Source organism: Streptomyces caatingaensis, assembly GCF_001187435.1.
In the GTDB taxonomy this organism is placed as follows: Bacteria; Actinomycetota; Actinomycetes; order Streptomycetales; family Streptomycetaceae; genus Streptomyces; species Streptomyces caatingaensis.
In genome coordinates this window covers 1-56,032 of sequence record NZ_LFXA01000010.1, presented here as the reverse complement: position 1 = coordinate 56,032, position 56,032 = coordinate 1, and the positions used below count along the sequence as shown (strand labels likewise).

Genomic DNA, 56,032 nt, shown 5'->3' with positions numbered 1-56,032 from the left:
TGGCGGCGACCAAGTCCAGCTCCGTCGACGTGGTCACCGAGATGGACCTCGCCGCCGAGAAGCTGATCACCGGCTTCCTCGCCGAGCGGCGCCCGCACGACGGGCTCCTCGGCGAGGAGGGCGCCAGCAGCGAGGGCACCAGCGGGGTCCGCTGGGTCGTCGACCCGCTCGACGGCACCGTCAACTACCTCTACGGCCTGCCCTCCTGGGCCGTCTCCATCGCCGCCGAGCTGGACGGGGAGGCGGTGGTCGGAGTGGTCGCCGCGCCGATGCGCGGCGAGACCTACCACGCGGTGCTCGGCGAGGGCGCGTACTGCGGCGGGCGGCGGCTGCGGGCGCGCCCCGCGGCCCCGCTCGCGCAGGCGCTCGTCGGCACCGGTTTCGGCTACCTCACCGAGCGCCGCGCCGCCCAGGCCGAGGTGGTGCGCGCCCTGCTGCCCGAGGTGCGCGACATCCGCCGGGCCGGCGCGGCCGCCATCGACCTGTGCGACGTGGCCTGCGGCCGGCTCGACGGCTACTACGAGCGCGGCCTCAACCCCTGGGACTTCGCGGCCGGCGCCCTGATCGCCCGCGAGGCGGGCGCCCTCACCGGCGGCCGCCCCGGCCGGCCGGCCTCCGGCGAGCTGACCGTCGCCGCCGCGCCCGGCCTCTTCGAGCCGCTCCAGGCCCGCCTGGAGGAGCTGGGCGCCTGGCACGACTGAACCCGGCCGGTCACAGGGAAGCGCCCCGGTGCGACGTACGCACCGGGGCGCTTCCCGGTCATCACGGGACCGGCTCAGGGGTCAGGCGGCGCTGACCTCGACGCCGTGCTCCGCCGCGAGGCGGTGCAGGTCGTCCAGCTGCGACTGCTCCATGTCGATGAGAAAGTCGTCGCCGCTGCGGCGGGCCCGGTCGAGAGATTGCCGCGTGCTCTCTATGCGCTGCAGAATGCCGGCGGTGAACGCGTCCATGCTGCGCCCCCTCCTGGGTCGGCTCGGTTGGCACGGGGGTGTGCCGGGGGATCCCGGCCGGAGCCGGGACGATCACGTGCGTGGTGGTACCCGTGCGGTACGGCGGATCGGGGCGTACCGCGACAGAGGGTCGTGATCGCGGGTGTGCGTACGTCTTCCCCACCCCCGTCCGGACGGAAACATGCCGTCCGCAAACAGGCCCGAATCTCCCCCCGCTCGCCGCCCGGCACCCCTTACAGCCGGTTTACCGGGTGAGGAGGCACGATGGAGGGACTCACCATGGTCCGTCGCGCCTGCCCCGACGCCCGCGCGGACCGTCCCCACCAGGCCCGCCGGGCCCCTACGGAAGGAACCAGCGCCGTGCGCGTACTCGTCGTCGAGGACGAGCAGCTGCTCGCAGACGCCGTCGCCACCGGACTGCGCCGGGAGGCCATGGCCGTCGACGTCGTGTACGACGGAGCCGCCGCCCTGGAGCGCATCGCCGTCAACGACTACGACGTGGTCGTCCTCGACCGCGACCTGCCCGTCGTCCACGGCGACGACGTCTGCCGCAAGGTCGTGGAGCTCCAGCTGCCGACCCGCATCCTGATGCTCACCGCCTCCGGCGACGTCAGCGACCGCGTCGAGGGCCTGGAGATCGGCGCCGACGACTACCTCCCCAAGCCCTTCGCCTTCAGCGAGCTCATCGCCCGCGTACGGGCCCTGGGCCGGCGCACCACGGTCGCCCTGCCGCCCGTCCTTGAGCGGGCCGGCATCCGGCTGGACCCCAACCGCCGGGAGGTCTTCCGCGACGGCCGCGAGGTGCAGCTCGCCCCCAAGGAGTTCGCGGTCCTGGAGGTGCTCATGCGCAGCGAGGGCGCCGTGGTCTCCGCGGAGCAGCTGCTGGAGAAGGCCTGGGACGAGAACACCGACCCCTTCACCAACGTCGTCCGTGTCACCGTCATGACGCTGCGCCGCAAGCTGGGCGAGCCCGCCGTGATCATCACGGTCCCCGGCTCGGGATACCGGATCTGAGATGGCCGCCTCGTCCCCCGCCTCCCCGCCCACGCCCCCCTCGGCCCCGCCCCCGCCGGGCTCCCCGCCCAGACCCGCCTGGGATCCCCGCCAGCCGGTGGTCCGCCCCTTCCCCTGGCTGCGGCCCACCATCCGGATACGGCTCACCCTGCTGTACGGCGGAATGTTCCTGATGGCCGGCGTCCTGCTGCTGACGATCATCTACCTGCTGGCGGCGGACGCGATGCGGCAGGGCAGCGAGCTGCCGTTCAGCCTGGTCGAGGGCAAGGTCCGGGTGGCCACCAACTGCCCCGACCTCGCCAACATCAGCGACAACAACCAGTTCATGCAGGGCGTCAAGACCTGCACCCAGCACCAGCGCGCCCTGGCCCTCGACGGCCTGCTCCGTCGCTCCCTGCTGGCCCTGCTCGGGCTTGCCGTGATCGCCTTCGCCTTCGGCTACGCCATGGCCGGCCGCGTCCTCTCGCCGCTGGGCAAGATCACGCGCACCGCCCGCCGGGTGGCCGCGACCGACCTGACCCGGCGCATCGAGCTCGGCGGTCCGGACGACGAGCTCAAGGAGCTCTCGGACACCTTCGACGAGATGCTCGACCGGCTGGAGCGGGCCTTCACGGCCCAGCAGCGCTTCGTGGCCAACGCCTCGCACGAGCTGCGCACCCCGCTGGCGATCAACCGCACCCTGCTGGAGGTGCACCTCTCGGACCCGGGGGCGTCGCCGGAGCTCCAGCAGCTGGGCAAGACGCTGCTGGCCACCAACGAGCGCAGCGAGCAGCTCGTGGAGGGCCTGCTCCTGCTGGCCCGCAGCGACAACGAGATCGTGGACCGCAAGCCCGTCGACCTCGCGGAGGTCGCCACCCGGGCCCTCGACCAGGCCCGTGCCGAGGCCCAGACCAAGGGCGTGGAGCTGCGCGGCACCCGGCAGCCCGCCGTGGTGCAGGGCAACGGCGTCCTGCTGGAGCGGATCGCCCTCAACCTGGTGCAGAACGCTGTCCGCTACAACGTCCCGGACGGCTGGGTCGAGGTCACCACCGAGACCCGGCAGGGCGAGGCGGTGCTGGTCGTGGAGAACACCGGCCCCGTCGTGCCCGCCTACGAGCTGGACAACATCTTCGAGCCGTTCCGCCGGCTGCGCACCGAGCGCACCGGCAGCGACAAGGGCGTGGGCCTCGGCCTGTCCATCGTCCGCTCGGTGGCCCGGGCGCACGGCGGCCGGATCACGGCGGTGCCCCGGGAGGGCGGCGGGCTGGTCATGAGGGTCGTCCTGCCGACCTGACAGACTCCCCCGGGCCCCGTCACAGGGCCGGGAAATCTGCGACAATACGGCGGACCCGGGTTCGCTTTGCGCGGAATTTTCCCGGTCTGGTGGACGCTGTCGTCGTGTGTGATCGATCACACGCGGCGGCATCCGGCCACCCACGCTCCGTGACCGAAGACCCCCGCCGAATGCCCGGAAAATGAGGGTTTCCGGGGGTCTTGATCACGGGAAGTACAGGAGATGGCGCCGCCACGAGCGGCCTGCGGACCGTGTACGGTCCCGTTCGCCACCCGATCCGATCACCTCTTCAGGTGTGCGGTTGGGTGTCGATTGAGTAACAGACCTTGATGTGAGGCAAAATCTCCGCCTCGGGTCGGGCACAAGTCCGGCTCCTCACGCGTTACGTGCGCTGGAGACACCGCAGACACCCAGAGGGGGAGAGCGACATGGCAACGGATTACGACACCCCACGCAAGACCGACGATGACGTCAACGAGGACAGCATCGAGGAACTGAAGTCCCGGCGGAACGACAAGTCGGCGTCGGCCGTCGACGTCGACGAGTTCGAGGCCGTCGAGGGCCTGGAGCTCCCCGGCGCGGACCTCTCCAACGAGGAGCTGTCCGTGCGCGTCCTGCCCCGGCAGGCGGACGAGTTCACGTGCATGAGCTGCTTCCTCGTGCACCACCGCAGCCAGCTGGCCGGTGAGAAGAACGGCCAGCCGATCTGCCGCGACTGCGAGTGAGGCGCGGGTCTGCGATGGCAGGCTCGGAACCGTTCCGGAAGCGGCGCGCACGACGCATCCGGGCCCTGGGGCCGGCGGGGGACGGCACGGGGCCGGGGGAGGGTGTACTGGACGGCGCGGCCGGCACGACCGCCGAGCGGGGCCCCGCGGCCTCGCTCGCCGCTGGGGTCGGCCGCGGCGTCGAGGATCCGTCCGGAGAGGGGCCGTCCGCGGAGGGTCCGCCCGGGGCGGAGACGCACGGCAGGGCCCGGCGGTGGGGCCGCAGCGCGCGTGCGGGGCTGAGCGCCGTCACGGACCGGATCGTCGCCAACGCGCCGCGGATCCCGGTGCGGGACCTCGCGACCCTGCGGGCCCAGTTCCCGGGCCTCGGCCCGGAGGAGATCGCCGACAAGCTGGTGGCCGGTGCCGCGAACGGCACGTCCACCGTGGGGGCCGGCATCGGGGCCGCGGCGATGCTGCCGGTGCCCCCGGCCATGCCGGCGGAGCTCGCCGCCGAGATCGTCGGCGTCGCCGCCGTCGAGTTCAAACTGATCGCCGAGCTGCACGAGGTCTACGGCCTCCGGGCGCCCGGCACCCGGCGCCAGCGGGCGATGGCCTACCTCGCCGCCTGGGCCGACGAGCGCGGGGTCGACGTCACCTCGCCCAAGACCGTCAACATGGCGCTGGGCGGACAGCTGCGGCGCGAGCTGCGCCAGCAGGTCCTCAAGCGCACCTTCCGCAACCTCCCCAACCTGACCCCGTTCATGATCGGCGCCACCGTGGGCGCGGTGATGAACCGCAGGGACACCCGCAAGCTGGCCGCCAAGGTCCGCGCCGACCTGCGCCGCCGCCAGGTGCCCTGGGAGCAGCTCCCCGAGGACGGCCCCGGCCCCCGGGGCCTCAGCTCCTGACGCCCCGGGCCGCGGCCAGGGCCGCCGCCAGCCGCTCGGGGGAGCGGGTGGAGAGGTAGACGTACGGCGTCGGGTCGTCCGGGTCGGTGACCTCGACGCGCACGGCCGTGGGCACGTAGCCGCGCAGCAGCATGAACGCCCGGGTGTCGGCCTTGTGCGTGCGCCAGGCACGCGCCTCCTCGGCGTCCAGCACCTCGGCCTCGCCCAGCGCCTCGACCGGGATCCGGGCGTCCCCCGCGACCAGGGCGCCGCCCACCACCCGGATCCGCGCGGAGCCGTAGGAGCTCACGGCGATCGCGGCCAGGGCCGTCGCGCCGGCGAACCCGACGAGCGTCGGCACCGGGCCCAGCGGCAGCAGGATCAGGGCCATCGCGATCCCCGCGAGCACCGCGACGACCCACCAGGATCGGGGTGCGGTCAGGCGTTCTTCGTAAGGCTGCATGAGCCCAAGCTTGGCACGGACGGGACCGGGTGCCGCTCGCGCGGGTAAGGTCAGCCCCTGTGAGTGGACGAACGACAGCGCTGACACCGCCGGCCGACGCCCGGCCGCCGGTGCGGCACCCCGAGGCCCCCGCGCCGGGCGAGGTCATCGGGGCGCACTACGACAACTGCTTCGGCTGCGGCGGCGGTGTCCCGCACGGTCTGCACCTGGAGGTGCGGGCCGGCGAGGGCGTGCGCGTGACGGCCGAGTTCCGGGTCAGGGAGGCCCACCAGGGAGCCCCCGGCCTGGCGCACGGCGGGGTGCTGGCGACGGCGCTGGACGAGACGCTGGGGTCGCTGAACTGGCTGACCCGCGTCATCGCGGTGACCGGCCGGCTGGAGACGGACTTCGTGCTGCCCGTCCCCGTGGACACCGTGCTGCACCTGGACGCCGAGATCACCGCCGTGCACGGCCGCAAGATCTACTGCACGGCCACCGGCCGGATCGGCGGCCCCGAGGGGCCGGTCGCGGTCCGCGCCGACGCGGTGTTCATCGAGGTCAAGATGGAGCACTTCGTCAAGAACGGCCGTCCCGCCGAGATCAGCGCGGCGCTTTCCGACCCCGACCAGCTGAAGGTCGTGCGAGCCTTCGAGGTGAACCCCTGATGCGTCAGCCCGTCGACGTCCTGATCCACCGGATCGATCCCGGCGTACCGCTCCCCTCCTACGCGCACCCCGGCGACGCCGGCTGCGACCTGGTGACCACGGAGCCGGCCGTCCTCGCCCCCGGGGAGCGGGCCGTGCTGCCCACCGGGGTGTCGATCGCGCTCCCCGATGGGTATGCGGCCTTCGTGCACCCGCGTTCCGGTCTCGCCGCCCGCTGCGGGGTCTCCATGGTGAATGCCCCGGGGACCATCGATGCCGGGTACCGTGGAGAGATCAAGGTGATTGTGGTCAATCTGGACCCGCGCGAGAGCGTGCGGTTCGAGCGGTTCGACCGCGTCGCCCAATTGGTTGTCCAGCAGGTCGAGAAGGTCCGCTTCCACGAGGTGGCGGAGCTTCCCGGCTCGGCGCGGGGCGAAGGGGGCTTCGGGTCCACCGGGGGCCACGACGCCGTGGGGCATGGATTCGCTTCGGTCGCCTCTGACCGGGAAGGACAGTGACGTGTTCGGTCGTCGCCGCAAGCGCAGCGAGGACGCCGTCGAACGGATCGACGACGTGACCTCCGAGCAGACCGCGGAGGACTCCCTCGCCGACGAGGGCGAGGAGGACGCCGAGGAGCACCGGGTGCGCCTCGAGCCCGAGCCTCGTCCGGACGGGCCGTGGGACGTCTCCGAGGTGCACGCACCCGCCGAGGGCCGCGTCGACCTGGGCGGGCTCTACGTGCCCGGGGTCGACGGCATGGAGCTGCGCGTCGAGGTCGCGGGGGACGCCATCGTCGCCGCGACCGTGGTGCTGCGCGACAGCGCCGTGCAGCTGCAGGCCTTCGCCGCCCCCAAGCGGGAGGGCATCTGGCACGAGGTGCGTGACGAGATCGCCGCCGGCATCACCCAGCAGGGCGGTGTCGTCGACGAGGTGCAGGGCCCGCTGGGCTGGGAGCTGCGGGCGCAGGTGCCCGTCGCCCTGCCCGACGGGACGAACGGCGTGCAGCTCGTGCGTTTCGTGGGCTGTGACGGCCCGCGTTGGTTCCTGCGCGGGGTGATCTCGGGCCAGGGCGCCGTGCAGCCGCAGACCGCGGGCCTGCTGGAGCAGGTCTTCCGGGACACCGTCGTCGTGCGCGGCGAGTCCCCGATGGCGCCCCGCGACCCGATCGTCCTCAAGCTCCCCGACGACGCCCAGATGGTCGCCGAGGGCCTCCAGGAGGAGGGCCAGTCGCGCTTCGCGGGCGGCGTGGAGCGCCTCCAGCGCGGACCGGAGATCTCCGAGGTCCGCTGACCGCTCAGGAGCGGTCACACCCGCTCCGAGCGGCACCGACACCGGTCGCAGACGGCCGGATTGCATCCTTCCGCCGGGCCGGAACCCCTTGCCGGGGTTCCGGCCCGGCGGCGTTTTCGCAGGTCCGGACCGCCCCCGTATGAATCTCGTCAAGGGGGCGCTAATGGCCGTAAGGGAGGCGTCAACGAACGCTGTACCGGTCGGTAAGGGAGGTTTCCTCTAGAGGTCCGTTCATGTCCGAACTCTCTAGGAGCACACGATGGCCGACGTGGCCTTCGTCGTCACCTGTGCCGCGGTCTTCGCGCTGGTGGCTCTCGTCGCCAAGGGGGTGGCGAAGCTGTGAGCACCGAGAACGTCGTCGGCCTGGTCGTGGCCGTCGCCCTCCTGGGCTACCTGGTCCTCGCCCTCGTCTTCCCGGAGAGGTTCTGAGCACCCACATGAGCCCCGTCCTCTCCGGAGTCCTCCAGCTCACCGCGCTCGTCGCGGCGCTGGCGCTGGTCTACCGCCCGCTCGGCGACTACATGGCCCGCGTCTACAGCTCCGAGAAGCACCTGCGCGCCGAGAAGCTGATCTACCGCCTCATCGGCGCGGACCCGTCCGCGGGGATGCGCTGGCCCGCCTATCTGCGCGGCGTCCTCGCCTTCTCCCTCGCGAGCGTCCTCTTCCTCTACCTGCTCCAGCGGATCCAGGGCGTGCTGCCGCACTCCCTCTCGCTGGGCTTCACGGCGATCAGCCCGGACCAGGCGTTCAACACCGCCGCCTCCTTCGTCGCCAACACCAACTGGCAGTCGTACTCGGGCGAGCAGGCCATGGGCCACGCCGTCCAGACGCTGGGCCTGGCGGTGCAGAACTTCGTCTCCGCCGCCGTCGGCATGGCCGTGGCCATCGCCCTCGTCCGCGGCTTCGCCCGGTCCCGCACCGGCGAACTGGGCAACTTCTGGGCCGACCTGGTGCGCGGCACCGTCCGGATCCTCATCCCGATCTCGGTCGTCGGCGCGCTGGTCCTGGTCGCCTGCGGCGCGATCCAGAACTTCGCGGGCATCCACGGGATCGGGCAGCTCACCGGCGGCACCCAGCAGGTCAACGGCGGCGCCGTGGCCTCGCAGGAGGTCATCAAGGAGCTGGGCACCAACGGCGGCGGCTACTTCAACGCCAACTCGGCCCACCCCTTCGAGAACCCGAACGCCTTCACCAACCTCTTCGAGGCGTTCCTGATCCTCGTCATCCCCTTCGCGCTGACCCGCACGTTCGGCAAGCTCGTCGGCAACGTCAAGCAGGGCTACGCGATCCTGGCCACGATGGGCGTGATCTGGCTCGGCTTCACCGCGCTGATGATGTGGACCGAGTACGCGCACCACGGCCCGGCGCTCCAGGCGGCCGGCGGCGCGATGGAGGGCAAGGAGCAGCGCTTCGGCGTCGGCGCCTCGGCGATCTTCGCGACCACGACGACGCTCACCTCCACCGGCGCGGTGGACTCCTTCCACTCGTCCTTCACCGGACTGGGCGGCGGCATCACCCTGCTGAGCATGATGCTCGGCGAGATCGCGCCCGGCGGCGTCGGTTCCGGCCTGTACGGCATGCTCGTGATGGCGATCATCGCGGTGTTCATCGCGGGCCTGATGGTGGGCCGGACGCCCGAGTACCTCGGCAAGAAGATCGGCACCCGTGAGATCAAGCTCGCCGCCTGCTACATCCTCATCACGCCGACCCTGGTGCTGGGCTTCACCGCCCTGTCCATGGCGCTGTCGTCCCCGCCGGACTCGATCCTCAACACCGCGGGCAACTCGGCGCACGGCAGCGGCGCGCACGGCTTCTCCGAGGTCCTGTACGCCTTCACCTCGGGTGCCAACAACAACGGCTCGGCCTTCGCGGGCCTGAACGCCAACACCCCCTGGTACAACACCACGATCGGCCTCGCGATGCTGCTCGGCCGCTTCCTGCCGATGGTGTTCGTCCTGGCGCTGGCCGGCTCGCTGGCGGAGCAGAAGCCCGTCCCCGAGACCGCCGGCACCCTGCGCACCGAGAAGCCGCTGTTCGCCGGGCTGCTCGTGGGCGCGATCCTCATCATCACCGGCCTCACCTACTTCCCGGCCCTGGCCCTTGGCCCGATGGCGGAGGGACTTTCATGAGCACGACCACCCCTGCCCGTACCGCCCCCGAGGGCACCGAGGAGGAGCGTCCGCACGGCGGCGGGGAGCAAGGCCGCGTCTCCGGCGGCCTGTTCGACCCCGCGCAGCTGGTGAAGTCGCTGCCCGACGCGTTCCGCAAGCTCGACCCCCGGGTGATGGTCAAGTCCCCGGTGATGTTCGTGGTCGAGATCGGCTCGGTGGTCACCACCGTCCTCGCGCTGAAGGACCCGGGCGACTGGTTCGGCTGGACGATCACCGTCTGGCTCTGGCTGACCGTCCTCTTCGCCAACCTCGCGGAGGCCGTCGCCGAGGGCCGCGGCAAGGCCCAGGCCGACACCCTGCGCAAGGCCAAGACCGACACCGTCGCGCGCCGGCTGACCGGCGACGGCGGCGAGGAGTCGGTGCCCGGCACCGCACTGCGCGTCGGCGACCTGGTCGTCTGCGAGGCGGGCGACGTGATCCCGGGCGACGGCGACGTGGTCGAGGGCGTGGCGAGCGTCGACGAGTCGGCGATCACCGGTGAATCCGCCCCGGTCATCCGGGAGTCGGGCGGCGACCGCTCGGCCGTCACCGGCGGCACCAAGGTCCTCTCCGACCGCATCGTCATCAAGATCACGACAAAGCCGGGCGAGACCTTCATCGACCGGATGATCAACCTGGTCGAGGGCGCGGCCCGGCAGAAGACGCCCAACGAGATCGCCCTCAACATCCTGCTGGCGTCGCTGACCATCGTCTTCCTGCTGGCGGTCGTCACCCTCCAGCCGTTCGCGATCTACGCGGGCGCCGAGCAGACGATGATCGTGCTCGCGGCGCTGCTGGTCTGCCTCATCCCGACCACCATCGGCGCGCTGCTGTCCGCGATCGGCATCGCGGGCATGGACCGGCTCGTCCAGCGCAACGTCCTGGCGATGTCCGGCCGCGCGGTCGAGGCCGCCGGTGACGTCTCGACGCTGCTGCTCGACAAGACCGGCACCATCACCTACGGCAACCGCCAGGCCGCCGAGTTCGTCCCCGTCAGGGGCACGATGGCGGCCGAGGTCGCCGACGCGGCGCAGCTCTCGTCGCTCGCGGACGAGACGCCCGAGGGCCGCTCGATCGTCGTCCTCGCCAAGGAGAAGTACGGCCTGCGGGAGCGCCACGAGGGCGAGCTCGTCGGCGCCGAGTGGATCCCCTTCACCGCCCAGACGCGCATGTCCGGCGTGGACGTCGAGGGCCGCAAGGTCCGCAAGGGCGCGACCGGTTCGGTCGTCGCCTGGGTCGAGGAGCGGGGCGGCTCGGTCGCCGACGACGCCCGCGGGCTCACCGACGACATCTCCCAGGCCGGCGGCACCCCGCTGCTGGTCGCCGTGGAGGACGACAAGGGCGCGCGCGTCCTCGGCGTCATCCACCTCAAGGACGTCGTCAAGGAGGGCATGCGGGAGCGCTTCGACGAACTGCGCGCCATGGGCATCAAGACCGTCATGATCACGGGTGACAACCCGCTGACGGCGCGGGCCATCGCGGAGGAGGCGGGCGTGGACGACTTCCTGGCGGAGGCCACGCCCGAGGACAAGATGGCGCTCATCAAGCGCGAGCAGGCCGGCGGCAAGCTCGTGGCGATGACCGGCGACGGCACCAACGACGCGCCGGCCCTGGCCCAGGCCGACGTGGGCGTGGCGATGAACACCGGCACCTCGGCCGCCAAGGAGGCCGGGAACATGGTGGACCTCGACTCCAACCCCACCAAGCTCATCGAGATCGTCGAGATCGGCAAGCAACTCCTGATCACCCGGGGCGCGTTGACGACCTTCTCCATCGCCAACGACGTCGCCAAATACTTCGCGATCATCCCCGCGATGTTCGCCGTGGCCTACCCCGGCCTCGACAAGCTCAACATCATGAGCCTGCACTCGCCGCAGTCGGCGATCCTGTCGGCCGTCATCTTCAACGCGCTGATCATCGTGGCCCTGGTGCCGCTCGCCCTCAAGGGCGTCCGCTACCGGCCGATGAGCGCGGACGCGATGCTCCGCCGCAACCTCTTGATCTACGGACTGGGCGGCCTGGTCTCCCCGTTCATCGGCATCAAGATCATCGACCTGCTCCTGACCCTCATCCCTGGCATCGGGTGACGACATGAACCTCTCCGTACGCAACGCGGCCCGGCTGGCGGGGGCGGGGCTCCGCGCCCTGCTCGTCCTCACCGTCGTCTGCGGCGTGATCTACCCGCTCGTCGTCACGGGCCTGGCCCAACTGGCCTTCCACGACAAGGCGAACGGTTCCGAGCTGACGGTGGACGGCAAGTCCGTCGGCTCGGAGCTGCTCGGCCAGAGCTACACCCTCGACAAGAAGGACAAGGACGGCAACCCGCTGCCCGACCCGAAGTTCTTCCAGCCGCGCCCCTCGGCGGCCGGGCCCAACACCGAGAACACCCAGTACAAGCTGCTGGTCTCGGGCGCCTCCAACCTGGCCGCCGACAGCAAGGTCCTGCTCGACAGCGTCCGGCAGCGCCGCTCGGACGTCGCCGCCTTCAACGGCGTGGCCCCCTCCTCGGTGCCGGTGGACGCCCTCACCGCCTCCGCGTCCGGCGTCGACCCGGACATCTCCCCGGCGTACGCCCGGCTCCAGACCGAGCGGGTGGCCAAGGCCAACCACCTGCCCGTGGACAAGGTCGAGCGGCTCGTGAAGGACCACACCGACGGGCGGCTGCTGGGCTTCATGGGCGAGGAGCACGTCAACGTGCTCAAGCTGAACATCGCGCTCAAGGAGCTCGCCCGGGGCTGACCCCCGGGAGGCTCGCAGGGCCCCTCCCCCCGCCGGGCGACCGGTGCCGGTGAGGGGCCACGTTCCGCTGTACTTGTACGCGACGTGCTCCACCGGACCGAAGGGGTACGCGCAGAGGGCGGCCGGCGCGCGTTCGCGACGCCGAGGCCCAAGGCCGGACTCCTCGCGGTGTGCCGCGCCCTGCTCGCGGACCATCCGGAACTCGGCGGTGACGACGGGGTGCTGCGGCAGGTCTCGCTGCTGCCGGACATCACCGTGCCGCAGGCCTGAGGACGCGCCGGTGGCGCCCTCCCTCGCGGAGGGAGCCACCGGCCGGCGACCTTACCCGGCCAGCGCGATCAGGCCGTTGACGAGGATCGGGGCGCCGCTGTCGGTGACCACGTCCTTGTCGCCCGGCGGCACGGTGAAGTCCACCTTTCCCGGCTCGAAGACGAGGCACATGCTCGACCCGCCGTAGCTGAAGCGGCCGATCTCGTCGCCCCGCGTGACCGTCCGGCCCACCTCGACCCCGATGCCGACGGAGGAGACCTCGGTGATGCCGACGGGGACGACACAGACCCGTCCGATGTCCGGTGCGGTGCTCCTGATGACCACGATGCCCCGGGTGTTGACGTTCGCCTGGTAGCCCTGGGAGAGCGTGCCGGCGGACCGGTCCACCGCCTGCGGGTCGTACAGCTCGCTGAACATCAGGCCCGGCACCCTCTCGACGTACTCCACGACGCCGTCGACGGGCGCGTGCCACCGGTGGTAATCGGCGCCGGAGAGGTACGACTGGAGGACGTCGCCGCCCACGAACCGGGAGATCTTCGGGTATTGCCCGAGCATCATCCGGAGCGAGTAGGGCTGCGCCTTGATGGTGATGTCCGGGACGTCCTACCGGACATCGGGATAGACCCGCACCACCTGTCCGTCATTGGCCGAGACGACGGCGCGCGGTTCGTACCGGGCGGCGTTGGGCCGGCATTCCGGTTTGACCGGGCGGTGGAAGAAGGAGTTGAACGAGTCGAATCCGCCGTAGGGCCGGCCGAGGTCGACCTGGAATTCGTAGAGCCGGTTGCGGTCGTAGGCGGCCGGACACAGCCAGCCGCCGGGGGTCCGGTACAGGACGTCGCGGCTTTCCGGGCTGTCCAGGAAGGTGCACCACGCGGTGAGAACGACCCGCAGGGCGTCGTTGAACTTGGCCTCGCGGAAGAGTTCCCAGCCCGATTCCGTCGCCATCATGTAGACGAACAGGGCCGACATCGGAAAGGCGACATGGGAATTCGGGTCCGCGCTGAACCCCGGCGCGTGGGTGACGATCTCGTCGAGGGAGTTCAGCACGTCCTCGATGCTCGCCGGCCCGGTGGGGTTCAGCGCCAGCGCCTCCTGGACGGTCTCGTTCACCAGGTCCTGGAGCGCCTTGTCCGCCGTGAGCAGATCGGCCAGCTCCTGCACCGGTTCGACGTGGCCCGCCGTCCGTGCCCTGGCCCGGCGCAGCAGCTCCGTCTGCCAGGCGTTCACGGCCTTGCGGCTCGGCGGGAGATAACCGGCCGCGCGGCCGTACGAGTTCTGGTAGCGCGCCTCGATCTCCGCCTCGGTGATGGGCTTGGCCATGGTGCGTTCCTTCCGTCCGATCGCCTCGTCGTACGGGAACGAAAATCGACCGTATCCCCGCTCCGGACCGCCTGCACCAGGTGCTTTTCGGCCGCTCCCCGGCCCGTTGGGCCATGCCGTTCACCAGCGGCCGGGAGTTCGAAGGGAATTGGCCGTGATCACCTGGCCGGATCCGGGGTCTGGCGCGCCGCGTAACGAGCGGGCATGCTGAGGCCGCTCCTCGATGGCCGGGAAATCGCCGGGAAAGCGGCGGACGATCGACGGAAATCGGGGAATTCCCCGGATCCTGCGGGACGCCGACATCGTCGGCGTGCCGTGGAACGACCCGCACGGGCACCCGGACGACGGGCCCGCCGTCGTCGCCCGGTCGTGGACCGCGCGCCCGGCGTAGCGGATGCCCCGGGCAACCGGTCCCCGGGCGTACGCCCCTCCCGCCCGAAGGGGCGTACGCGCCGGCCGGGAAGCGCCCTCAGGCGTCAGAGCTGCGTCAATACCTGGTACGCGCCCACCCGCACGCCCGTTTTGTCCCGACAGTCCGCCGTAAAGTCGACTGCGCGGCAGTGCGGCGCTCAGGACGGAGAACCGCCCCGGTCACCGCCGCTTCTCCTGAAAGACAATGGGGCCATGGGACGCGGCAACCTCCGGATCTACCTCGGCGCGGCACCGGGCGTCGGCAAGACCTACGCCATGCTCGCCGAGGCGCACCGCCGTGCCGAGCGCGGCACCGACATCGTCGTGGGCTTCGTCGAGCACCACGGGCGCCCCCGGACGGAGGTCATGCTCCACGGGCTGGAGGTGGTGCCCCGCCGGGAGCTGGCCTACCGCGACAGCACGTTCACCGAGATGGACGTGGACGCGATCCTCGCCCGCCGCCCCAAGGTCGTCCTGGTGGACGAGCTGGCGCACACCAACGTCCCGGGCTCGCGCAACACCAAGCGCTGGCAGGACGTGGAGGAGCTGCTCCAGGCGGGCATCGACGTCATCTCCACCGTCAACATCCAGCACCTCGAGTCGCTCGGCGACGTCGTCGAGTCGATAACGGGGGTGCGGCAGCGCGAGACCGTCCCGGACGAGGTGGTGCGCCGGGCCGGCCAGATCGAGCTGGTCGACATGTCGCCGCAGGCCCTGCGCCGGCGCATGGCGCACGGCAACATCTACAAGCCCGACAAGGTCGACGCGGCGCTCTCCAACTACTTCCGGCCCGGCAACCTGACCGCGCTGCGCGAGCTGGCCCTGCTGTGGACCGCCGACCGGGTCGACGAGTACCTGCGGCAGTACCGCACCGACCACAGCGTCTCGACGATATGGAACGCCCGTGAGCGCATCGTCGTCGGCCTGACCGGCGGGCCCGAGGGCCGCACGCTGATCCGCCGGGCCGCGCGGATGGCCGCCAAGGGCTCCGGCAGCGAGATCCTGGCCGTCTACATCGCCCGCAGCGACGGGCTGACGTCCGCCTCGCCCAAGGAACTGGCGGTCCAGCGCACCCTGGTGGAGGACCTCGGCGGCACCTTCCACCACGTCATAGGCGACGACGTGCCGGCCTCGCTGCTGGAGTTCGCGCGCGGCGTCAACGCCACCCAGATCGTCCTCGGCTCCAGCCGCCGCAAGACCTGGCAGTACATCTTCGGCCCCGGCGTCGGCCAGACCGTCGCCCGCGACTCCGGTCCCGACCTCGACGTCCACATCGTCACCCACGACGAGGTCGCCAAGGGCCGGGGGCTGCCCGTCGCCCGGGGCGCCCGGCTCGGCCGGGGCCGCATCGTCGCCGGCTGGCTCGCCGGCGTCGGCGGCCCCGCGCTGCTCAGTCTCCTGCTGACGCACGTCGTACCGGACCTGGGACTGGCCAACGACATGCTCCTGTTCCTGTGCATGACGGTGGCCGCCGCGCTGCTCGGCGGTCTGCTGCCGGCCCTGGCGTCGGCGGCCTTCGGGTCGCTGCTGCTCAACTACTTCTTCGTCGAACCGGTCCACCGGCTGACGATCACCAATCCGAAGAACATCGTCGCCATCACGATCTTCGTGTTCGTCGCGGTGTCCGTGGCCTCCGTGGTGGACCTCGCCGCCCGCCGCACCCACCAGGCGGCGCGGCTGCGCGCCGAGTCCGAGATCCTCTCCTTCCTGGCCGGCAGCGTCCTGCGCGGCGACACCAGCCTGGAGACGCTGCTCGAACGCGTCCGCGAGACCTTCGCCATGGAGTCCGTGGCCCTGCTGGAGCGCGCCAGCGACGTCGATCCGTGGACCTGCGCCGCGAGCGTGGTCACCAGCACCGGCAAGCCGCTGCTGCGGCCCGAGGACGGCGATGTGGACATGCCCGTCGGCGACACCATGGCGCTCGTCCTCGCCGGGCGGGTGCTGCCCGCCGAGGACCGCCGGGTGCTCGCCGCCTTCGCCGCGCAGGCGGCCGTCGTCCTGGACCGGCAGCGGCTGGTCGGCGAGGCCGAGCGGGCCCGGCGGCTCGACGAGGGCAACCGCATCCGCACCGCCCTGCTGGCCGCCGTCAGCCACGACCTGCGCACCCCGCTCGCCGGGATCAAGGCCGCCGTCACCTCGCTGCGCTCGGACGACGTCGCCTGGTCCGAGGAGGACGAGGCGGAGCTGCTGGCCGGGATCGAGGACGGCGCCGACCGGCTCGACCACCTCGTCGGCAACCTGCTGGACATGTCCCGGCTCCAGACCGGCACGGTCACCCCGCTGATCCGGGAGATCGACCTCGACGAGGTGGTTCCCATGGCCCTCGGCGGCGTCCCCGAGGGCAGCGTGACCCTCGACATCCCCGAGTCCCTGCCCATGGTGGCCGTCGACCCGGGGCTGCTGGAGCGCAGCGTCGCCAACATCGTCGAGAACGCCGTCAAGTACAGCCCGCCGGACACCCCCGTGCACGTCGCGGCCAGCGCGCTGGGCGACCGGGTCGAGGTCCGGGTGGCCGACCGCGGCCCCGGCGTCCCCGACAGCGACAAGGACCGGATCTTCGAGCCCTTCCAGCGGTACGGCGACGCGCCGCGCGGGGCCGGGGTCGGGCTCGGCCTCGCCGTCGCCCGCGGCTTCGCCGAGGCCATGGGCGGCACCCTCGCCGCGGAGGACACCCCCGGTGGCGGCATGACCATGGTCCTCACGCTGCGGGTGGCGGCCGGCCGCGCGCCCGTCCGCCCCGACCTGCCGGCGCAGGTCACCACATGAGCCGGGCCTGTGGTGCCGGCCGGGGGGCCGGGGGCTGTCCCCCGGGACAACGCAGTCCCAGTCGATTTCCCGGGCCCCAGGGCGGGGTCCGCTCGAACAGCAGAGGTGGTTCCTCATGAACCGGGTGCTCGTGGTGGATGACGAGCCGCAGATCGTCCGCGCCCTTGTGATCAACCTCAAGGCCCGCAAGTACGAGGTGGACGCCGCACCCGACGGGGCCACCGCGCTCCAGCTCGCCGCCGCCCGCCACCCCGACGTGGTCATCCTCGACCTCGGCCTGCCGGACATGGACGGCGTCGAGGTCATCAAGGGCCTGCGCGGCTGGACCCGCGTCCCGATCCTCGTCCTGTCCGCCCGGCAGACCTCCGACGAGAAGGTCGAGGCGCTGGACGCGGGCGCGGACGACTACGTCACCAAGCCGTTCGGCATGGACGAGCTGCTGGCCCGGCTGCGCGCCGCGGTCCGCCGGGCCGAGCCGACGGGCCCGTCGGCCGCGGGGGACGACGCGATCGTCGAGACGGAGGTCTTCACCGTCGACCTGGCGGCGAAGAAGGTCAACCGGGGCGGCAAGGACGTCCGCCTCACGCCGACGGAGTGGCACCTGCTGGAGGTGCTCGTGCGCAACACGGGCCGCCTGGTGAGCCAGAAGCAGCTCCTCCAGGAGGTCTGGGGCCCCTCCTACGGCACCGAGACCAACTACCTCCGCGTCTACATGGCCCAGCTCCGCCGCAAACTCGAACGCGACCCGTCGCACCCGAAGCACTTCATCACCGAGCCGGGGATGGGGTACCGCTTCGAGCTGTGAGGCGGGGGCGCGGGGTTGTGGCCGGGGGTCCGGGGGTCGTCCCCGGGGGATGGGGTATCACCGAGCCGGGGATGGGGTACCGCTTCGAGCTGTGAGGCGGGGGCGCGGGGTTGTGGCCGGGGGTCCGGGGGTCGTCCCCGGGGGATGGGGTATCACCGAGCCGGGGATGGGGTACCGCTTCGAGCTGTGAGGCGGGGGCCCGGTGGGCTACCGCTCCGGGGCGTGAAGCGGGGCCGGTGGGCCCCCACGTCCCCGGTACGCTGGATTCATGAGTGCCGTATCGCGTCCTGAGAAGCCGGCCGGCCGGTTCCGCCGCATGCTCGACCGGCTGTCCTCCTCGCAGGAGGAGCTGCACCACGCCGAGCTGCAGCAGGACACGGCGGCGGTGGGCGGCTGCACCCGGATCTGCGACTGCGACGACCGGCAGATCGTCAAGGTCACCGGCACGCTGCGGACCGTCACCCTGCGCCCGCGCGCCGGCGTGCCCGCGCTGGAGGCCGAGCTCTTCGACGGGTCCGCCGCGCTCGACGTCGTCTGGCTCGGGCGCCGTTCCATAGCCGGGATCGAGCCGGGCCGTAAGCTGATCGCCTCCGGCCGGATCTCCATGAGCCGCGGCCGGAGGGTGCTGTTCAACCCCCGATACGAACTCCGACCGCTCGGACAGGAGTAGCCCTTGTCGTCCCTCGACAAGCCGATGGACCACCAGCCCGGCAGACACCGCGACGAAGGGTCGCGGTCCGCCACCGAGGCGGCGCTCTTCGAGGCGTTCGGCGGTGTCCGCGGCATGGTGGAGACCACCGTCCCCGGCCTGGTGTTCGTCGCCGTCTTCACGGTCGGCCGGAACATCCACACCGCCGCCGTCGCGGCGCTGGCCCTGTCGCTGCTGCTCGGCGTCGCGCGGCTCGTGCGCAAGGACACCCTCAAGCACGCCTTCGGCGGCGTCTTCGGCGTGGCCTTCGGCGCCGTCTTCGCGATGATGTCCGGTGACGCCAAGAACTTCTACCTGCCGGGCATGCTCTACACGCTCGGCCTCGCGATCGCCTACATCGTCACGTCGCTGGCCGGCTACCCGCTGCTCGGTCTGATCCTCGGGCCGATCTTCAAGGAGAACCTCTCCTGGCGGACCCGCAACCCGGGCCGCAAGAGGGCCTACACCAAGGCCAGCTGGGCCTGGGGCCTGATCCTGCTCGCCAAGTCGGCGATCCTCTTCCCGCTCTACTGGTGGGGCGACGCGACGCAGCTCGGCTGGGTCAAGGTGGCGCTCGGCATCCCGCCGATGCTGCTCTCGGTCTATCTGACCTGGATCTTCCTGGCCAAGGCACCGCCGCCGATCGACGTCTTCGCGGAGATGGAGGCCGAGGAGGCCCGCCGCGCGGAGCGCGAGAAGGCCGTCTGAGCCGCCCGCGACGAGAAAGGCCCCGGGAGACCGGGGCCTTTTCGCTGCGGCGGACGGCCGTCAGGCGGAGCCGGAGCCGGAGCCCTCCTCGCGGCGGACCGACAGCAGGTCCTCCAGCTGCTCCTCCCGCGCGGGGGCGGCGACGAACAGCAGCTCGTCACCGGCCTCCAGGGCGTCCTCCTTGTTGGGCGTCAGGACGCGGTTGCCGCGGATGATGGTGACCAGGGAGGTGTCCTCCGGCCAGTCCACGTCGCCGACCCGGGTGCCCGCGAGCGCGGCCTCCGGCGGCAGCGTGAGCTCGACGAGGTTGGCGTCGCCCTGGCTGAAGCGCAGCAGGCGCACCAGGTCGCCGACGCTCACGGCCTCCTCGACGAGCGCCGACATCAGACGCGGGGTGGAGACGGCGACGTCCACGCCCCACGACTCGTTGAACAGCCACTCGTTCTTGGGGTTGTTGACCCGGGCCACGACGCGCGGCACGCCGTACTCCGTCTTGGCCAGCAGCGACACCACGAGGTTGACCTTGTCGTCGCCGGTCGCGGCGATCACCACGTTGCAGCGCTGGAGCGCCGCCTCGTCGAGCGAGGTGATCTCGCACGCGTCGGCCAGCAGCCATTCGGCGAGCGGTACCCGCTCGACCGAGATGGCGGACGGCGCCTTGTCGATGAGCAGGACCTCGTGCCCGTTCTCCAGCAGCTCGCCGGCGATGGAACGGCCGACGGCACCGGCCCCTGCGATCGCGACCCGCATCAGTGACCGCCTTCCTCGGGGCCCTGCGCGAACGCGGCCTCCACCTTCTCGACCTCGTCGGTGCGCATCATCACATGCACCAGGTCGCCTTCCTGCAGCACCGTCGCGGAGGTCGGCAGCATCGCCTCGCCCAGCCGGGTCAGGAACGCGACCCGCACGCCGGTCTCCTCCTGGAGCCTGCTGATCCGGTGCCCTATCCACGCCTCCGAGGCAGGGATCTCGGCGAGCTGGACGCCCCCGGTGGGGTCGCGCCACAGCGGCTCCGCGCCGGACGGCAGCAGCCGCCGCAGCATCTGGTCGGCGGTCCAGCGGACGGTGGCCACCGTCGGGATGCCGAGCCGCTGGTAGACCTCGGCGCGGCGCGGGTCGTAGATGCGGGCCGCCACGTTCTCCACGCCGAACATCTCGCGGGCCACCCGGGCCGCGATGATGTTGGAGTTGTCACCGCTGCTGACCGCCGCGAAGGCGCCCGCCTCCTCGATGCCCGCCTCGCGCAGGGTGTCCTGGTCGAAGCCGACACCGGTCACCCGCCGGCCGCCGAAACCGGACCCCAGCCGCCGGAAGGCGGTCGGGTCCTGGTCGATGACGGCGACCGTGTGGCCCTGCTGCTCCAGGGTCTGGGCGAGGGCCGAGCCCACCCGCCCGCACCCCATGATCACAATGTGCACGACGCCTGCCCCGTACTCCGGAATTCCGCGCTGACCTGCACCAACACCCTGCTCACTTCTTCCTGCTCAGTTGAGCTCAACGGCGCTCCCGGCCGCCCGCTCCCTGCGGCGGGGGCCGGTGGCACCGATTCGACCGCGCCGGCGGGCCGCTTCCGTCCCGTCGACGCACGTCACCACCGTAGCCGCATCCCCGCGGGCCCCCACCCCCCGGACCCGCCGTCCGGCCGCACCCCCGCCACCGCGGGGGTGTGTGGTCCCACCACACATCCCCGGGCGGCCCGGGACGACGGGCGGCGGCCCCCCGGGCCCGGCTGGTGGCCGGACCACTCCCGTCCCAGGTGAGCCGGGTGCCCGGCACACCTGGGACGGGACGGGGCGCGGGGGAGAGGGTGGGGGACGGCCCGGTCGGCGTGCGAGAACGGAGTGGGGACAGCGATGAGCGGTGCGGCTCTGCACAGAGGAACCGGACGTCCACGCCCCATGGCCGCGGCGCCGGCGGCGCCCGAGCCGCTGCTGGCCGAGCTGGGCGCCGAACTGTTCGCCTCGCTGCCGCGCAGCGACCAGCGCCGCCGGGGCGAGGCGTACCTGAGGGGCCTGCTGACCGCGCGGGGGCGCAAGTCGATCCGCAACATCGCGGCGCTCAGCGGCGGCCCGGCCGCCGAGCAGAGCCTGCACCACTTCGTCTCCAGCTCCACCTGGGACTGGGAGCCGGTGCGCCGGGCGCTGGCCGCGTACACCGCGCGCGTCGCGCCGCCGCAGGCGTGGGTGGTGCGGCCGATGCTGATCCCCAAGGCCGGGGAGAACTCGGTCGGGGTCGAGCGGCGCTTCTGCCCGCTCCGCGGCCAGGTGATCAACGCCCAGCAGGCGGTGGGCGTCTGGGCGGCCTCGGACGAGGTGGCCGTCCCGGTCAACTGGCGGCTGTTCCTCTCCGACGCCTGGCTGGAGGACCCGCTCCGCCGCCGCCAGGCCTCCATCCCCGAGTCGGTGCGGGCCGAGACGCTGGGGGAGTGCGCGGTCGAGGCGTACGTCGGGATGATGCGCGGCTGGGGGCTGCCGGTGCGGCCGGTGGTCGTCGACGCCCGGGAGGCCGACGCGCTCGCCGCCCTCCACCGGCTGCGGGCCGCCGGCGTCCCCGTCCTGGCCCGCGTCGGCGGCTCGCTGCGGCTGGAGCCGGCGGAACCCACCCTGCCCGGGCGCGGTGGCGCGGTGCTGCCCGCCCACCAGATCATGGGGGCCGCCCGGGACCTGCGCCGGCCCGTGCTGTGGCGTGAGCACGATGAGCGGCGCGGTGTCCGCACCGCGCTGACCGCCGCCGTACGGGTCGGTGTGCCGGGCCGTCGCACGGCCCCCGGCGGGCCCGTGCGACGCCGGGACATGCTGCTGCTGGGCCTGGGCGACGCGACCGGGCCGTGGCCGGGCGAGCTGTGGCTCACCGACCTGCTGAACGTGCCGCCCGCGGCCCTGGTGCGGCTGAGCCGGCTGATGGGGCGGGTGCGCCGGGACTTCACGGAGGTGGCCGACGAGGTCGGCATCCGGGACTTCGCGGGCCGCTCCTTCGGCGGCTGGCACCGCCACACCACGCTGGCCTCGGCCGCGCACGCGGTGCGCGTGCTGACCCGGGAGCGGGCCGGGGCGGACGAGGAGGCCGAGTGCCTGGGTCAGGCCTCCTGAGCGCCGTCCCCGCCGGCGTCCCCGTCGGCGTCCGCGCGGGCGAGGACACCGCGTACCCGGTGGACGCGCAGCGCCAGCTGCACCTCCAGCGCGCGCTCGGGGTCCTGCCACCGGGGGCCGAGCAGTTCGCCGATGCGCTCCAGGCGGCGGGCGACGGTGTTGGGGTGGACGTGCAGCCGCTTGGCCGCGTTGGTCGGGCTGCCGCCCGCCTCGAAGTACGCCTCCAGCGTGCGGGTGAGGTCGGTGAACCGCTGCTCGTCGTAGTCGATGACGGGGCCGATGGCGGCGTGCACGAAGGCGCCCACGTCGTGCCCGTCCGACAGCAGGACGCCGAGGAAGCCGAGGTCGCGCAGCGAGCCGGCCTTCCCCGTGGCGCCCAGCGCCGTCATCGCGTCCAGGCAGCGCAGCGCCTCGTGGAAGCCGTCGCGGACCGCCGCCGGGTCGCCCACCGGGCCCGCCGCGGCCACCGTCACCGGGTGGCCGAGCAGCGGGGACAGCTCGGCGGAGACCGCGCGGGCCGCGGCGCCCGGGTCGCCGCCGGGCAGCAGGAGCACGGCGTGACCGTTGTGCATGCTGCGCAGCCCCTTCTGCCGGTAGGCGTACGAGGAGGCCCACACGGCCGGCTTGCCGTGCGCCTCGCCCTCCGGCCGGGCCACCACCACGACGTGCTCGCGGCGCAGGTCGATGCCCAGCCGGCGGGCGCTCTGCTCCAGTTGGCGGCGCGGCCGCTGCGGGCCGCTCAGCAGGTCGCCGAGGAAGTCCTCGCGGATCTGGCCCTCGGTGATGGCCGTGCGGCTGTTCTCCACCAGGAGCTGGACGGAGACGGCCTGGGCGACGAGCGGCAGCAGCTGTTCGTCCTCGGGGCCCCAGGCGCGTCTCGGGCGGAGCACCAGGGTGCCCAGGTGGCCGGTGCCGGCCGCGAGGGGCACGGCCCAGACCCCGTCGCCCAGGGCGGCGGGCCGGCGGGGGGTGAGCGCGCCCAGCCGCGAGAGGGTCACCGGGTCCGCCGGGCAGACCGGTGCCTCGCCGGCGGTCGCGAGGGGGGTGCCGTCGGCGGAGTAGACGCAGGCGTGCGCGTCGAGCTCGCGGTGGACCTCGTCGGTGAGGGCGTGCAGATCACCGTCGTCCAACACCAGTTCGATCAGACGGTGGTGGGTCTCGCTCAGCCCGCGGACGTCGCGCAGGCCGGCCTCCACCGTGGTGGTGCGGCGCTCCAGCTCGGCGATCAGCGCGGCGTTGCGCTCGACGAGCCGCACCTGTTCGATGGCGACGCTGGTCAGGTCCGCCAGCGAGCGCAGCAGGGACACCTCGTCCGGTGAGTAGTGGCGCACCTTGCGCTCGCCCACGTAGAGGGAGCCGAGCGGGCCGGTGCCGCGCGAGAGCGGCACCGCCAGGATGGCGCGGGTGCGTTCGAGGCGGACGACGTCGTCCACGGACGGGCTGTGCGGGATGCGCTCGTCGGCGAGGTAGTCGGGTGTCCAGAAGGGGGCGGGGTTCTGCTCCCGGGTCGTGGCCGAGCCCAGTCCGATGCCCGGATCGAGCCGGAGGCCGACGTTCCGGTCGGTGATGTGGCCGTCGGAGGCGCGGATGACGTGCGCGCCCTTCTCGTCGTCGTAGAGGGCGATCCAGGCCAGGTCGGCGGAGAGCAGCACCCTCGCCCGCCGCAGGGCCATCGTCAGGAGGGACTCGAGGTCCTGTGGGACGGCCATGTCGAAGCCGGTCTCGAAGAGGGCGGACATGGTGGCCAGCCGCTGCTGCTCGCTCTCGGCGCGGGCCCGCACGGACAGCCCCAGCCGCTTGGCCCGCTCCAGGGCCGCCAGCTCCTCGGGGTCCGCGCCGGAGCGCCGGGCGTCGTCCACGAGCATCTCGAACTCGTCCGGCGGCGCCCCGCCGTCCAGCAGCTCCAGTACGGCGAACACCCCGGCATCCGACTTCTGCGACACGCGCCCCTCCTTGGTGCTGACCATGCGTCACCGCACGTCATGACCCCCAGGCCCCCCGGCCTGTAAGCCCCGATCCCCCGATGTGGCACCTACTCCACCCAGCGGTCAAGTTATGCGAGGGCGTTCGGGCGCCGCAAGGTGGATTCCCCGGGGCCGGGCCGACCGTCAGGACGCGCCGGCGCCGAGCTGCTCGGCCACCGTCCGCCGCAGCCCCCGCCAGGCGCGGGCCAGCCGCCGCAGCCGGGCCGCGGCCAGCCCGGCGGCCGTGGCCTCGAAGGGGACGCCGAGCCGTTCGACCTCCGCCACCAGCGCGGCCGCCTCGTCGTGACGGCTGGTCAGGGTGTCGCCCTCCGGCCGGGCCCCGGCGGCGGCCGCCAGCCCGGCGGGGGAGAGGACCACGCCGGTGCCCCAGGCCACCAGGGTCTCGGCGCGCCGCAGTTCGCGGCCGGCGCCGTCCGCCGGATCGTCGACGACGTCCCACAGCGGCCGCGGCGGCCGGGCCCCCGCGGCGGCCAGCCGCCGCCAGCAGGCCGTGCCCAGCCGCTCCTCGTAGAGCCGGAAGGCGAGCCGGGCCACGGCCAGGGCCGCCGTGCCGCGCAGCGCGAGCGCCTGCGGCGTGCCGAGGGCGGTGAGCCGCTCGTCGACGCCCGCCTCGATCCGGCCGGCCGCCAGCGACGTGCACACGGGCAGGGCGGCGAGGTCGTGCCCGGCCGCGCGGGCCCCTTCCAGGCCGTCCAGACAGGCGTCGAGGACCTCTCCGTAGCGGCGCACCGAGAAGATCTCCGTGACGTGCACGCCGATGCCCCGGCGCAGGCAGGCGCGGACGGCGGCCAGCCCCGGCCCGGTCGCCGGGATCTTGACCAGGGCGTTGCTCCGGCCCGCGGCCCGGTGCAGCTCCCCGGCGGCGGCCACCGTGCCGACCGCGTCGCGGGCCAGGGCGGCGTCCACGTCCATCGAGACACAGCCGTCGCCGCCGTGCCCGGTCCCGAAGACCGGGCGCAGGACGTCGCACGCCGAGCGCAGGTCGTAGGCGCACAGCGCCAGGACGGCCGTGTCCGGCGCGGCGGGGCGGCGGGCCAGCAGGGACAGCTGCTCGCGGCAGCCGTCGTCCTCCACCGCGTCGGCGGCCAGGCCCTCCGGGCAGAACGACGCGCCGCGCACAGCCGCCCCCGCGAGCAGCCCCGGCCGCCCCCCGGAGGAGAGCAGGGAGCGGCGGAGCCCGCCGAGCCAGGGTGCGACGCCCTCGGCGGCCAGGGCGTCCAGGCCCCCCGGGCCCCCCGGGGACGGACCGGCCTTGCTCTCTCCCATGGACGCGACCCCTTCTCCGGCACTACGGATCACCCACCGCAGCACGCACGTTAGGGAGGGAACGCCCCAGCGTCGAACGGTCCCGCCCTACTTCGTCACATACGGGGCCTTCGGGCACGGGACGGCCGCCGCGGACTGCCCGGCGGGAGCGGTGAGTTGACTGACTGTCCCCGCCCGTTTTGGCCGCCGGCGCGGTGGCGCCCCACCATGTGCCGACACCGCACGACCGGTGCGGTGCCCGAGACCGCTGAGGAGCCCGCACGGCCATGACCAACGTCGCCGTCATCTACTACTCGTCCACCGGCAACATCCACAAGATGGCGGAGGCCGCCGCGGCCGAGGCCGAGAAGAGCGGCGCCGACGTGCGGCTCCGCAAGGTGGCCGAACTCGCCCCGCGCGCCGCCGTCGAGAGCAACCCGGCGTGGGCGGCGCACGCGGAGGCCACCGAGGACGTGCCCGAGGCGACGCCGGACGACCTGGTCTGGGCCGACGCCGTCCTCTTCGGCACGCCCACCCGCTTCGGCCTGCCGGCCGCGCAGCTCAAGCAGTTCCTCGACACGACCGGCGGGATCTGGGCCCAGGGCAAGCTGGCCGACAAGGTCGTCTCGTCCTTCACCTCGACCAACAACGTGCACGGCGGCCAGGAGTCGACCATCCTGGCGCTGAACAACACCTTCTACCACTGGGGCGCGATCATCGTGCCGCCCGGCTTCACCGACCCGGTCCAGTTCGAGAAGGCCAACGGCAACCCGTACGGCGCGAGCAGCGTCACGCACAACGAGCCGGGCAACGTGCACCCCGACAACCTCGCCGCCGTCGCCTACCAGGCCCGCCGCGCCACGGAGATCGCCACCGCGCTCAAGGCCGGCCTCTCCGCCTGAGGCGGCGCGCCCTGACGCGATGTCAGCCGAATCCCGGCCGAAAATCGTCTGTCGCCTCCCGCCCGTCCCTGCCCGGACGGACGGGAGGCGACGGTTTGTTCGATATTCGAGATCGGGGACGGACGCAGGGTCACGGGTGTGGTTGGATGATCCGCGTATTCCGCTTTTGGACGGGACGTCAGGACGCACCGAACCGTCCCGCCGCCCGCACGAACCGGCGTCCAAGAGGAATTGATGTCACATCACATATCGGAAGCGGGGCTCTGGTGCCTGGCCGTGGCGCTGGTCGCCGCGGTGGTCCTGCTGGTGCGCCAGCGCCGGATCGCCGCCGCGCTGCGGGCCCGCGCCGCCGCGCTGGAGGAGAACGTGCGGGCGCGCGACGACGAGGCCGCCCGCCTGGTCGACGTGCGCCTGCCGGCCGTCACGGACGCGGCGGACACCGCCGTGCCGCTGCCCGGCCTCCTCGACGACCGGCTCGCCGGCACCGCGTTCGCCCACAGCCTCCAGGCCGTGATGGACCTCTTCGCCCAGGCCGTCGACAAGGCCCAGGTCCGCGCCGACCAGTCCGCCAAGGCGGCGCTGCGGGCCTCGATGCGTGCCCTCCAGGGCCTCGCGCACGAGCAGCAACTGGCCATCTCCACCATGCAGGAGCGGCACGACGACCCCGAAGTGCTGCGCGACCTGCTGGAGATCGACCACACCAACGCGCAATTCGGCCGCCGCGCCCAGGCGATCGGGGTGCTCTGCGGCTCGTGGCCCGGCCGGCAGCGCGTCGCCTCCCCGCTGACCGACGTCGTGCGCGGCGCCACCTCCCGGATCCGCGACTACCGCCGGGTACGGGTGCACGGCCCCGCCGGCGAGGCGCTCGCCGTCGTCAGCCGCGCGGTCGAGCCCGTCGTGCTCGCCGTCGCCGAGCTCCTCGACAACGCGGCCCGCCACTCGCAGCCCAACACCACCGTGGAGGTCAGCCTCCAGCCGGTGCACAACGGCGCCTGCGTCGTCATCGACGACGCGGGCGTGGGCATGGACCGCCAGGAGGTCGAACGGGCCGTCGCGCTGCTGTCCGGACGCCGCGGCGTGGACGTCTCCCGGCTCGGCGACCCCCCGCAGTTCGGCTTCCCCGTCGTCGGCGCGCTCGCCGCCCGCTACGGCTTCAGCGTCTCCGTGGACACCCGCTCGCCCTACGGCGGCGTACGGGCCGTCCTCTTCCTCCCCGCCGCCCTCCTGACCCATCTGGACCTCGACGGCCCCGGCACGGTCCCCCTGACCGCCCCCGGCCGCCCGTCCCCGCAGCGCCGCCGCGCCACCGGCACGGGCGGGTCGCCCGCGGATCCGTACGACTCGCCCGCCGGCTCCGGCGCGCGAGGGACGGCGTCCGCGCCGTCCGGCACCGTCCCCGGCGCCCGCCCCGAACCCGGCCCGTCCGGCGACCTTCCGGCGGGCTGGCCCGCGCAGGCGCCCGCGCACGAGCCGGCCGGCCGCCCGGCCGGCGCAGCCGGGACCGCTCCCGGCACGGACTCGGCGGACGGCGGCGCCCCGGCGGACCACCCCGCTCCGGATCCGTCCGGCCCCGGCCCCGGGCCGTCCGGCCACCCGGCGCCCGTCCCGTCCGCCGGCGCCCGCCCTGCGCACGCGCCGGAGGCCGGCGGTGCCGACCCCGGCCCGGCGGACCCGTCCGCGCCCGCGCAGGAGCCGCCCGACGGCTTCGGGCCGCGGCAGGGCGCCGCTCCGGGCGGCCCCGCCGCCCCTGGGCACGAGGCGTACGGCCGCTCCCCGGGTGCCCCGGAAACCGCGCCCGGCCCGGCGCGCCACGCCGCCCCCGGGCGCCCGGGCACGGCCGGTCCCGCCGGCCACACCGCCCCCGCTCCGGCGGAGCAGCCCCCGGCGGAGCCGTTCGGCAGGACCGCCGGCGGTCTGCCCAAGCGACGGCGGCGGCGCCCCGGCACGGCGGGCCACCCCGCCGCCCGGCCGGCCCCGGCCGCGCCGCCCGCCGAGGCCCCGGCGGAGCGGTCCCCCGAGGAGACCGCCCGCCGCATGGGCGCGTTCGCCCGCGGGACCCGCTCCGGACGCACGCCCGCCGCCGGCACCCCGCTCCCCGGTCCGCTCCCCGCCCCCGCAGAAGACGAAGGGAACCCCTCCGCGTGAACGACCACCTGAACAACGACCTGGCGTGGATGCTGGACGAGGTCGTCAAGATCCCCGAGGCCCGCCACGCGATCCTGCTCTCCGCCGACGGCATGCTGCGCGCCCACTCCGCCGGCATCGCCCGCGACGAGGCCGAACGCCAGGCGGCCGCGCTCTCCGGCCTCCAGTCGATCAGCCGCTCCACGGCCGACTTCTGCACCCACCCGGCGCCCCACGACACCCCCTGGCGGCAGACCCTCATCGAGTTCGCCCACGGCTACGTCTTCCTCATCGCCGCCGGCCCCGGCGCGTACCTCGCCGTCTCGGCCACCGAGAACGTCGACATGGAGGCGGTCACCTACCGCATGCAGAAGACCGTCGCGGGCCTCGGCAAGGAGCTGAGCACCCCGCCGCGGCAGGACACCGGCTGGCAGGGCCCGGGCAGCCCGGCATGACCCCGGCGACGCCGCGGCGCGAACGGGGACTCGTCCGGCCGTACGTCGTCACGGACGGCCGGTCCCACCCCACGCGCAACACCTTCGACCTGGTCACCCTGGTCATGGCGCACACGGACCGGCCGCTGGCCGGACTCAGCCCGGAGAAGCGCCGCATGATGGAGCTCTGCCTCGGCGGCGCCCTGTCCGTCGCCGAGATCGCCGGCCATCTCGCCCTGCCCGTGAGCGTCGTCAAGGTGCTCCTCGGCGACCTGGTGGACAGCGGCCACCTCGCCACCCGGGCCCCCATCCCCTCGGCCCAGCTGCCCGAGGCCCAGATCCTCCAGGAGGTGCTCGATGGACTCCGCGCCCGCCTGTGACAGCGTCCGCGACAGCGGCGTCTACCTGCCACGGACCGTGCGCACCGCGGCGAAGATCCTCGTCGTCGGCCACTTCGGCGTCGGCAAGACGACGTTCGTGGGCTCGCTCTCCGAGATCCGCCCGCTGCGCACCGAGGAGACGATGACGCAGGCCGGCGCGCACCTGGACGACCTGGCCGGGACGGCCGGCAAGACGACCACCACCGTCGCCATGGACTTCGGCCGCATCACCATCAACGAGGGTCTCGTCCTGTACCTGTTCGGCGCCCCCGGCCAGCAGCGGTTCACCCGGCTGTGGCTGGACATGACCCGGGGCGCCCTGGGCGCGGTCGTCCTCGCCGACACCCGGCGGCTGGAGCAGTCCTTCGACGTCATGGGCCTGCTGGAGGAGCACGACCTGCCGTACGCGGTCGCCGTCAACCACTTCGACGACGCCCCCTCGTACCCCGAGGAGGAGATCCGCGAGGCCCTCGACCTGCTCCCCGCGACCCCCCTGGTCACCTGCGACGCCCGGGACCGCCGCTCCGCCGGCCGCGCCCTGATCACCCTCGTGGACCACCTGCTCCACACCCGCACCACCCACCGGGAGCCCGTGTGAACCACCGCCCCGACCCGGGCCCGGGCCCCGGCCGGTGCCCCGCCCACGGGGGCGCCACCGCGCTGCACGGGCCGGAGTTCGCCGCCGACCCGCACGCCGTCTACCGGCGGCTGCGCGCCCACGGCCCCGTCGCCCCCGTCGAACTCGCCCCCGGCGTAGGGGCACACCTGGTCACCGACTACCGCGCCGCCCTCGAAGTCCTGCGCAGCCCCGGCACGTTCGCCAAGGACCCCCGGCGCTGGCGCGACATGGCCGAGGGCCGCATCGCCCCCGACAACCCCGTCGTGCCGATGATGGCCTACCGGCCCAACTGCCTCTTCACGGACGGCGAGCAGCACCGCCGGCTGCGCGGGGCGGTCACCGACAGCCTGGAGCGCATCGACCCCAACGCCCTGCGCGGCTACGTCGAGCGCAGCGCCGACACGCTCATCGACCGCTTCGCGCCCGCCGGCGAGGCGGACCTGCTCGGCTCCTACGCCAAGGTCCTGCCGCTGCTGGTCTTCAACCAGCTCTTCGGCTGCCCGCCGGAGCTCGGCGACCGCCTCGTCGAGGGCATGACCGGCATCTTCGACGGCGTCGACGCCGAACGCGCCAACACCCTCGTCTACACCACCCTCACCGAACTCATCGGCACCAAACGGCGGCAGCCCGGCGCCGACATGACCTCCTGGCTGATGGCCCACCCCGCCCGGCTCACCGACGAGGAGATGATCCACCAGATCGTCGTCCTCATGGGCGCGGGCACCCAGCCCCAGCAGAACCTCGTCGCCGGGGCGCTGCGCCTGCTGCTGTGCGACGACCGCTTCGCGGGCGACCTGGCCGGCGGCAGCATGCCGGTGGACGACGCGCTGGACGAAGTCCTGTGGCTGGATCCGCCGATGGCCAACTACGGCGTCCACTACCCCACCGCGGACGTGGACTTCGCGGGCGTACGGCTGCGCGCGGGCGACCCCGTCGTGGTCAGCTTCGCGGCCGCCAACACCGACCCCGCCCTCCGTCCGGAGCGGCACTCCGGACAGCGCACCGGCAACCGCGCCCACCTCGCCTGGAGCGCCGGCCCCCACCACTGCCCGGCCAAGAGCCCCGCCCGGCTCATCGCCTCCGTCGCCGTCGAGCGGCTGCTCGACCGGCTGCCCGACCTCGAACTGGCCGTACCCGCCGACCGGTTGGCGTGGCGGCCCGGCCCCTTCCACCGCGCCCTCGCCGCGCTGCCCGTCCGCTTCCCGCCACAGCCGGTGCCCGTACGGCAGCCCGCGCCTTCGGGGGCTGCGCATGCCGGGCCCGGGGCTGCGCATGCCGCGCCCGCGTCCCCGCATGCCGGGCCCGGGGCTGCGCATGCCGCGCCCGCGTCCCCGCATGCCGGGCCCGGGGCTGGGCACGCTGCGCCCGCGTCCCCGCATGCCGGCCCCGCGTCCCCGTATGCGGCGCCCGCGGCCCCGCACCCCGCCCCCGGGGTTCCGCACCCCGCCCCCGGGGCCCCACACACCGCCCCCGCCCCACCCGTTGACGTCACCGCAGAGACCCCTGGAGACAGCCGATGGAATCCTCCCTCCCGCCCCTCCGGATCGACCCCTCCGGCCGGGACGTCCACGGCGAGGCCGCCCGCGTCCGCTCCCGGGGGCCGGCGACCCCCGTGGAACTCCCTGGTGGCGTGGTGGCATGGGCGGTGAGCTCCCAGGCGCTGCTGAAGCGCCTGCTCACCGACCCCCGCGTCTCCAAGGACCCGCGCCGGCACTGGCCCGCCTGGATCAACGGCGAGATCTCCCCGGAGTGGCCGCTGTTCACCTGGGTCGCCGTGCAGAACATGTTCACCGCCTACGGCAGTGACCACCGCCGGCTGCGCAGCCTCGTCGCCAAGGCCCTCACCGCCCGCCGCACCGCCGCCATGCGCCCCCGCATCGAGAAGATCACCGCCGGGCTCCTGGACGGCCTCGCCGCCCACGGCCCCGGCGCCACCGTGGACCTGCGCGAGGGCTACGCCTACCCGCTGCCCATCCAGGTCATCTGCGAGCTGATGGGCGTCGAGGACGAGGGCCTGCGCACCGGACTGCGCCGGGTCGTCGACTCGATCTTCCACACCTCCGCCGACCCCGCCGAGGTCACCGCCACCTACGCCGAGATGTACCGGCTGCTGGGCGAACTCGTCGCCGCCAAGCGCGCCGAGCCCGGCGACGACATGACCAGCGCGCTCATCTCCGCGCGGGAGGAGGAGGGCGACACCCGGCTCAGCGAGCAGGAGCTCCTCGACACCCTCCTGCTGGTCATCAGCGCCGGCCACGAGACCACCGTCAACCTCCTCGACAACGCCGTCCACGCCCTCCTGACCCATCCCGACCAGCTCGCCCTGGTCCGCGCGGGCAAGGCCGGCTGGGACGACGTCGTCGAGGAGACCCTCCGCGTCCAGGCGCCGGTCGCCAACCTGCCGCTGCGCTACGCCGTCGAGGACATCGAGATCGACGGGGGCGTCACCCTGCGCAAGGGTGACGCGATCCTCGCCGCGTACGCCGCCGCCGGCCGCGACCCGGAGCGGTACGGCGAGGGCACCCGGCCCGACGTCTTCGATGTGACGCGTGCCACGAAGGAGCACCTCGCCTTCGGCCACGGTGTCCACTTCTGCATCGGCGCCCCGCTGGCCCGGCTGGAGGCGGCGGTCGCCCTGCCCGCCCTGTTCGAACGGTTCCCCGGGCTGACCCTCGCCGTCGCCCCGGACCAGCTGGAACCCGTCGACTCCTTCATCTCCAACGGCCACCGGTCCCTCCCGGCACGCCTCCCCATCTGACCCCTCGCGCCACCCGCCGGAGCCCGGTGATCGTCACGGAAGGCGTTTTCCGTTACCGGCGGGTGGCGGGTGGGCGCGGTCAATACGGACCCCTTACCATCCTCGGGTGTCCAAATTGACCGACCTGCCGAAACGGATCCTCATCGGGCAGGCGCTGCGCAGCGACAAGCTCGGAGAGACCCTTCTTCCCAAGCGCATCGCACTCCCCGTCTTCGCGTCCGACCCGCTCTCCTCGGTGGCGTACGCGCCGGGCGAAGTGCTCCTCGTCCTCTCCGTGGCCGGCGTGTCGGCCTACAAGTACAGCCCGTGGATCGCCGTCGCCGTCGTCGTGCTGATGTTCACGGTGGTCGCCTCGTACCGCCAGAACGTCCACGCCTACCCCAGCGGCGGCGGCGACTACGAGGTCGCCACCACCAACCTCGGCCCCAAGGCCGGCCTCACCGTCGCCAGCGCCCTGCTCGTCGACTACGTCCTGACCGTCGCGGTCTCCATCGCCTCCGGCATCGAGAACCTCGGCTCCGCCGTGCCCTTCATCGTCGAGCACAAGACCGCCTGCGCCATCGCGGTGATCGTGCTGCTCACCCTGATGAACCTGCGCGGCGTCAAGGAGTCCGGCAAGCTCTTCGCGATCCCGACCTACGTCTTCGTCGGCGGCGTCTTCCTGATGATCGCCTGGGGCGCCTACCGCGGCCTGGTCGCGGGCGACACCATGAAGGCCCCCACCGCCGACTACACCATCAACGCCGAGCACCAGGGCCTGGCCGGCTTCGCGCTGGTCTTCCTGCTGCTGCGGGCCTTCTCCTCCGGCTGCGCCGCGCTCACCGGCGTCGAGGCCATCAGCAACGGCGTCCCCGCCTTCCGCAAGCCGAAGTCGAAGAACGCCGCCACGACCCTGGCCCTGATGGGCGGCCTGGCCGTCACCATGTTCTGCGGCATCATCGCCCTGGCCATGGCGACCAAGGTGCGCATGGCCGAGAACCCGGCCACCGAGCTGCTGAGGAACGGCACCCCGGTCGGTGACGGCTACACCCAGAACCCGGTGATCTCGCAGGTCGCCGAGGCCGTCTTCGGAAGCGGATCGTTCCTCTTCGTCATCCTGGCCGCGGCCACCGCGCTCGTCCTCTTCCTGGCCGCGAACACCGCCTACAACGGCTTCCCGCTGCTCGGCTCGATCCTCGCCCAGGACCGCTACCTGCCGCGCCAGCTGCACACCCGCGGCGACCGGCTCGCCTTCTCCAACGGCATCGTGCTGCTGGCCGGCGCCGCCGCCGTCCTCACCTACATCTACGGCGCCGACTCCACCAAGCTGATCCAGCTCTACATCGTCGGCGTCTTCGTCTCCTTCACCCTCAGCCAGACCGGCATGGTCCGGCACTGGAACCGCCACCTGCGGACCGAGACCGACCCGGCCAAGCGCCGCCACATGATCCGCTCCCGGGCGATCAACACCTTCGGCGCCTTCCTCACCGGCCTGGTCCTCGTCGTCGTCCTGCTGACGAAGTTCACCCACGGCGCCTGGGTCGCCCTGCTGGGCATGGTGATCTTCTACGCCACCATGACCGCGATCCGCCGCCACTACGACCGGGTCGCCGAGGAGATCGCCCTGACCGACGAGGGCGACGAGCAGGCCGTCCGCCCGTCCCGGGTGCACTCCATCGTCCTGGTCTCCAAGGTCCACAAGCCGACCCTCCGCGCCCTCGGCTACGCCAAGCTGATGCGCTCGGACACCCTGGAGGCGCTGAGCATCAGCGTCGACCCGGCCGAGACCAAGATGCTGCGCGACGAGTGGCACGAGCGGGGCATGGACGTCCCGCTGAAGATCCTCGACTCCCCGTACCGCGAGATCACCCGCCCGGTCATCGACTACGTGAAGTCGCTCCGCAAGGAGAGCCCGCGCGACGTGGTCAGCGTCTACATCCCCGAGTACGTGGTCGGCCACTGGTACGAGCACCTGCTGCACAACCAGAGCGCCCTGCGCCTCAAGGGCCGTCTGCTGTTCACGCCGGGCGTCATGGTGACCTCCGTCCCCTGGCAGCTCGACTCCTCCGAGGCCGCCCGCCGTCGCGCCCGCAAGCGCGCCGAGTGGAACGCCCCGGGTTCCGTGCGGCGCGGCCCCGTGGCGCAGCCCCGCAAGGAGAAGGCCGCCACGAAGAAGTAGCCGGTGAGGCGAGTGGTGCGGCGGGCCGTAGACTGAACGGCTGCCGCACCACCGACCCCCAGGAGCTCTTCCCCCATGCAGACGGACCCGACGGAACCGACGAAGTCGCTGGTCGGCGAGGAGTACGAGGTCGAGGTCGGACCGGTCGCCCACGGGGGCCACTGCGTCGCCCGGACGGAGACGGGCCGCGTCCTCTTCGTCCGGCACACCCTCCCCGGCGAGCGCGTGGTCGCCCGCGTCACCGAGGGCGAGGAGACCTCCCGCTTCCTGCGCGCGGACGCGGTGGAGGTGCTGGAGGCGTCCAAGGACCGCGTGCCGGCCCCCTGCCCTTTCTCCGGCCCCGGCAAGTGCGGCGGCTGCGACTGGCAGCACGCCAAGCCGGGCGCCCAGCGCCGCCTCAAGGGCGAGGTCGTCGCCGAACAGCTGCGCCGCCTCGCGGGCCTGACCCCCGACGAGGCCGGCTGGGACGGCACCGTCGTCCCCGCCGAGGGCGACAAGGTGCCCGCCGGCGAAGTGCCCGCCTGGCGCACCCGCGTCCAGTACGCCGTCGACCCCGAGGGCCGCGCGGGCCTGCGCAAGCACCGCTCCCACGAGGTCCAGCCCATCGACCGCTGCCTCATCGCCGCCCCCGGTGTCACGGAACTCGGGGTCGAGCGCCGCTCCTGGCCCGGGATCGCCTCCGTCGAGGCCATCGCCGCCACCGGCTCCGGCGACCGCCAGGTCGTCCTCACCCCGCGCCCCGGCGGCCGCCTCCCCCTCGTCGAACTCGACAAGCCCGTCTCCGTCCTCCGCGTGGGCGAGAAGGACCACCGGATCCACCGCGTCCACGGCCGTCCCTTCGTCCGCGAACGCGCCGCCGACCGCACCTGGCGCGTCGCCGAGGGCGGCTTCTGGCAGGTCCACCCCAAGGCCGCCGACACCCTCGTCCAGGCCGTCATGCAGGGCCTCATGCCCCGCAAGGGCGACATGGCCCTCGACCTCTACTGCGGCGTCGGCCTCTTCGCCGGCGCCCTCGCCGAACGCGTCGGCGACAAGGGCGCCGTCCTCGGCATCGAATCCAACAAGCGCGCCGTCGAGGACGCCCGCCACAACCTCCAGGACCTCGACCGCGTCCGCATCGAACACGGCAAGGTCGAATCCGTCCTCCCCCGCACCGGCATCGACTCCGCCGACATCGTCGTCCTCGACCCCCCGAGGGCAGGCGCCGGCAAGGAGACGGTCCGCCACCTGGCGGGCCTGGGCGCCCGCCGCATCGCCTACGTGGCCTGCGACCCGGCGGCGCTGGCGCGGGACTTGAAGTACTTCGCGGCGGAGGGGTACCGGCCGGTGACGCTGCGGGCGTTCGATCTGTTCCCGATGACCCATCACGTGGAGTGCGTGGCGATCCTTAAGCCCACGGGAAACCGCGTCTGACCTGCGGTTTTACCAGGTGTGCATTATGTGCGCTATGGGCGTTAGGGGCGAAATTCTGACGCTGAAATGACGCTCGTGACGCTCTCCTGACGCTCGTTGGCGAGGCGGACGGAGGGTGTGGAGGGCCTCTCAACCCGGACTGAACAATCGGGTTGAGAGGCCCTTTGTATGGCTCATCAGAGCCCCGCAGATGCTTCAGGCAAACCCATCACGGGGTCAGCCGGGGCCGTCTCCCCGGTCACGTACAACATCCCGAGGGCCACCAGTCCATTCCAGACCGCCCGCAGCAGGCGGTCGACCGCAATGCGTCTGATCCCTCTGATGGACATGCTCTGGACGATGTCAGCAGCGGCTCGCGACTCAGTCGCATCGTGGGCCATCGGCATTCAGGGCAGACGCTACAAGAGCCAGTCGCCCGCCATCAGGACACAAGCCGGACCACACACGATGCGCCTACCGTCAACCCTTACAGGGAGAAGTACATGGGCAGCACGAATGCGGACATCTTCAGCCTCCCCCGGTGGGTCCCGAGCCGATCCTGCGCCTGGCGACGCTCGTCTGTCAGACCGAGGTGCTGCATAGCGCTCTGGAGCTGGATGTGTTCAGCGCACTGGCTGAAGGTCCTCTGACCGAGCTTGAGCTGCGGAACCGGCTGGGTCTGCACGAGCGGTTCTCGTTGGACTTTCTGGACGCACTCGTCGGCCTCGGCATGCTGACCAAGGACGCGGGGAGGTACCGGAATGCCCTCGTGGCGGAACACTATCTGGACCGCGGTCGGGGTACGTACCTGGGCGAGTACGCCCCGCTGGTCACCGGTTCCTTCCAGCAGGCGTGGGGGCAACTGACCAAGGGGCTGCGTACGGGAGAGGTGGAGGCCCAGCCACGTGGTGGGTTCGTGGCCAAGTCTCACGAGGACCAGACGCGCTTCAAGGCATACGTGGACGTGATGGACCGGCTGAGCAGCCGGGTCGGCAAGGACTTCGCCGAGCGCTTCGACTGGAGCGGCTTCAAGGACGTCGGTGACCTTGGAGGGGCCCGGGGGCACCTCGCGGCGGTGCTCGTGAGCGCCCACCCGCATCTGAGCGGCTACTGCTTTGAGCGTCCTTCGGCACAACAGTTCCTTGAGGAGCACTTGGCGGAAATCGGGATGACGGGACGGGTCGGGTTTGTCGGCGGAGACCTTTTCGCCGACCCGATCCCCGAGGCGGACGTGCTGATCTACGGCCAGGTGCTGCACGGCTGGGAGAACTCCGAGCGCGAGAAACTGGTGCGGCGCGCCTACGAGGCACTGCGTCCCGGCGGGATGCTGCTGATCTACGACCGCATGATCGACGACGAGCGGCGGGATGCACAGCGCGTGCTGTACAGCCTCTATATGCGGCTGGTCAGTCCAATGGGTTCGGAGTATCGATCCGTCGACTGCGAGAAGTGGATGCGCGCTGCGGGGTTCTCGGAGATATGCGCGGAACCGTTGCTGAGCACGCACACGGTGGTGATCGGCCGCAAGTGACGTAGGCCGGAGCGGTAGAACAGCGCGTGTCCTGCGAGAACTTCTCGCGGGACACGCGCCGTTGTCACGTAGGTGGCGGGGTTACGACGTCGCCTGCTGCGTCTCAGGCCCTCCCGTCCCCGGGTCCGTCCGAGCCACCGGGGCCCTTGCCAGGGCCGCCCGGCCCCTTACCGGGACCGCCGCCGGAGCGGAGTGGGAGCTTCTTGAGGAAGAGCGCAAAGGCCAGGCCCACAAGGGTGACTGGCAGGGCTGTGAGGAAGACCGTGGACAGGGAGTCGGCATACGCCGCGGTGTAGGCGTCCTGGGCGGCTTCCGGCAGTCGGCGCACGGCCTCCGGGCTGATGGACACGCCGTGGCTGAGCTTGGACGCATTGTCGGCGAGCCCGTTGTTGAGGATCGCGCCGAAGACCGAGGCTCCGATCGATGTGCCCAGCATCCTGGTGAAAGTGACGGTCGAAGTCGCTGCGCCGATGTCGCGCACCTCCACCGCGCTCTGCGAGGCGACTACCGTGACCTGCTGGGAGAGACCGGCGCCCAGGCCGAGTACGGCCATGAAGACCGAGGTGACGGCGAGGCTTGTGCTGATCGTCATGGTCGACAGCAGGTACAGCGCGAGAGCAGACACGGCCATGCTCGCGGTCGGATACCACTTGTACTGGCCCGTCTTGGCCATGAAGTGGCCGGTGGCCATGGTGGCCAGGAGCATGCCGGCCGTCATCGGAAGCATCAGCAGGCCGGCGTTCTGCGGGCTGGTCCCCGTCACCATCTGCAGATAGAGCGCGAGGTAGTTCAGTGCGCCGATGGAGATGAACCCGCCGACGAATGCCACGACGTTGGAGATGCTGAAGGTGGAGCTGTCGAACATGCGTAGCGGCACTACCGGATCAGTCGTCCGGCGCTCCGCGGCGAACCAGAGCAGGCCCAGGACGAGGACGGCGCTTGCCAGCCCGATGATGACCGTGGAGCTCCATGCGTACTTGGTCCCTGCCCAGTTGGTTAGCAGTACCAGGCAGCTCACCGCGCCACCTAGGGTGACGATGCCGGCGTAGTCGACGCGCGGGGTCCCGCGATGGCCCGGCAGCGAGAGGAAAGTGATCACCATGAACAGGGCGATCGCGCCGACCGGCATGTTGATGTAGAAGACCCAGCGCCATCCGAGATGATCGGTGATCAGTCCGCCCAGCAGCGGACCGCTGACGCTGGAGGCGGCGAAGGTGGCCGTCGCGTAGCTCTGGTAGCGGGCGCCTTCACGGGGGCTGAACAGATCGCCGAGGATCGCGAAGATCGAGACAGTGAGCCCCCCGCCGCCGATGCCCTGTACGGCGCGGAAAATGATGAGTTGAGTCATCGACCCGGCGGCGCCGCACAGGGCTGATCCGACTAAGAAAATCACGATGGCGAAGACGAAGACCCGCTTGCGTCCGAAGAGGTCGCCAAGCTTCCCATAGAGCGGCGTGACCACGCTGAAGGTCAGCAGATACGCGGTGCTGACCCAGGCGAACTGCTCGACGCCGCCGAGATCGCCGCTGATGGTCGGCATCGCCGTGGCGACGATCTGGGTGTCCAAGGTGCCCAGCAGCATGGCGAGCATCAGTCCGATGAAGACCAGAACCGCCTGCTTGCGGGGCGGCGTTGGGTCGGCAACGTCCACGGCGGGCGCCGACTGTGCGCGCGACATGGAATCCCTCCTTTCACTGTGGGCGCGGGGTCGCGCCCGTCCTGTGTCAACCTAGGATTACAAAGGCATCATGTCAACCTTGGGTGACAAAAAGCTCGTGAGGCGCTTGACGGCCGATGGGTCTGTCAGCTTGAGTTGACGGCATGAATGAAGCGAAGGTGAATCAGCTGGTTGCTGTCGCGACGTCCGGCGAGATCCGTGAAGCGCTGGCTGCTGTACGGACCTTGAGGAAGCTCGTCGAGGAGATGGAGGCACGTCAGGTCGACCGGGCGCGCGAAGTCGGCTGGGCCTGGGGTGACATCGCTGACCCGCTCGGCATCTCGCGTCAGGCCGCGCACAAGAAGCACACGCGGCGGCGCACAAAGTGACGGGCCGCCCCCTGGCGCCCGTGGGCGGGCACGGCGTGACCGGTGAAGCTGGGGTGTACTGGCTGCACTGCGGGGCGCAGCCGTCCGCCAGCGAAGTGGGGCACGAGGCGGCCGTACTGAGCCGGTTACGAAGCCGGTGCCCGGTCCCACGGGCCGTCTGCGGGATCGCCCCATCGGCCGTCGCGCACTCGGCCGATACGCTCCACGGCGGCGAACTCTTCCTGGAGTACGTCAGGGAGCTGGCCCGGAGGGACGGCCGCCCGGCGGCGGTCGACGTGCGCGCCGCGCTGGTTGGTCCCGCCCCGGACTCAGCCGCATCTCTGGCACGTACCCCCTGGGTATCGCAGAATATTGTGGGTCCGGACGCTGCGGTCGCCGCGGTGTCCGAATGCCTCGCTCACCATCAATCTCACCAGTCACCGCAGCGACTGGCCATTGTCGTCCAGGAGTTCATCGAGCCGGATGCCAGCGTGCTGATGTTCTCCTCGGCCCCGGAGCGGTTCGAGGAGGAGGTCGCCCTCGTCAAGGTCTCCTACGGGGTGGGGGCGAGCCTGGCGGGAGCCTCCGACACCTACCTCGTACGTCGCAGGGATCTGAACATCTTGGTCGAGTGGATCGCGGAGAAGCGGTGGAGAGTTGCCGCGAACACCGTTGGCTTCGCCGACGAGCTCGTCCCTCACCTCCGCCGACGCCCATGCCTTGACGAGGAGCAGATCAGGGGCCTGGCCGATATCGGGGTTACCGCCGAGCTGCTCATGGGAGAGCCGGTCCAGGTGGAGCTGGCCTGGAAGGAAGGCATCGCATACGTGCTCTGGTGCTCGTCGGCACCAGCGGCCTGGCCGGGGTCCAGCCCTGACTAGCGTTTGTGGACCCGGTTGCAACTGACGTTCGCCATGGTGACCAATGCGGTTCCCGCAGGCGCCGAACGGTGTTCCCGCGGCGAGAACCGCTCTGTCGTCCAATCGAGAGCGAGATCTCAATGGAAGAGCGCACCGCAGTGCTGGTGGTGGGCGGGAGCCTGGTCGGGCTCTCCGCGGCCGTCTTCCTGGCGCACCATGGCGTGCCCTGCGTGGTGGTGGAGCGGCACGCCGGTACTTCGATCCACCCGAGAGCCCGAGGCATCACGGCCCGGTCGATGGAGCTGTACCGTCAGGTCGGTCTGGAGGAACGGATACGAGCGCACGGACAGGATGAGATTGGCGCCTTCGTCCGTGCCCGCGCGCTGGCGGATGCTGACCACCACGCGGTGGTGATGCCCCAGACCAGGACCCCGGGCCACGTCAGCCCGACCACCCTGTACGCCTGTGACCAGGACCGGCTGGAGCCGCTGTTGCTGGCCCGGGCGCGTGAACTCGGAGCCGATGTACGGTTCGGCAACGAACTGACGGACTTCGCCCAGGAAGGCGAGCAAGTCACCGGCACGCTCCGGGACCATACGACGGGCAAAGAGCACACGGTGCACGCGGACTATCTCATCGCGACCGACGGCGCCCGCAGCCCGATCCGGGAGCGGCTGGGCATCAAGCGCTCGGGGCCCGGCACCCTGCAGCACCAGGTCAGCATCCTCTTCCGGGCAGATCTCGGCCGGGCATTGCGGGGCCGTGAAGTCTTCGCCTGCTTCCTGGAGACGATGGGCGGCGTACTGGTCCGACGGGACGCCGATGTGTGGCAGATGGGCGTGCCGTTTTCACCCGAACAGGGCGAGAGCGCAGACGACTTCACTGCGGAGAGGTGCCTCGAGGCGGTGCGCGCCGGCACCGGCCTGCCCGATCTGGAGGCCCAGATCGACAGCGTGTTGTCCTGGGAGATCGCGGCGCTGGTCGCGGACCGGTTCCGGGCCGGACAGATCTTCCTGGCAGGCGACAGTGCCCATGTCTCTTCGCCTCGCGGTGGCCTGGGCGGCAACGGTGGCATCCAGGACGCGCACAATCTCGCCTGGAAGCTCGCGGCAGCGCTGGATGGCCATGCTGGGCCGCAACTACTGGAGTCGTACGAGACCGAGCGCCGACCGATCGCGGTGCTGAACATGGAATACGCACTCGGCCGGATGCGCGGCGAGCCATGGACGCAGGAATACAACACCGTCTCGCTGGGCTACCGCTATCACTCACCAGCCTTCTCACTGGAGAACCCGGCGGACGAGGAACGGCTGGAGGACCCCGGGGAGCCCTCCGGGCGGCCAGGCACGCGCGCGACACACGTGCCGATTGAACAGAATGGCAGTCCGCTGTCCACCCTGGATCTGTTCGGCCGAGGCTTCGTCCTGATGACCGGTGATGGGGACGCAGACTGGCACACCGTGGTGGAACAGGCTGCTTCTGGTCGCGGCGTGCCTGTGACCGTCCACCGGATCGGTCCGCGAAGCAGTGAGCTGACAGATGCCGAAGGACGATGGGCCACGTCGTATGGGGTGAGCGCGGGTGGCGCGGTGCTGGTCCGGCCGGACGGCTTCATCGCCTGGCGCGGTCACACCCTCGATGGGCGGTCCGCCAAGGCCCTGAGTGCCGCACTGGACGCGGCGTGCGGGAACACGAAGGGGGCCGTCGCGGAGCGAAACTAGCCCGGACGGCCCCCGGCTGCGGTTCTTGCCTCACGCGAGAACCGCAGCCGTCAGCACATTGAGGATCAGAACGAGAAACGCGAACACCGAGCGGATCAGGTGCCACTTGCGCCAGCCTGGACGCGGATCGTCCCAGCTTTCCGGCACACCGTTCCGGTCGGCCGCCTGAATGGCCTTGTTCAGCGGGAGGTTGCCGTACTGCGAGATCAGCGGCACCGCGAGAAAGAGTCCCACAGCCGCTGCGTATACGGCGCGCAACAGCCCCGAGTCGGCGAAGACGGCGAGCAGCGCATCCCCCACGAGCACCGACGACACCACGATCGGCATCACCGGGTGATACCCCTCGCCCAGTCGGCGCTGGGTCTGAACATACTGCTGGGGCGGCATGGTCATCAGAGCCGGGAATACGCTGACCGCCACGGCGAAGAACGTGCCGGCGACAGTGCCAGTCGCCACGATGACGAAGGCTTGCACCAGTTCCAGGGGGAGAGACACCTCATACCTTCCTGCGTCTGTCGATCAGAGAACGAGACGGACGTCGTACTCCCGCAGCCACGAGTCGAACTGCAAGGCCATCTCGAAGCCGGCGCGCTCCACCCAGGCACCTGCCTGCTCCGGGCCGGTGCCGTCGCCGGCCAGCACGGACTCTGTCGCCTGGGCATCCAGCAGCGGCGTCACCCGCGCGTCGGGGTCGCGCGTCAGCTGCAGGAACTTCTCCCGCACCGCGTTCCCGTACGCCGGATCTTGGGTAGCCGGATAGGCACTCTTGGGCCGGTTGACCACTGGCTCCGGCAGTAGATCGGCGACCGCTGAACGCAAGAGACTCTTCTCTTGCCCGCCGATCCGCTTCAACTCGGGTGGCACATCCAGCAGATACTGCGCCAAGCGATGATCGCAGAAAGGCACCCGCAACTCCACGCCGCTGGCCATGCTGAGTCGGTCCTCGCGGTCGAGCAGGGTCGGCAGCCAGCGGGTCAGCACCAGATGGCCCACCTGGCGGGCGCGGCGCCGCTCTTCGCTCTCGCCCTCCAGCACCGGTGCCTCGGCCACCGCGTCCCGGTAGTGCTGGTCCGCGTACTGCTGCAGATCCAGCTCCTTGCGCAGGCCGGGGTCGAAGAGCCGCAGCCCGAGCCCGCCCGACACCGCCTTGCGGCGCTCGAACGCCACCCACGGGAAGGTCCCGGCCGCGGTCAGTTCCGGATCATGGGCCCAGAAGTATCCGCCGAAGACCTCGTCCGCGCCTTCTCCCGAGAGTGTCACTACGCGGGACTGCTCACGCAGATGCCGGAAACAGAGGTAGAGCGAGCTGTCCATGTCGCCGTGGTGTGTCGGTATGTCCTGCGCCTGCATCGTTCGGGTCCGGATCAATGGGTCGGTCAGCTGTCCGGGCTCTGTCACGATGTCGGTGTGCGCGGTTCCAAGGTGCCGCGCCACTTGTGCGACGAAGGGCGGGTCCGGGGTGCCGCGCAGCTGCTGCGGCCGGAAGGTCTCGGTGTAGTCGCGGAAGGTCATGGAGTACGTGTGGACCGGCCCGGTGTCCTGACGTGCCAAGGTCGATGCGGCCAGCGCTGCCAGCGCGCTGGAGTCAATGCCGCCCGAGAGCAGCACACTGGTAGGGACATCGGCAATGAGCTGGCGAGCCACGATGTCCTCGAGGAGGTCCCGTACGGCTGTGGTGGTTGCGGAGAGGTCTTCGTGGTGCGGGTTGGCCGTGAGCGACCAGTATTGCTCCATACGTAGCCCACTGCGGTCGACGGTCAGCGTGTGGCCGGGCGGTACCTCGGGGATGCCGCGGAAGATCGCCGCTCCCGGATTCCTGGCGTGTGACAACAGCTCGCGGAGCCCGTCGGCGTCAACCACGGCTTTCACCCAAGGGTGCGAGAGTACGGCCTTCGGCTCGGAACCGAAGAGAAGGCCATCCGGAGTGCGGTGGTAGAAGAGCGGCTTCACACCCAGCGGGTCCCGGGCGAGCATGAGCCGGCGGGGCCCGGGTCCCAGATGGCATACGCGAAGATGCCGTTCAGCCGTTGCGCGCTCTGCGGGCCCCACTCCAGATAGGCGTGGAGCAGTACTTCGGTGTCGCAGCGGGTCTGGAACCGGTGCCCGCAGAGCACCAGCTCCTCACGCAGCTCACGGAAGTTGTAGATCTCGCCGTTGAACACGACGACAGGCGAGGCCGGGTCCTGCTCATCGGCCTGCATGGGCTGGCTCCCGTGCTCCGGGTCGATGATCGACAGCCGCTGGTGTCCGAGTGCGGCGTCCGCGTCGAGCCAGAGCCCCGACGCGTCTGGACCACGAGTGAAGAGTGTCCGGGTCATCGCCCCGATCGTGCTGCGTTCGGATTTCATGTCGCGTGCGTAGTCGATCCATCCGGCAATCCCGCACATCAGGTTCTGTCCTTCCGGGGAAGCCGACGGTCACTTGCGGGCGATCGCCAGCGTGTGGTTCTCGAGGATGGGGGTGAAAGAGATGTCCAGGAAGCCGGCCTCGCGCAGCCACTCTTCGCATTCGTGCACGCGGTACTCGCCGCCGGCGGGTGAGGTGAGCATGAAGGTCAGGCTCAGCAGCAGTGCGTCACGGTCTGGGCGTTCGTCGTCCAGCATCCGGTCGTAGATCACCAGCGAGCCGCCCTCGGGCAGCGCTTCATAGGCCCTGCGTACGAGCATGGCCCGGGTGTCGGGGCTCCACTCGTGCAGTACATGCCCGTACACCAGGACGTCGGTGTCCGGCAGTGGGTCGTGGAAGAAGTCGGCGTCGAGGAAGGAGATACGGTCTGCCAGGCCCAGCCCCTCGATGTGCTCGTCGAAGAACGGCCGGGCTGGTGTGCGGTCCACGTTGACCCCGCGCACCTGCGTGTGACGCTGCACGATCTGCGCCAGCAGATTTCCGCGTGCGCCGCCGAGATCCGCGACGGAGCGGTATCCGGTCCAGTTGACCCGCTCGGCGATCTCGGCTCCCGCACGGCTGGTATGCGAGTCCATTGCGGCCATGAATCGCCGAATGCGGTCGGGGTCCTTGTCGGGGCGGGTACGGAACAGCTCGTTCCCGTCGTCGACGGGGGAGTCGTCCTGGTGCTCGCCGGTGCGCAGGGCACGGGTGAACCGGCCCCACGCCGGCCACTGCACCCGGGTGGCAACCTCGACGAAGCCGCCGATGTACTGCGGCTTGCCCGCCACCAAGTAGCGGTCGGAAAGTTCGGTGTTGCGGTAGTGCGAGCCATCACGCGTCAGCAGTTCGTGGGCCACCAGCGCCTCCAGGAAGGTCCTGGCGAAGCGCGGGTGCAGATCCAGCTTCCGCTGCAGCTCCGGCTCGGTCGCTGCCGTCCGCTCCAGGACGGTGAAGACACCGAGCTCCATCGCGCTCATAAGCAGCCGGGACGAGGCGAACGCCAGGTTCAGCCGGGTCAGCGGTGCCGGGCTTGCTGCCTTCTCGGGTCCGGCGACTGGCTGGGTTGGTGCTGCCATGTGGGCTCCTCCTGGTGCCGAGTGGTGCCGAAAGGATGCGGCGGGAAGCAGCCTGTGCCGGGCCAGTAGCGGTCGGCTGGGAAACGGCTCGGCATCCCCGGCGTCGCTTATTGCGGGCCACTGGAGGCGGCCGATGCACGGCGCCAGCGGTTGGTGAGCCGATTGCGAACCTCCCCCGGCAGCGTGGCAGCCGAGTGGCACCTGGAGTGACGCAACAAACGGATGGGAGATCACGCATGGACCGGACGCTGATCGTGGCGCGTATGGCCCCCAGCGAGGCGGAGGCGGTGGCCGACATCTTCAGCAAGTCGGACGCCACCGAACTGCCGCACATGGTGGGAGTCACGCGGCGTACGCTCTTCCGCTTCCACGACCTCTACTTCCACCTCGTCGAGGCGGACGGTGACATCACCGGCAAGTTGTACGAGGCGCGTGACACGAAGCTCTACCAGAGCATGAGCGCCGAGCTGGCCGAGCACATCAAGCCCTACGACCCCAACTGGAGGGAGCCGAAGGACGCCATGGCGTACTCCTTCTACAGCTGGACTCCGCAGGGGGAACCTCTCGTGGCTGACACTCCGATACAGAAGATGGCTCTCAGGGACGTGGCAGCGAACCGGCGGCGCGGCGGCGAGATGCAGGTGCTGCTGAGCCCCAAGACCGTGGGCTGCGCCACCGGGTTCTTCGGGCAACTGACACTCACCCCCGGTGAGTTCGTGTCCGAGCACTACCACCCTTACTCCGAGGAATACCTCTTTGTCATCGAAGGCGCATTGAAGGTGCGGCTGAACGGCGAGCAGGAGGTGGAACTGGCTGTCGGCGAGGGCATCGTGGTGCCCATCGGCGTACGACACCGGGTCACCCACAGCGGGTCCGTCCGCGCGCGGGCCGTCTTCCAGCTGGCCCCGCTGGCTCCACGCCCCGACCTCGGCCACGTCGACACCGAGCCCGCGCCGCGGGCCGCCGAGCCCGTGCCGGATGTCGGGGGGACCAGGTGAGCGCCGTCCGGCAGGAGCGGGTGCCGGTAATCACTGGCATCGGGGTCGTGGCACCCGGCGGCGTGGGAACCAAGGCATTCTGGGAGCTGCTGACCGCCGGCCGGACGGCCACTCGCGCCATCTCGCTGTTCGATGCCGGATCCTTCCGGTCCCGGATCGCCGCCGAGTGCGACTTTGACCCCGCGGCGGAGGGGCTCTCCCCGCAGGAGATACGGCGGATGGACCGTGCCGCGCAGTTCGCCGTGGTGGCGGCGCGCGAAGCGCTGACGGACAGCGGACTCGAGCTGGCCGAGATCGACCCGGGCCTGATCGGTGTGAGCATCGGCAGCGCGGTGGGGTGCACAACCGGGCTGGAGGAGGAGTACGTCGTGTTGAGCGACGGCGGGCGGCGCTGGCTGCTCGATCCGTCGTACGCGGTGCCCCAGCTGTACGGGTACATGGTGCCCAGCACTATGGCAGTCGAAGTCGCCTGGGCCTGTGGGGCGGAGGGTCCGGTCTCGCTCACCTCCACCGGTTGTACCGCTGGTCTTGACTCCATGGGCCATGGCGCTCAGCTGATCCGGGAGGGATCGGCGGAAATTGTGCTCGCCGGAGCCACCGACGCGCCGCTGTCCCCGATCACTGTGGCCTGCTTCGACGCGATCCGGGCCACCTCCCCCAACAACGCCGACCCGGAGTCCGCCTCCCGTCCCTTCGACCTGAACCGCGACGGGTTCGTGCTCGGGGAAGGCGCCGCCGTGATGGTGCTGGAGGAGCGGGAGGCGGCCCGGCGCCGCGGCGCTCGTGGTTACGCGGAGATCTCTGGGTTTGCCAGACGCAGCAACGCCTTTCACATGACAGGTCTCAAGCCCGACGGCCGGGAGATGGCGGAGGCGATCCGTGACGCGCTACGGCAGGCCGGAGCCTCAGCCGGGGACGTCGACTACATCAACGCGCACGGCTCGGGCACCCGGCAGAACGACCGGCACGAGACCGCCGCGTTCAAGCGCAGCCTCGGCGAGCGGGCCCGAGAGATCCCGGTCAGCTCGATCAAGTCGATGATCGGCCACTCGCTCGGCGCCATCGGCTCCATCGAGATCGCTGCCAGCGCGCTGGCCCTCCGCCACCAGGTGGTGCCGCCCACGGCGAATCTGCACACCCCGGACCCCGAATGCGACCTGGACTACGTACCACTGACCGCGCGGGAGCACGCGATGGACGCCGTGCTGAGCGTCGGCAGCGGTTTCGGCGGATTCCAGTCCGCAATGCTCCTGCGACGGGGGGAGACCGCATGATGGCGGCGGTGACGGGCATCGGCGTCGTGGCACCGAACGGTGTCGGCACGGAGACGTACTGGCAGGCAGTCCTGGCCGGCCGCAGCGGTATCGGGCCGTTGACCAGGTTCGATGCCCGCGGATATCCGGTGCGGATCGCGGGCGAGGTGACCGGCTTCGATGCGGCGGAACACGTACCATCCCGGCTCCGGGTGCAGACCGATCGTTGGACCCATCTCGCCTTCACCGCAGCCGAGATGGCACTCTCGGATGCCGGAGCCGACACCGATGAGCTGCCCGAGTACGAGATGGCGGTGCTCACCTCCAGCTCGTCGGGAGGCACGGAGTTCGGCCAGTACGAGATCGAGCGGCTGTGGTCGAAGGGCTCCCGCTATGTGACCGCGTACCAGTCGATCGCCTGGTTCTACGCGGCGACCACCGGGCAGTTGTCGATCCGGCACGGCATGCGCGGCCCCTGCGGCGTCGTGTGCACAGAGCAGGCCGGAGGACTTGACGCCGCTGGGCGCACCTGCCGACTGCTGGAGAGCGACGGCGCGCGGTTCGTGCTCACCGGCGGCACGGACGCGTCGCTGTGCCCGTATGGCGTCACGGCGCAGGCAGCGACCGGCCTGATCAGTCCCAGCGAGGAACCGGAGCGTGGCTACCAGCCGTTCGCCAGCACGGCGAGTGGCTATGTTCCCGGCGAGGGCGGCGCGATCCTCGTGGTCGAGCAGGCCGACGCGGCCCGCGAGCGCGGAGCCAAGCACGTATACGGCCTGATCACCGGCTATGCCGCCACCTTCGACCCGCGGCCGGGCACGCCGGACCCCGAGGGCGGCTCACGGCTGCGGCGCGCGGCGCAGCTGGCCCTCGCCGACGCAGGGCTGGAGTGTGGGCAGGTCGACGTCGTGTTTGCCGACGCCAGCGGTGATCCGGAACGGGACCGGATCGAAGCGACCACGTTGCGCGAGTTCTTCGGTCCGCACGGGGTTCCGGTGACGGCGCCCAAGACGATGACTGGCCGGCTTTACGGAGGCGGAGCCGCGCTCGACGTGGCCACCGCGCTGCTGTCGATACGGGACGGCGTCATCCCACCCACGATCAACGTCCCCGCGCTTGCCCCTGGATGCGACTTGGACCTGGTCCGGGGCGAGCCGCGCGAAGGCCCGATCCGTAACGCCCTGATCCTCGCCCGGGGATACGGCGGCTTCAACGCCGCCCTGGTGGTCTCCGGCACTGAGTGACAGGCGAATCGAGAACCCGAATATCAGACAAACCTTAACGCCGGACATGGGAGCTGCACATGAGCACGTTCACCCTGGACGACCTCGCCAAGCTGATGCGTGAGTGCGGCGGCGAGGACCAGGAAGGCCTCTGCGGCGACACTCTCGACGTCCCCTTCGCCGACCTCGGATACGACTCGCTGGCCCTCCTGGAGATCACCACCAGGATCGAGAACCGGTACAGCGTGTCCATCCCCGAAGACATGGCCACCGGAATGAAGACGCCACGTGAGGCCATCGACTACGTCAACACCCTTGTACATGCCGCCTGACAGAGACACCGACCGAGAGGTTGAGCACCATGCCGGGCCATACCGACAACTCGATCACCATCGACGCACCCATGGATCTCGTCTGGGAGTTGACGAATGACGTCCCTTCCTGGCCGGAGCTGTTCAGCGAGTACTCCGCGGCCGAGATCCTGGAACAGCGTGAAGAGACCGTAGTCTTCCGGCTGATCATGCACCCGGACGAGAACGGCGACGTATGGAGCTGGGTCTCGGAGCGCACCCCCGACACGGCGTCGCGCACTGTACGCGCCCGACGCGTCGAGCCCGGGCCCTTCGAGTTCATGGACATCTTCTGGGAGTACGTGCAGACCGACGCCGGTGTGCGCATGCGGTGGGTGCAGGACTTCCACATGAAGCCCACCGCGCCACTGGACGACGAGGCCATGGCGGAACGACTCAACACCAACACCGCCGTGCAGATGGCACGGATCAAGAGCATCGTTGAGGAACGCGCACGTGCTGGACTGGACTTCGGGCTCAAGGGCAAGAAGATCCTGGTCACCGGAGCCACCAGGGGTATCGGCTTCGAGATCGCAGCGGTGCTCGCCGACTGCGGCGCCGACCTGGTCGTGTGCCACCGACAGCAGACCGAGCACGTCGAGCGCCTGAACCACCGACTCAAGTCGACCGACGGCACTCACCATGTGGTGCGCGCCGATGTCAGCGACCCCGCGGACATCGAGCGACTGGTGCAGGAGTGCCGGGAGCGCTTCGGGACGCTGGATGCCGTGGTGAACAACGCCGGTGCGATCAGCCACATCCCGTTCGCCGAGCTCTCCCTCGAGGAGTGGCGGCGCGTCATCGACACCAATCTGACGGCCGCCTTCCTGTTGACGCAGCAGACCCTCCCGCTGCTCTCCGAGGGCTCCTCTGTGATCTTCGTCGGATCGAAGGTCGCCACGGTGGGCGTGCCGCTCCGGGCGCACTACACCGCGTCCAAGGCCGGGCTGATCGGCCTGACCCGCAGCCTGGCCAAGGAGTTCGGTCCGCAAGGCATCCGGTTCAACATCGTCGCTCCGGGGCCGACTCAGACCGAGGCCGAGGTACCGGAGGAGGTGCTGGCCCGGTACCGCAGGATGATCCCACTCGGCCGGCTGGGCCGCGGCGACGAAGTGGCGCGCGCCGTCCTCTTCCTCGCCAGCGATCTGTCGTCGTTCGTCACCGGCCAGGCTCTCGACGTCGACGGAGGGATCTGAGATGCCGTATGGGCCGGGAACGTTCCGGGTGCTTCTCCGTATGCACATCAAGGCGGGCATGGAGCGGGAATTCGAGGAGACCTGGGGGCGGGTCGGCAAGATCATCACCGAGCAGCCGGCCAACCTCGGGCAGTGGCTCTCCAGGAGCGCCGACGAGGAGGGCGTCTACTACATCGTCAGCGACTGGATAGACGAGCCCACGTTCCGCAGGTTCGAGCTCAGCCAGGAACACCTGGAGCACCGAACCAAGCTGCATCCGTTCCGGGACGGCGGCTCAATGGCCACGATGCACACCGTCTTCCGGATGACCGGCGCGGGCGAGGAAGTGCCGCGGTGACGGGACGGGTACGTGTCCTGGTCTACGCCGCGGCCGCTGCCGGCCCCCACGGTGCGGAAGCCGTCGAGAAGGCGTACCACCAGGTGAGCCAGGACCTTGCCGACGTGCCGGGCATGGTCCGCAACGAGCTGCTGCGCTCCACCCTCGAACCGGACCGGTACATGGTGATGAGCGAGTGGCGCGACCTGGCTGCCTTCAGCAACTGGGAGGAGGGCGCAGGGCACCGTGACACCACGGCGCCCCTGCGCCCGCTCCAGGACCACGAACAGCGCGGCGTGTTCGGCGTGTACGAGGTGCTGGCGGAGTACGGACAGCGGAGGGAACAGAAATGAGCGGAGGACCGGTCCGACTGGGCCTGGACGACAAGCGCGTTCTGGTCACCGGCGGCACCCGAGGCGTCGGCCGTGCCACCTCACTCGCGCTGGCCAGGTCCGGCGCCCGAGTGATGGCGTGCTACCGCACCGATCAAGACGCGGCGAAGCGGCTGGAGAGCGAGCCCGGCTGGGATCCGGACCGGCACCGTACCCTCCAGGCGGACCTGTTCACGCCGGACGGCCGAACTGCGACGGCGGAGGTCTGCCGCGACCAGTTCGGCGGACTCGACATCCTGGTGAACAACCTGGGAACCTACGCCCCGCTCCCTTTTCGGGAGTTGACCGACGGGGACGTGGCACGGGTGCTGGAGGAGAACCTCACGGTGCATATCCAGCTCACCCGGTCTGTGCTACCACTGCTCGCCGACGGCGCCGCCATCGTCAACGTGGGGGCCGGGATGGCAGAGCGCGGCCGAGCCCAGCACGTCCACTTCACCGCCGCCAAGGCGGGGCTGAACGGCTTCGTACGCTCACTGAGCAAGGAACTCGGCGGGCGAGGGATCCGTATCAACACCGTCGCTCCCGGTGTGGTGGAGACCGAGCGCGGGATTGACCTGCCGCCGCACGTGCGCGAGGGACTGCTGTCCAGCATCCCGCTGCGTCGCTTCGGCACTGCACGCGAGATTGCGCACACCATCGCCTTCCTCGTCAGTGACGCTGCCGGCTTTGTCAACGGCGTGACGTTGCACGTCGACGGCGGTTTGTGACGGCACCGGCACACCACACGAAGGACGAAGGCGCGCCGTGAGCTTCGGCCCACGGCGCGCCTTCGGCGCTCATACGGAGTGTCAGCCGGGGATCCTCGCCTCGACCAGATGCAGTGTCGGGAAGGTCCCAGGCACCGCGACTGTCCTGGTGAACTCGAAGCCCGCCTTGCCGAAGAGCGCCTCGAACTCGCTCCGCGTGTGCCGCTGTCCGCCCACGTTGAGCAGCATGAACAGATCGATCACGCTGGTGACCCGCATTTCCTCGGGTACGGCGTCCATCACGCTGTCGATGACCAGGACTCGCGAGCCAGGGTCGGCCGTCTCCTTAATGTTGTTGAGCACCCGCAGGGAGTTCTCGTCCGGCCAGTCCAGGATGTTCTTGAGGATGTACAGCTCGGCTTTGACCGGGACCTCGCTCAGGCAGTCGCCTGCCACCACCTGGCATCGGTCGCCGAACTCGCCGTCTTCGCCCAGCTCCGGGACGGCGTCGGCGACCGTGCCTTCCAGATCGAAGAGCGTGCCGTGCACATGCGAGTGCTGGGCGAGCAGGGTACGCAGCAAATGCCCCTGGCCACCGGCGATGTCGACAACCGAGTTCACCTCTCCTAGGTCGACATTCTTGGCGACCTGGCGCGAGGACAGGCTGCTCACGGCAGTCATGGCCTTGTCGAAGGCCCGTGCCGACTCCGGTGCGTCCTGATTCAGATAGCTGTAGAAGTCCTTCCCATAGATCTCCGGCACCACGGCCTTACCGTGCCTGACTGCCTCGTCCAGCCGGGGCCAGGCCTGCCACGTCCACGGCGCACCCAGCCACACTACGAGGTGCTTGAGCCCGTACGGTGAGTCGTCGCGCAGCAGCCGGGACAGCTCGTTGTGCCGATAGAATCCGGGGCTGACCTCCTCGAACACCCCCTGCCGTTCCAGAGCGCGGAGCAGCCGGCCGAGCGTGCCGGGCAGTACGTTCGCTTTGGTGGCGATCTCCGCGACCTCTTTTGGTTCATCGCCGACCGCCTCGGGCACCCCCAGCTTCACAGCTGCTTGCAGTGCGGCGGCCACCCCAGCGCCCACAGCCAAGTGTTCTAGCCTGCCTACCAGTTCCATTGCTGCCGACGGATCGTCCTGAGCCATCATGGGCCTCATTCCTCTTCTTCGTAGGAGTCGTGGACGGCACGAGGCTGACTGTCAGTACTCGCGATCCGATGGCGGCTCGGTTGCCCCCTGGCGGATCTCGGTGGCGCCGCCCGCGACCGGACGGGATTCGGCTACGACCCCAGACAAGCACGTTTGGACCGGTCCGCCAGAGACGACTGCGAGGCTCCAACACGACGTCCCGCTCCGCCAGCAGAACGCCATGAGAACTGGAGAACAGCAGTGATCAACCAATCCACGCAGGTCCTGGTCATCGGAGGCGGCCCCGCCGGGTCGACCGCGGCGGGTCTTCTGGCCCGCCAGGGATTCGATGTCACCGTGGTCGAGAGGGAGACCTTCCCCCGCTACCACATAGGTGAGTCCATACTCCCCTCCTGCCTGCCGATCCTGGGCCTGCTCGGCGCACGCGAGAAAGTCGAAGCGCACGGCTTCCAGGTGAAGCGGGGAACCTTCTTCGAATGGGGCCCGGACGAGTGGGACATGCGCTTCAACGAGCTGGGCGACACCACGCCCTATGCGTGGCAGGTGATCCGCTCGGAGTTCGACCAGCTGCTCCTTGAACACGCCCGGGAGTTGGGCGCCAATGTCCACGAGAGCGTCACGGTTAGGGAGATCGAGTTCGATGGCGACCGGCCGGTCGCCGCCCGCTGGAACCCCACCAAGGGCGATGGCGAGGGTGGCCGCATCGCCTTCGACTACCTCGTCGATGCCTCAGGACGCGGCGGTGTCATGGCGACGCGCTACCTGAAGAACCGGCGGCATCACGAGGCGTTCAAAAATGTCGCTGCCTGGACCTACTGGCGCGGCGTGGGCACCGTGGAGAAGAGCCCCGAAGGAGCCACGGCGGTGATATCTGTGCCCAATGGCTGGTTCTGGGTTATCCCGCTGCACGACGGCACTACCAGCGTCGGGTTCGTCTCCGGCAAGGAGGCGTTCGACGCCCGCCGCCAGGAGCTCGGTGGACCGGCGGCGGCCTACCAGGAGGCCCTGGAGAATTGCCCGTCCGTCACCGAACTCCTGGCCGGGGCCGTGCAGGTGGGTGAGGTCCGTGTCGAGCAGGACTACTCGTACGTCAGCGACGAGTTCACGGGTCCGGGATACGTGCTCAGCGGAGATGCCGCGGCCTTCCTCGACCCGCTGCTTTCCACTGGCGTGCACCTGGCCACGTACAGCGGCATGGTGGCGGCGGCCGGCATCAGCAGCGTGCTCCGCGGCGAGGTCACAGAGAAGGAGGCATTCGCCTTCTACCAGCAGGTGTACCGCCGGGCGTACGAGCGCCTGCTCCTTCTCGTCTCGGTCTTTTACCAGAGCTACCGTGGTCGCGACTACCACTTCTACAACGCTCAACGGTTGTCCGGCAGGGAAGTCGATCAGCTCAACCTGCATCTCGCGTTCTTGCGGATCATCTCGGGGATCGAGGACATGGACGATGCCAAGGAAGCCGCCTACGACCTGGCCGTCAAGGACCTCCGTGGTGGTGAGGGTGAGTCCGGCAAGAATCCGTTTGAGAACCTCAGCAGGCTCCGTCAGGAGCCGCTCTCCGCAGACAACGCGATCGACGGTCTCTATCTGACGTTCGGCCCCACTCTGGGGCTGCGCCGCACCGGAGATACGTCGGCTGCGGACCAGCGGTAGCCTCGATGGCCACGATGAAGGGACGCGTGCTCCTCGTCTCGGCGCTCTTCGTGGCCGTTCCCGCCGCGGGGACTGTCGTGGTCCTCGCCTGCGCGGGCCACGGCTGGTCCCCGCTTGAACCGGACGGTACACACTTGGCAAGAGGGTCCACGGACCCACTGGCCACGTACAGGCTGCTCGTCACGGTCGTCCTCGTCCTGCTGGCCGCCCATGTGCTGGGCGGCCTCGCCCGCCGTCTGGGACAGCCGACGGTCATCGGTCAGATGGCCGCCGGAATTCTGCTGGGCCCCTCAGTGCTGGGGGCCCTGGTGCCAGGGGCGCAGCACTGGCTGTTGCCGGACCAAGCGGCCGTACCCCTTCAGGCGATGGCCCAACTCGGTGTGGTGCTCTTCGCCTTCAAGATCGGATACGAACTCTCCCCGTCCGAGTTGGCGCGAAGTGGTACCGCTCCGCTGCTGATGGGCTGCGCGGGTGTGATGACATCGATGCTGATCGGCGTGACCACGGCGTTGCTGCTGCCGACAGGCTACCGGCCGATGGGTGTCGACAGCGGACCCTTCGCTCTGTTCCTCGGCGTCTCGCTCTGCGTGACCGCCTTCCCGGTGCTGGCCGGGATCCTGCTGGAGAGCGGCACGCTCCGGTCCCGGATGGGCTCGCTCGCGCTGGCGACCGCTGGTGTGGCCGATGTCGTGGCGTGGTGCCTGCTGGCGTGCGCCGTCGCAGTGGTGCAGGGCGGCACTCCGCTCGCTGCGCTGCGCAGCGCCGTACTGGCCGTCCTTTTCGGCCTGTTGATGTTCACCTTGGTACGGCCTGGGCTGCGCCGGCTCTTCGAGCGCTGGTCCCTCGGTGGTTCGCCCGGAGACGTTTCGGTCGGCACAGCGGACCGCGCCGCCCACATCATGCTGGTGCAGACACCGGTGCTCTGCGCGGCTGCGGCCACCGACGCGATCGGGGTGCATGCCGTCTTCGGGGCGTTTGTCGCAGGGTTGGTCATGCCCCGACTTCCGGAGGTGACCGGTATCGCCGACCGTACGGATGCCGTGGTGTCGTGGCTGC

The 56,032-nt window shown here is 71.0% G+C and carries 56 protein-coding genes (1 of these 56 cut by a window edge); 42 read left to right on the top strand and 14 right to left on the bottom strand.

Features of this window, described 5'->3' with window-relative positions; all coding sequences use genetic code 11:
* Positions 1 to 701: the 3' portion of an inositol monophosphatase family protein gene (locus tag AC230_RS17030; protein ID WP_049717120.1), read on the top strand. It extends 91 nt beyond the left edge of the window; 701 of the gene's 792 nt are visible here — the last part of the coding sequence; the start codon falls outside the window, past its left edge; the stop codon is at positions 699 to 701.
* 81 nt (positions 702 to 782) lie between these two features.
* Here AC230_RS17030 and AC230_RS33050 read toward each other — a convergent pair whose 3' ends face one another.
* The gene (locus AC230_RS33050; protein ID WP_198535550.1) at positions 783 to 950 is read right to left on the bottom strand and encodes a hypothetical protein; all 168 of its coding nucleotides are present in this window, start codon (positions 948 to 950) and stop codon (positions 783 to 785) included.
* A 360-nt stretch (positions 951 to 1,310) separates the two neighbouring features.
* Here AC230_RS33050 and AC230_RS17025 point away from each other — a divergent pair, with 360 nt between their 5' ends.
* The 4 genes from AC230_RS17025 (at position 1,311) to AC230_RS17010 (ending at position 4,852) form a co-directional block, all read left to right on the top strand.
* Positions 1,311 to 1,964 carry a response regulator transcription factor gene (locus tag AC230_RS17025; protein WP_049717119.1) on the top strand — a complete coding sequence of 218 codons (654 nt, stop codon included), beginning with the start codon at positions 1,311 to 1,313 and terminating at the stop codon, positions 1,962 to 1,964.
* 1 nt (position 1,965) lies between these two features.
* The gene (locus AC230_RS17020; protein ID WP_049717118.1) at positions 1,966 to 3,237 is read left to right on the top strand and encodes a sensor histidine kinase; all 1,272 of its coding nucleotides are present in this window, start codon (positions 1,966 to 1,968) and stop codon (positions 3,235 to 3,237) included.
* Between the two features lie 428 nt (positions 3,238 to 3,665).
* Positions 3,666 to 3,962 (top strand): DUF4193 domain-containing protein, encoded by a 297-nt coding sequence (locus AC230_RS17015; RefSeq protein WP_004949312.1) that lies wholly within the window; start codon positions 3,666 to 3,668, stop codon positions 3,960 to 3,962.
* Positions 3,963 to 3,976: 14 nt separating this feature from the next.
* Positions 3,977 to 4,852: a hypothetical protein gene (locus AC230_RS17010; protein ID WP_049717117.1), complete on the top strand. Its 876-nt coding sequence runs from the start codon at positions 3,977 to 3,979 to the stop codon at positions 4,850 to 4,852.
* Here AC230_RS17010 and AC230_RS17005 read toward each other — a convergent pair.
* Entirely contained in the window at positions 4,842 to 5,294 is a 453-nt protein-coding gene (locus AC230_RS17005; RefSeq protein ID WP_049717116.1) for a DUF3093 domain-containing protein, read from the bottom strand. The two genes, AC230_RS17010 and AC230_RS17005, sit on opposite strands and share 11 nt — an antisense overlap.
* A gap of 59 nt (positions 5,295 to 5,353) precedes the next feature.
* On the opposite strand from AC230_RS17005, the gene AC230_RS17000 reads away from it, so the two are divergent.
* From AC230_RS17000 to AC230_RS16965, 8 genes are all read left to right on the top strand, one after another.
* On the top strand, positions 5,354 to 5,938 hold the full coding sequence (locus tag AC230_RS17000) for a PaaI family thioesterase (protein WP_078871326.1): 585 nt from the start codon (positions 5,354 to 5,356) through the stop codon (positions 5,936 to 5,938).
* Positions 5,938 to 6,435, top strand: coding sequence for a dUTP diphosphatase (gene dut, locus AC230_RS16995; protein WP_049717114.1), 498 nt, complete (start codon positions 5,938 to 5,940; stop codon positions 6,433 to 6,435). Before AC230_RS17000 ends, dut begins: the two co-directional genes overlap by 1 nt.
* A gap of 1 nt (position 6,436) precedes the next feature.
* Positions 6,437 to 7,207, top strand: a complete 771-nt coding sequence (locus AC230_RS16990) for a DUF3710 domain-containing protein (protein ID WP_049717113.1) — start codon at positions 6,437 to 6,439, stop codon at positions 7,205 to 7,207.
* Positions 7,208 to 7,546: 339 nt separating this feature from the next.
* Positions 7,547 to 7,636, top strand: coding sequence for a K(+)-transporting ATPase subunit F (kdpF, locus tag AC230_RS31205; protein WP_049717112.1), 90 nt, complete (start codon positions 7,547 to 7,549; stop codon positions 7,634 to 7,636).
* Between the two features lie 8 nt (positions 7,637 to 7,644).
* The gene (gene kdpA, locus AC230_RS16980; RefSeq protein ID WP_049717111.1) at positions 7,645 to 9,336 is read left to right on the top strand and encodes a potassium-transporting ATPase subunit KdpA; all 1,692 of its coding nucleotides are present in this window, start codon (positions 7,645 to 7,647) and stop codon (positions 9,334 to 9,336) included.
* Positions 9,333 to 11,444, top strand: a complete 2,112-nt coding sequence (gene kdpB / locus AC230_RS16975) for a potassium-transporting ATPase subunit KdpB (protein ID WP_049717110.1) — start codon at positions 9,333 to 9,335, stop codon at positions 11,442 to 11,444. Before kdpA ends, kdpB begins: the two co-directional genes overlap by 4 nt.
* 4 nt (positions 11,445 to 11,448) lie before the next feature.
* Positions 11,449 to 12,096 (top strand): potassium-transporting ATPase subunit KdpC, encoded by a 648-nt coding sequence (kdpC, locus tag AC230_RS16970; protein WP_049717109.1) that lies wholly within the window; start codon positions 11,449 to 11,451, stop codon positions 12,094 to 12,096.
* Positions 12,097 to 12,180: 84 nt separating this feature from the next.
* Positions 12,181 to 12,366, top strand: a complete 186-nt coding sequence (locus AC230_RS16965) for a hypothetical protein (RefSeq protein ID WP_049717108.1) — start codon at positions 12,181 to 12,183, stop codon at positions 12,364 to 12,366.
* 51 nt (positions 12,367 to 12,417) lie between these two features.
* Here the strand turns inward: AC230_RS16965 and AC230_RS16960 are convergent, their stop codons facing one another.
* Together AC230_RS16960 and AC230_RS16955 are read right to left on the bottom strand one after the other, a co-directional pair.
* Positions 12,418 to 12,951: a phosphatidylserine decarboxylase gene (locus tag AC230_RS16960; protein WP_277816912.1), complete on the bottom strand. Its 534-nt coding sequence runs from the start codon at positions 12,949 to 12,951 to the stop codon at positions 12,418 to 12,420.
* Between the two features lie 18 nt (positions 12,952 to 12,969).
* Positions 12,970 to 13,689, bottom strand: coding sequence for a phophatidylserine decarboxylase associated domain-containing protein (locus AC230_RS16955; protein ID WP_049717106.1), 720 nt, complete (start codon positions 13,687 to 13,689; stop codon positions 12,970 to 12,972).
* Between the two features lie 223 nt (positions 13,690 to 13,912).
* Between AC230_RS16955 and AC230_RS32610 the strand changes: the two genes are divergently transcribed.
* The 5 genes from AC230_RS32610 to AC230_RS16935 all read left to right on the top strand — a co-directional run bounded on the left by AC230_RS32610 (position 13,913) and on the right by AC230_RS16935 (position 19,067).
* Entirely contained in the window at positions 13,913 to 14,080 is a 168-nt protein-coding gene (locus AC230_RS32610; protein ID WP_157868591.1) for a hypothetical protein, read from the top strand.
* 233 nt (positions 14,081 to 14,313) lie between these two features.
* Complete coding sequence (locus AC230_RS16950) at positions 14,314 to 16,866, top strand: sensor histidine kinase (RefSeq protein WP_049717105.1); 2,553 nt, start codon at positions 14,314 to 14,316, stop codon at positions 16,864 to 16,866.
* A 115-nt stretch (positions 16,867 to 16,981) separates the two neighbouring features.
* Positions 16,982 to 17,671 carry a response regulator gene (locus tag AC230_RS16945; RefSeq protein WP_049717104.1) on the top strand — a complete coding sequence of 230 codons (690 nt, stop codon included), beginning with the start codon at positions 16,982 to 16,984 and terminating at the stop codon, positions 17,669 to 17,671.
* 268 nt (positions 17,672 to 17,939) lie between these two features.
* Positions 17,940 to 18,341: an OB-fold nucleic acid binding domain-containing protein gene (locus AC230_RS16940; RefSeq protein ID WP_078871325.1), complete on the top strand. Its 402-nt coding sequence runs from the start codon at positions 17,940 to 17,942 to the stop codon at positions 18,339 to 18,341.
* A gap of 3 nt (positions 18,342 to 18,344) precedes the next feature.
* Positions 18,345 to 19,067, top strand: coding sequence for a DUF3159 domain-containing protein (locus tag AC230_RS16935; protein WP_049717102.1), 723 nt, complete (start codon positions 18,345 to 18,347; stop codon positions 19,065 to 19,067).
* Between the two features lie 60 nt (positions 19,068 to 19,127).
* On the opposite strand, the gene AC230_RS16930 is transcribed toward AC230_RS16935, so the two are convergent.
* Both AC230_RS16930 and AC230_RS16925 read right to left on the bottom strand, forming a co-directional pair.
* Entirely contained in the window at positions 19,128 to 19,817 is a 690-nt protein-coding gene (locus AC230_RS16930) for a potassium channel family protein (protein WP_049717101.1), read from the bottom strand.
* Positions 19,817 to 20,485 (bottom strand): potassium channel family protein, encoded by a 669-nt coding sequence (locus AC230_RS16925; RefSeq protein WP_049717100.1) that lies wholly within the window; start codon positions 20,483 to 20,485, stop codon positions 19,817 to 19,819. Before AC230_RS16925 ends, AC230_RS16930 begins: the two co-directional genes overlap by 1 nt.
* A 435-nt stretch (positions 20,486 to 20,920) precedes the next feature.
* Here AC230_RS16925 and AC230_RS16920 point away from each other — a divergent pair, with 435 nt between their 5' ends.
* Positions 20,921 to 22,156 carry an IS701 family transposase gene (locus tag AC230_RS16920; RefSeq protein WP_049717099.1) on the top strand — a complete coding sequence of 412 codons (1,236 nt, stop codon included), beginning with the start codon at positions 20,921 to 20,923 and terminating at the stop codon, positions 22,154 to 22,156.
* Here AC230_RS16920 and AC230_RS16915 read toward each other — a convergent pair.
* Positions 22,144 to 24,099 (bottom strand): helix-turn-helix domain-containing protein, encoded by a 1,956-nt coding sequence (locus AC230_RS16915; RefSeq protein WP_241833259.1) that lies wholly within the window; start codon positions 24,097 to 24,099, stop codon positions 22,144 to 22,146. The two genes, AC230_RS16920 and AC230_RS16915, sit on opposite strands and share 13 nt — an antisense overlap.
* 165 nt (positions 24,100 to 24,264) lie before the next feature.
* Positions 24,265 to 25,407 carry a transaldolase family protein gene (locus AC230_RS16910; protein WP_049717097.1) on the bottom strand — a complete coding sequence of 381 codons (1,143 nt, stop codon included), beginning with the start codon at positions 25,405 to 25,407 and terminating at the stop codon, positions 24,265 to 24,267.
* 266 nt (positions 25,408 to 25,673) lie between these two features.
* Between AC230_RS16910 and wrbA the strand changes: the two genes are divergently transcribed.
* The 10 genes from wrbA to AC230_RS16850 all read left to right on the top strand — a co-directional run bounded on the left by wrbA (position 25,674) and on the right by AC230_RS16850 (position 37,684).
* On the top strand, positions 25,674 to 26,288 hold the full coding sequence (wrbA, locus tag AC230_RS16905) for an NAD(P)H:quinone oxidoreductase (RefSeq protein ID WP_049717096.1): 615 nt from the start codon (positions 25,674 to 25,676) through the stop codon (positions 26,286 to 26,288).
* A 234-nt stretch (positions 26,289 to 26,522) separates the two neighbouring features.
* The gene (locus AC230_RS33790) at positions 26,523 to 28,433 is read left to right on the top strand and encodes an ATP-binding protein (RefSeq protein WP_241833258.1); all 1,911 of its coding nucleotides are present in this window, start codon (positions 26,523 to 26,525) and stop codon (positions 28,431 to 28,433) included.
* Positions 28,430 to 28,867: a roadblock/LC7 domain-containing protein gene (locus tag AC230_RS16895; protein ID WP_049717095.1), complete on the top strand. Its 438-nt coding sequence runs from the start codon at positions 28,430 to 28,432 to the stop codon at positions 28,865 to 28,867. The genes AC230_RS33790 and AC230_RS16895 overlap by 4 nt, the downstream gene beginning before the upstream one ends.
* Complete coding sequence (locus AC230_RS16890; RefSeq protein WP_049717094.1) at positions 28,864 to 29,226, top strand: DUF742 domain-containing protein; 363 nt, start codon at positions 28,864 to 28,866, stop codon at positions 29,224 to 29,226. Before AC230_RS16895 ends, AC230_RS16890 begins: the two co-directional genes overlap by 4 nt.
* Positions 29,204 to 29,824: a GTP-binding protein gene (locus AC230_RS16885; RefSeq protein WP_049717093.1), complete on the top strand. Its 621-nt coding sequence runs from the start codon at positions 29,204 to 29,206 to the stop codon at positions 29,822 to 29,824. Before AC230_RS16890 ends, AC230_RS16885 begins: the two co-directional genes overlap by 23 nt.
* Positions 29,821 to 31,494 (top strand): cytochrome P450, encoded by a 1,674-nt coding sequence (locus tag AC230_RS16880; protein WP_049717092.1) that lies wholly within the window; start codon positions 29,821 to 29,823, stop codon positions 31,492 to 31,494. Before AC230_RS16885 ends, AC230_RS16880 begins: the two co-directional genes overlap by 4 nt.
* Positions 31,491 to 32,603, top strand: a complete 1,113-nt coding sequence (locus AC230_RS16875) for a cytochrome P450 family protein (RefSeq protein ID WP_241833257.1) — start codon at positions 31,491 to 31,493, stop codon at positions 32,601 to 32,603. The genes AC230_RS16880 and AC230_RS16875 overlap by 4 nt, the downstream gene beginning before the upstream one ends.
* A 106-nt stretch (positions 32,604 to 32,709) precedes the next feature.
* A complete protein-coding gene (locus AC230_RS16870; protein ID WP_049717091.1) occupies positions 32,710 to 34,761 on the top strand; it encodes an APC family permease in 2,052 nt (683 codons plus the stop codon).
* A 75-nt stretch (positions 34,762 to 34,836) separates the two neighbouring features.
* Positions 34,837 to 36,174, top strand: a complete 1,338-nt coding sequence (locus AC230_RS16865) for a class I SAM-dependent RNA methyltransferase (RefSeq protein WP_049717090.1) — start codon at positions 34,837 to 34,839, stop codon at positions 36,172 to 36,174.
* 520 nt (positions 36,175 to 36,694) lie between these two features.
* Positions 36,695 to 37,684 (top strand): methyltransferase, encoded by a 990-nt coding sequence (locus AC230_RS16850; RefSeq protein WP_078871323.1) that lies wholly within the window; start codon positions 36,695 to 36,697, stop codon positions 37,682 to 37,684.
* Between the two features lie 103 nt (positions 37,685 to 37,787).
* Here AC230_RS16850 and AC230_RS16845 read toward each other — a convergent pair whose 3' ends face one another.
* On the bottom strand, positions 37,788 to 39,362 hold the full coding sequence (locus AC230_RS16845; RefSeq protein ID WP_049717086.1) for an MDR family MFS transporter: 1,575 nt from the start codon (positions 39,360 to 39,362) through the stop codon (positions 37,788 to 37,790).
* Between the two features lie 143 nt (positions 39,363 to 39,505).
* Between AC230_RS16845 and AC230_RS16840 the strand changes: the two genes are divergently transcribed.
* From AC230_RS16840 to AC230_RS16830, 3 genes are all read left to right on the top strand, one after another.
* Entirely contained in the window at positions 39,506 to 39,730 is a 225-nt protein-coding gene (locus AC230_RS16840) for a hypothetical protein (RefSeq protein ID WP_049717085.1), read from the top strand.
* A gap of 53 nt (positions 39,731 to 39,783) precedes the next feature.
* Positions 39,784 to 40,590: a PEP/pyruvate-binding domain-containing protein gene (locus AC230_RS16835; RefSeq protein ID WP_206743346.1), complete on the top strand. Its 807-nt coding sequence runs from the start codon at positions 39,784 to 39,786 to the stop codon at positions 40,588 to 40,590.
* Positions 40,591 to 40,709: 119 nt separating this feature from the next.
* Positions 40,710 to 42,290 (top strand): FAD-dependent monooxygenase, encoded by a 1,581-nt coding sequence (locus tag AC230_RS16830; protein ID WP_049717083.1) that lies wholly within the window; start codon positions 40,710 to 40,712, stop codon positions 42,288 to 42,290.
* A 30-nt stretch (positions 42,291 to 42,320) separates the two neighbouring features.
* On the opposite strand, the gene AC230_RS16825 is transcribed toward AC230_RS16830, so the two are convergent.
* From AC230_RS16825 to AC230_RS16815, 4 genes are read right to left on the bottom strand one after another with little or no spacing between them, the layout of a single operon-like run.
* Positions 42,321 to 42,785 carry an anthrone oxygenase family protein gene (locus AC230_RS16825; RefSeq protein WP_049717082.1) on the bottom strand — a complete coding sequence of 155 codons (465 nt, stop codon included), beginning with the start codon at positions 42,783 to 42,785 and terminating at the stop codon, positions 42,321 to 42,323.
* A 24-nt stretch (positions 42,786 to 42,809) separates the two neighbouring features.
* On the bottom strand, positions 42,810 to 44,240 hold the full coding sequence (asnB, locus tag AC230_RS16820; RefSeq protein ID WP_338399806.1) for an asparagine synthase (glutamine-hydrolyzing): 1,431 nt from the start codon (positions 44,238 to 44,240) through the stop codon (positions 42,810 to 42,812).
* Complete coding sequence (locus AC230_RS34555) at positions 44,237 to 44,677, bottom strand: class II glutamine amidotransferase domain-containing protein (RefSeq protein ID WP_338399805.1); 441 nt, start codon at positions 44,675 to 44,677, stop codon at positions 44,237 to 44,239. The genes asnB and AC230_RS34555 overlap by 4 nt, the downstream gene beginning before the upstream one ends.
* Positions 44,678 to 44,707: 30 nt before the next feature.
* Positions 44,708 to 45,754, bottom strand: coding sequence for a methyltransferase (locus AC230_RS16815; protein WP_049717081.1), 1,047 nt, complete (start codon positions 45,752 to 45,754; stop codon positions 44,708 to 44,710).
* A gap of 236 nt (positions 45,755 to 45,990) precedes the next feature.
* On the opposite strand from AC230_RS16815, the gene AC230_RS34550 reads away from it, so the two are divergent.
* From AC230_RS34550 to AC230_RS16775, 8 genes are read left to right on the top strand one after another with little or no spacing between them, the layout of a single operon-like run.
* Positions 45,991 to 46,752 carry a TcmI family type II polyketide cyclase gene (locus AC230_RS34550; protein ID WP_078871322.1) on the top strand — a complete coding sequence of 254 codons (762 nt, stop codon included), beginning with the start codon at positions 45,991 to 45,993 and terminating at the stop codon, positions 46,750 to 46,752.
* The gene (locus AC230_RS16805; RefSeq protein ID WP_049717080.1) at positions 46,749 to 48,026 is read left to right on the top strand and encodes a beta-ketoacyl-[acyl-carrier-protein] synthase family protein; all 1,278 of its coding nucleotides are present in this window, start codon (positions 46,749 to 46,751) and stop codon (positions 48,024 to 48,026) included. The genes AC230_RS34550 and AC230_RS16805 overlap by 4 nt, the downstream gene beginning before the upstream one ends.
* The gene (locus AC230_RS16800) at positions 48,023 to 49,249 is read left to right on the top strand and encodes a ketosynthase chain-length factor (RefSeq protein ID WP_049717079.1); all 1,227 of its coding nucleotides are present in this window, start codon (positions 48,023 to 48,025) and stop codon (positions 49,247 to 49,249) included. The genes AC230_RS16805 and AC230_RS16800 overlap by 4 nt, the downstream gene beginning before the upstream one ends.
* A 59-nt stretch (positions 49,250 to 49,308) precedes the next feature.
* Positions 49,309 to 49,560 carry an acyl carrier protein gene (locus AC230_RS16795; protein WP_049717078.1) on the top strand — a complete coding sequence of 84 codons (252 nt, stop codon included), beginning with the start codon at positions 49,309 to 49,311 and terminating at the stop codon, positions 49,558 to 49,560.
* 29 nt (positions 49,561 to 49,589) lie between these two features.
* Positions 49,590 to 50,774, top strand: a complete 1,185-nt coding sequence (locus AC230_RS34545; protein ID WP_078871321.1) for an SDR family oxidoreductase — start codon at positions 49,590 to 49,592, stop codon at positions 50,772 to 50,774.
* Between the two features lie 28 nt (positions 50,775 to 50,802).
* Entirely contained in the window at positions 50,803 to 51,111 is a 309-nt protein-coding gene (locus tag AC230_RS16785; protein WP_338399804.1) for an antibiotic biosynthesis monooxygenase family protein, read from the top strand.
* Complete coding sequence (locus AC230_RS16780) at positions 51,108 to 51,443, top strand: antibiotic biosynthesis monooxygenase family protein (protein WP_049717076.1); 336 nt, start codon at positions 51,108 to 51,110, stop codon at positions 51,441 to 51,443. The genes AC230_RS16785 and AC230_RS16780 overlap by 4 nt, the downstream gene beginning before the upstream one ends.
* A complete protein-coding gene (locus tag AC230_RS16775) occupies positions 51,440 to 52,192 on the top strand; it encodes an SDR family NAD(P)-dependent oxidoreductase (RefSeq protein WP_049717075.1) in 753 nt (250 codons plus the stop codon). Before AC230_RS16780 ends, AC230_RS16775 begins: the two co-directional genes overlap by 4 nt.
* A gap of 81 nt (positions 52,193 to 52,273) precedes the next feature.
* Here AC230_RS16775 and AC230_RS16770 read toward each other — a convergent pair whose 3' ends face one another.
* Positions 52,274 to 53,323, bottom strand: coding sequence for a methyltransferase (locus AC230_RS16770; protein WP_053161218.1), 1,050 nt, complete (start codon positions 53,321 to 53,323; stop codon positions 52,274 to 52,276).
* A 240-nt stretch (positions 53,324 to 53,563) separates the two neighbouring features.
* On the opposite strand from AC230_RS16770, the gene AC230_RS16765 reads away from it, so the two are divergent.
* Complete coding sequence (locus AC230_RS16765; protein ID WP_241833256.1) at positions 53,564 to 54,976, top strand: NAD(P)/FAD-dependent oxidoreductase; 1,413 nt, start codon at positions 53,564 to 53,566, stop codon at positions 54,974 to 54,976.
* A gap of 5 nt (positions 54,977 to 54,981) precedes the next feature.
* Positions 54,982 to 56,032, top strand: a 1,051-nt coding sequence (locus AC230_RS16760) for a cation:proton antiporter domain-containing protein (RefSeq protein ID WP_049717074.1), incomplete at its 3' end; no start/stop codon positions are given.

What these genes read in the sequence shown, in the direction of transcription:
- AC230_RS33050 (WP_198535550.1), bottom strand. Translation starts at nt 950, where the DNA reads ATGGACGCGTTCACCGCCGGCATTCTGCAGCGCATAGAGAGCACGCGG.
- AC230_RS17020 (WP_049717118.1), top strand. Translation starts at nt 1,966, where the DNA reads ATGGCCGCCTCGTCCCCCGCCTCCCCGCCCACGCCCCCCTCGGCCCCG.
- AC230_RS17015 (WP_004949312.1), top strand. Translation starts at nt 3,666, where the DNA reads ATGGCAACGGATTACGACACCCCACGCAAGACCGACGATGACGTCAAC.
- AC230_RS17010 (WP_049717117.1), top strand. Translation starts at nt 3,977, where the DNA reads ATGGCAGGCTCGGAACCGTTCCGGAAGCGGCGCGCACGACGCATCCGG.
- AC230_RS17005 (WP_049717116.1), bottom strand. Translation starts at nt 5,294, where the DNA reads ATGCAGCCTTACGAAGAACGCCTGACCGCACCCCGATCCTGGTGGGTC.
- dut (WP_049717114.1), top strand. Translation starts at nt 5,938, where the DNA reads ATGCGTCAGCCCGTCGACGTCCTGATCCACCGGATCGATCCCGGCGTA.
- kdpA (WP_049717111.1), top strand. Translation starts at nt 7,645, where the DNA reads ATGAGCCCCGTCCTCTCCGGAGTCCTCCAGCTCACCGCGCTCGTCGCG.
- kdpB (WP_049717110.1), top strand. Translation starts at nt 9,333, where the DNA reads ATGAGCACGACCACCCCTGCCCGTACCGCCCCCGAGGGCACCGAGGAG.
- kdpC (WP_049717109.1), top strand. Translation starts at nt 11,449, where the DNA reads ATGAACCTCTCCGTACGCAACGCGGCCCGGCTGGCGGGGGCGGGGCTC.
- AC230_RS16955 (WP_049717106.1), bottom strand. Translation starts at nt 13,689, where the DNA reads ATGGCCAAGCCCATCACCGAGGCGGAGATCGAGGCGCGCTACCAGAAC.
- AC230_RS32610 (WP_157868591.1), top strand. Translation starts at nt 13,913, where the DNA reads ATGGCCGGGAAATCGCCGGGAAAGCGGCGGACGATCGACGGAAATCGG.
- AC230_RS16950 (WP_049717105.1), top strand. Translation starts at nt 14,314, where the DNA reads ATGGGACGCGGCAACCTCCGGATCTACCTCGGCGCGGCACCGGGCGTC.
- AC230_RS16945 (WP_049717104.1), top strand. Translation starts at nt 16,982, where the DNA reads ATGAACCGGGTGCTCGTGGTGGATGACGAGCCGCAGATCGTCCGCGCC.
- AC230_RS16940 (WP_078871325.1), top strand. Translation starts at nt 17,940, where the DNA reads ATGAGTGCCGTATCGCGTCCTGAGAAGCCGGCCGGCCGGTTCCGCCGC.
- AC230_RS16930 (WP_049717101.1), bottom strand. Translation starts at nt 19,817, where the DNA reads ATGCGGGTCGCGATCGCAGGGGCCGGTGCCGTCGGCCGTTCCATCGCC.
- AC230_RS16920 (WP_049717099.1), top strand. Translation starts at nt 20,921, where the DNA reads ATGAGCGGTGCGGCTCTGCACAGAGGAACCGGACGTCCACGCCCCATG.
- AC230_RS16910 (WP_049717097.1), bottom strand. Translation starts at nt 25,407, where the DNA reads ATGGGAGAGAGCAAGGCCGGTCCGTCCCCGGGGGGCCCGGGGGGCCTG.
- wrbA (WP_049717096.1), top strand. Translation starts at nt 25,674, where the DNA reads ATGACCAACGTCGCCGTCATCTACTACTCGTCCACCGGCAACATCCAC.
- AC230_RS33790 (WP_241833258.1), top strand. Translation starts at nt 26,523, where the DNA reads ATGTCACATCACATATCGGAAGCGGGGCTCTGGTGCCTGGCCGTGGCG.
- AC230_RS16890 (WP_049717094.1), top strand. Translation starts at nt 28,864, where the DNA reads ATGACCCCGGCGACGCCGCGGCGCGAACGGGGACTCGTCCGGCCGTAC.
- AC230_RS16885 (WP_049717093.1), top strand. Translation starts at nt 29,204, where the DNA reads ATGGACTCCGCGCCCGCCTGTGACAGCGTCCGCGACAGCGGCGTCTAC.
- AC230_RS16865 (WP_049717090.1), top strand. Translation starts at nt 34,837, where the DNA reads ATGCAGACGGACCCGACGGAACCGACGAAGTCGCTGGTCGGCGAGGAG.
- AC230_RS16845 (WP_049717086.1), bottom strand. Translation starts at nt 39,362, where the DNA reads ATGTCGCGCGCACAGTCGGCGCCCGCCGTGGACGTTGCCGACCCAACG.
- AC230_RS16840 (WP_049717085.1), top strand. Translation starts at nt 39,506, where the DNA reads ATGAATGAAGCGAAGGTGAATCAGCTGGTTGCTGTCGCGACGTCCGGC.
- AC230_RS16830 (WP_049717083.1), top strand. Translation starts at nt 40,710, where the DNA reads ATGGAAGAGCGCACCGCAGTGCTGGTGGTGGGCGGGAGCCTGGTCGGG.
- AC230_RS34555 (WP_338399805.1), bottom strand. Translation starts at nt 44,677, where the DNA reads ATGTGCGGGATTGCCGGATGGATCGACTACGCACGCGACATGAAATCC.
- AC230_RS16815 (WP_049717081.1), bottom strand. Translation starts at nt 45,754, where the DNA reads ATGGCAGCACCAACCCAGCCAGTCGCCGGACCCGAGAAGGCAGCAAGC.
- AC230_RS34550 (WP_078871322.1), top strand. Translation starts at nt 45,991, where the DNA reads ATGGACCGGACGCTGATCGTGGCGCGTATGGCCCCCAGCGAGGCGGAG.
- AC230_RS16800 (WP_049717079.1), top strand. Translation starts at nt 48,023, where the DNA reads ATGATGGCGGCGGTGACGGGCATCGGCGTCGTGGCACCGAACGGTGTC.
- AC230_RS16795 (WP_049717078.1), top strand. Translation starts at nt 49,309, where the DNA reads ATGAGCACGTTCACCCTGGACGACCTCGCCAAGCTGATGCGTGAGTGC.
- AC230_RS34545 (WP_078871321.1), top strand. Translation starts at nt 49,590, where the DNA reads ATGCCGGGCCATACCGACAACTCGATCACCATCGACGCACCCATGGAT.
- AC230_RS16775 (WP_049717075.1), top strand. Translation starts at nt 51,440, where the DNA reads ATGAGCGGAGGACCGGTCCGACTGGGCCTGGACGACAAGCGCGTTCTG.
- AC230_RS16770 (WP_053161218.1), bottom strand. Translation starts at nt 53,323, where the DNA reads ATGATGGCTCAGGACGATCCGTCGGCAGCAATGGAACTGGTAGGCAGG.